Source organism: Ruegeria sp. Ofav3-42 (assembly GCF_022347725.1).
GTDB lineage: Bacteria > Pseudomonadota > Alphaproteobacteria > Rhodobacterales > Rhodobacteraceae > Ruegeria.
Genome location: NZ_JAKRGB010000012.1, coordinates 1 through 57,671 on the forward strand (window position 1 = coordinate 1; position 57,671 = coordinate 57,671).

The 57,671-nt window shown below is 56.5% G+C and carries 42 protein-coding genes, 5 pseudogenes and 1 riboswitch (1 of these 48 running past the window's edge); of the genes and pseudogenes, 18 read left to right on the plus strand and 29 right to left on the minus strand.

Going from position 1 to position 57,671, the window contains the following annotated elements:
* Positions 1 to 246 precede the first annotated feature (246 nt).
* Positions 247 to 432, minus strand: coding sequence for a helix-turn-helix domain-containing protein (locus MHN28_RS25065; protein WP_370645743.1), 186 nt, complete (start codon positions 430 to 432; stop codon positions 247 to 249).
* Positions 409 to 798, minus strand: a pseudogene (locus MHN28_RS17000) (recombinase family protein); the annotation flags it as partial. The gene MHN28_RS25065 and the pseudogene MHN28_RS17000, both read right to left, overlap by 24 nt.
* 124 nt (positions 799 to 922) lie before the next feature.
* Here MHN28_RS17000 and MHN28_RS17005 point away from each other — a divergent pair.
* Positions 923 to 1,588 (plus strand): annotated as a pseudogene (locus MHN28_RS17005) (DUF4158 domain-containing protein); the annotation flags it as partial.
* A 123-nt stretch (positions 1,589 to 1,711) separates the two neighbouring features.
* Here MHN28_RS17005 and MHN28_RS17010 read toward each other — a convergent pair.
* Entirely contained in the window at positions 1,712 to 1,858 is a 147-nt protein-coding gene (locus MHN28_RS17010) for a hypothetical protein (protein ID WP_239343772.1), read from the minus strand.
* 837 nt (positions 1,859 to 2,695) lie between these two features.
* On the opposite strand from MHN28_RS17010, the gene MHN28_RS17015 reads away from it, so the two are divergent.
* Both MHN28_RS17015 and MHN28_RS17020 read left to right on the plus strand, forming a co-directional pair.
* On the plus strand, positions 2,696 to 3,085 hold the full coding sequence (locus MHN28_RS17015) for an MbcA/ParS/Xre antitoxin family protein (RefSeq protein WP_239343773.1): 390 nt from the start codon (positions 2,696 to 2,698) through the stop codon (positions 3,083 to 3,085).
* Positions 3,082 to 3,777, plus strand: coding sequence for an RES family NAD+ phosphorylase (locus MHN28_RS17020; RefSeq protein ID WP_239343774.1), 696 nt, complete (start codon positions 3,082 to 3,084; stop codon positions 3,775 to 3,777). The genes MHN28_RS17015 and MHN28_RS17020 overlap by 4 nt, the downstream gene beginning before the upstream one ends.
* A 111-nt stretch (positions 3,778 to 3,888) precedes the next feature.
* Here MHN28_RS17020 and MHN28_RS17025 read toward each other — a convergent pair whose 3' ends face one another.
* From MHN28_RS17025 to MHN28_RS17060, 9 genes and pseudogenes are all read right to left on the minus strand, one after another.
* Positions 3,889 to 4,599 carry an IS6 family transposase gene (locus MHN28_RS17025; protein ID WP_239343775.1) on the minus strand — a complete coding sequence of 237 codons (711 nt, stop codon included), beginning with the start codon at positions 4,597 to 4,599 and terminating at the stop codon, positions 3,889 to 3,891.
* Positions 4,600 to 4,617: 18 nt separating this feature from the next.
* A pseudogene (locus MHN28_RS25070) lies at positions 4,618 to 5,082 on the minus strand (DDE-type integrase/transposase/recombinase).
* A 445-nt stretch (positions 5,083 to 5,527) separates the two neighbouring features.
* On the minus strand, positions 5,528 to 6,397 hold the full coding sequence (nadC, locus tag MHN28_RS17030) for a carboxylating nicotinate-nucleotide diphosphorylase (protein WP_239343776.1): 870 nt from the start codon (positions 6,395 to 6,397) through the stop codon (positions 5,528 to 5,530).
* A gap of 3 nt (positions 6,398 to 6,400) precedes the next feature.
* A complete protein-coding gene (locus tag MHN28_RS17035) occupies positions 6,401 to 7,939 on the minus strand; it encodes an L-aspartate oxidase (RefSeq protein WP_239343777.1) in 1,539 nt (512 codons plus the stop codon).
* The gene (nadA, locus tag MHN28_RS17040) at positions 7,936 to 8,907 is read right to left on the minus strand and encodes a quinolinate synthase NadA (protein WP_239343778.1); all 972 of its coding nucleotides are present in this window, start codon (positions 8,905 to 8,907) and stop codon (positions 7,936 to 7,938) included. Before nadA ends, MHN28_RS17035 begins: the two co-directional genes overlap by 4 nt.
* A gap of 77 nt (positions 8,908 to 8,984) precedes the next feature.
* A complete protein-coding gene (locus MHN28_RS17045) occupies positions 8,985 to 9,866 on the minus strand; it encodes a hypothetical protein (protein WP_239343779.1) in 882 nt (293 codons plus the stop codon).
* A gap of 471 nt (positions 9,867 to 10,337) precedes the next feature.
* Positions 10,338 to 10,565 (minus strand): annotated as a pseudogene (locus MHN28_RS17050) (integrase core domain-containing protein); the annotation flags it as partial.
* A 60-nt stretch (positions 10,566 to 10,625) separates the two neighbouring features.
* Positions 10,626 to 11,767 (minus strand): IS3 family transposase gene (locus MHN28_RS17055; RefSeq protein ID WP_239343780.1). Its coding sequence is split into 2 segments (ribosomal slippage): positions 10,626 to 11,521 and positions 11,521 to 11,767, totalling 1,143 coding nucleotides; the frame shifts between segments, so codons are not numbered across the junction.
* Between the two features lie 63 nt (positions 11,768 to 11,830).
* Positions 11,831 to 12,502, minus strand: a pseudogene (locus tag MHN28_RS17060) (helix-turn-helix domain-containing protein); the annotation flags it as partial.
* Positions 12,503 to 13,355: 853 nt separating this feature from the next.
* Here MHN28_RS17060 and MHN28_RS17065 point away from each other — a divergent pair.
* From MHN28_RS17065 to MHN28_RS17080, 4 genes are all read left to right on the plus strand, one after another.
* On the plus strand, positions 13,356 to 15,290 hold the full coding sequence (locus tag MHN28_RS17065; RefSeq protein WP_239343781.1) for a PrkA family serine protein kinase: 1,935 nt from the start codon (positions 13,356 to 13,358) through the stop codon (positions 15,288 to 15,290).
* A gap of 15 nt (positions 15,291 to 15,305) precedes the next feature.
* Positions 15,306 to 16,628: a YeaH/YhbH family protein gene (locus MHN28_RS17070; RefSeq protein ID WP_239343782.1), complete on the plus strand. Its 1,323-nt coding sequence runs from the start codon at positions 15,306 to 15,308 to the stop codon at positions 16,626 to 16,628.
* Complete coding sequence (locus MHN28_RS17075; protein ID WP_239343783.1) at positions 16,621 to 18,105, plus strand: SpoVR family protein; 1,485 nt, start codon at positions 16,621 to 16,623, stop codon at positions 18,103 to 18,105. Before MHN28_RS17070 ends, MHN28_RS17075 begins: the two co-directional genes overlap by 8 nt.
* Before the next feature lie 188 nt (positions 18,106 to 18,293).
* Complete coding sequence (locus MHN28_RS17080) at positions 18,294 to 21,470, plus strand: AAA family ATPase (RefSeq protein ID WP_239343784.1); 3,177 nt, start codon at positions 18,294 to 18,296, stop codon at positions 21,468 to 21,470.
* 135 nt (positions 21,471 to 21,605) lie between these two features.
* Here MHN28_RS17080 and MHN28_RS17085 read toward each other — a convergent pair whose 3' ends face one another.
* On the minus strand, positions 21,606 to 22,598 hold the full coding sequence (locus MHN28_RS17085; RefSeq protein ID WP_239343785.1) for an MBL fold metallo-hydrolase: 993 nt from the start codon (positions 22,596 to 22,598) through the stop codon (positions 21,606 to 21,608).
* Positions 22,599 to 22,720: 122 nt separating this feature from the next.
* Entirely contained in the window at positions 22,721 to 23,674 is a 954-nt protein-coding gene (locus MHN28_RS17090; RefSeq protein ID WP_239343786.1) for a LuxR C-terminal-related transcriptional regulator, read from the minus strand.
* 264 nt (positions 23,675 to 23,938) lie between these two features.
* On the opposite strand from MHN28_RS17090, the gene MHN28_RS17095 reads away from it, so the two are divergent.
* Entirely contained in the window at positions 23,939 to 25,186 is a 1,248-nt protein-coding gene (locus MHN28_RS17095) for an MFS transporter (protein WP_239343787.1), read from the plus strand.
* A gap of 202 nt (positions 25,187 to 25,388) precedes the next feature.
* On the opposite strand, the gene MHN28_RS17100 is transcribed toward MHN28_RS17095, so the two are convergent.
* The 6 genes from MHN28_RS17100 to MHN28_RS17125 are packed head-to-tail and all read right to left on the minus strand — an operon-like array spanning position 25,389 to position 34,933.
* A complete protein-coding gene (locus MHN28_RS17100) occupies positions 25,389 to 25,628 on the minus strand; it encodes a hypothetical protein (protein ID WP_239343788.1) in 240 nt (79 codons plus the stop codon).
* Positions 25,625 to 27,295, minus strand: a complete 1,671-nt coding sequence (locus MHN28_RS17105) for a thiamine pyrophosphate-binding protein (protein WP_239343789.1) — start codon at positions 27,293 to 27,295, stop codon at positions 25,625 to 25,627. Before MHN28_RS17105 ends, MHN28_RS17100 begins: the two co-directional genes overlap by 4 nt.
* A gap of 3 nt (positions 27,296 to 27,298) precedes the next feature.
* Positions 27,299 to 29,710, minus strand: a complete 2,412-nt coding sequence (locus MHN28_RS25075; RefSeq protein ID WP_239343790.1) for an FAD-dependent oxidoreductase — start codon at positions 29,708 to 29,710, stop codon at positions 27,299 to 27,301.
* Positions 29,707 to 32,106 carry an FAD-dependent oxidoreductase gene (locus MHN28_RS17115; protein ID WP_239343791.1) on the minus strand — a complete coding sequence of 800 codons (2,400 nt, stop codon included), beginning with the start codon at positions 32,104 to 32,106 and terminating at the stop codon, positions 29,707 to 29,709. The genes MHN28_RS25075 and MHN28_RS17115 overlap by 4 nt, the downstream gene beginning before the upstream one ends.
* Entirely contained in the window at positions 32,103 to 33,392 is a 1,290-nt protein-coding gene (locus MHN28_RS17120) for an aspartate aminotransferase family protein (RefSeq protein ID WP_239343792.1), read from the minus strand. Before MHN28_RS17120 ends, MHN28_RS17115 begins: the two co-directional genes overlap by 4 nt.
* Positions 33,389 to 34,933, minus strand: coding sequence for a trimethylamine methyltransferase family protein (locus MHN28_RS17125; protein ID WP_239343793.1), 1,545 nt, complete (start codon positions 34,931 to 34,933; stop codon positions 33,389 to 33,391). The genes MHN28_RS17120 and MHN28_RS17125 overlap by 4 nt, the downstream gene beginning before the upstream one ends.
* 109 nt (positions 34,934 to 35,042) lie before the next feature.
* On the opposite strand from MHN28_RS17125, the gene MHN28_RS17130 reads away from it, so the two are divergent.
* Positions 35,043 to 35,963 carry a LysR substrate-binding domain-containing protein gene (locus MHN28_RS17130; protein WP_239343794.1) on the plus strand — a complete coding sequence of 307 codons (921 nt, stop codon included), beginning with the start codon at positions 35,043 to 35,045 and terminating at the stop codon, positions 35,961 to 35,963.
* 82 nt (positions 35,964 to 36,045) lie between these two features.
* On the opposite strand, the gene MHN28_RS17135 is transcribed toward MHN28_RS17130, so the two are convergent.
* The 3 genes from MHN28_RS17135 to MHN28_RS17145 form a co-directional block, all read right to left on the minus strand.
* On the minus strand, positions 36,046 to 37,353 hold the full coding sequence (locus tag MHN28_RS17135) for an aspartate aminotransferase family protein (protein WP_239343902.1): 1,308 nt from the start codon (positions 37,351 to 37,353) through the stop codon (positions 36,046 to 36,048).
* Between the two features lie 2 nt (positions 37,354 to 37,355).
* Positions 37,356 to 38,888 (minus strand): trimethylamine methyltransferase family protein, encoded by a 1,533-nt coding sequence (locus MHN28_RS17140; RefSeq protein WP_239343795.1) that lies wholly within the window; start codon positions 38,886 to 38,888, stop codon positions 37,356 to 37,358.
* 98 nt (positions 38,889 to 38,986) lie between these two features.
* Positions 38,987 to 39,952 carry a LysR family transcriptional regulator gene (locus MHN28_RS17145; RefSeq protein ID WP_239343796.1) on the minus strand — a complete coding sequence of 322 codons (966 nt, stop codon included), beginning with the start codon at positions 39,950 to 39,952 and terminating at the stop codon, positions 38,987 to 38,989.
* Positions 39,953 to 40,100: 148 nt separating this feature from the next.
* Here MHN28_RS17145 and MHN28_RS17150 point away from each other — a divergent pair, with 148 nt between their 5' ends.
* From MHN28_RS17150 to sstT, 9 genes are all read left to right on the plus strand, one after another.
* Positions 40,101 to 42,488 (plus strand): FAD-dependent oxidoreductase, encoded by a 2,388-nt coding sequence (locus MHN28_RS17150; RefSeq protein ID WP_239343797.1) that lies wholly within the window; start codon positions 40,101 to 40,103, stop codon positions 42,486 to 42,488.
* Complete coding sequence (locus tag MHN28_RS17155; RefSeq protein ID WP_239343798.1) at positions 42,485 to 44,899, plus strand: FAD-dependent oxidoreductase; 2,415 nt, start codon at positions 42,485 to 42,487, stop codon at positions 44,897 to 44,899. Before MHN28_RS17150 ends, MHN28_RS17155 begins: the two co-directional genes overlap by 4 nt.
* A 445-nt stretch (positions 44,900 to 45,344) precedes the next feature.
* Positions 45,345 to 45,555: riboswitch (cobalamin riboswitch) on the plus strand.
* 211 nt (positions 45,556 to 45,766) lie between these two features.
* On the plus strand, positions 45,767 to 45,904 hold the full coding sequence (locus tag MHN28_RS17160; protein ID WP_239343799.1) for a hypothetical protein: 138 nt from the start codon (positions 45,767 to 45,769) through the stop codon (positions 45,902 to 45,904).
* Positions 45,904 to 46,662, plus strand: a complete 759-nt coding sequence (locus tag MHN28_RS17165) for a metal ABC transporter ATP-binding protein (RefSeq protein WP_239343800.1) — start codon at positions 45,904 to 45,906, stop codon at positions 46,660 to 46,662. The genes MHN28_RS17160 and MHN28_RS17165 overlap by 1 nt, the downstream gene beginning before the upstream one ends.
* Positions 46,655 to 47,557 carry a metal ABC transporter permease gene (locus MHN28_RS17170; RefSeq protein WP_239343801.1) on the plus strand — a complete coding sequence of 301 codons (903 nt, stop codon included), beginning with the start codon at positions 46,655 to 46,657 and terminating at the stop codon, positions 47,555 to 47,557. The genes MHN28_RS17165 and MHN28_RS17170 overlap by 8 nt, the downstream gene beginning before the upstream one ends.
* Entirely contained in the window at positions 47,554 to 48,453 is a 900-nt protein-coding gene (locus MHN28_RS17175; protein WP_239343802.1) for a metal ABC transporter solute-binding protein, Zn/Mn family, read from the plus strand. The genes MHN28_RS17170 and MHN28_RS17175 overlap by 4 nt, the downstream gene beginning before the upstream one ends.
* A 392-nt stretch (positions 48,454 to 48,845) precedes the next feature.
* Positions 48,846 to 49,763: a DMT family transporter gene (locus MHN28_RS17180; protein WP_239343803.1), complete on the plus strand. Its 918-nt coding sequence runs from the start codon at positions 48,846 to 48,848 to the stop codon at positions 49,761 to 49,763.
* A 223-nt stretch (positions 49,764 to 49,986) separates the two neighbouring features.
* Positions 49,987 to 50,511: a hypothetical protein gene (locus MHN28_RS17185; RefSeq protein WP_239343804.1), complete on the plus strand. Its 525-nt coding sequence runs from the start codon at positions 49,987 to 49,989 to the stop codon at positions 50,509 to 50,511.
* A 347-nt stretch (positions 50,512 to 50,858) separates the two neighbouring features.
* Positions 50,859 to 52,088: a serine/threonine transporter SstT gene (gene sstT / locus MHN28_RS17190; protein ID WP_239343805.1), complete on the plus strand. Its 1,230-nt coding sequence runs from the start codon at positions 50,859 to 50,861 to the stop codon at positions 52,086 to 52,088.
* Positions 52,089 to 52,326: 238 nt separating this feature from the next.
* Here the strand turns inward: sstT and MHN28_RS17195 are convergent, their stop codons facing one another.
* From MHN28_RS17195 to MHN28_RS17220, 6 genes are all read right to left on the minus strand, one after another.
* Positions 52,327 to 52,671, minus strand: coding sequence for a RidA family protein (locus MHN28_RS17195; RefSeq protein WP_239343806.1), 345 nt, complete (start codon positions 52,669 to 52,671; stop codon positions 52,327 to 52,329).
* A 75-nt stretch (positions 52,672 to 52,746) separates the two neighbouring features.
* Positions 52,747 to 53,760, minus strand: coding sequence for a D-cysteine desulfhydrase family protein (locus tag MHN28_RS17200; protein ID WP_239343807.1), 1,014 nt, complete (start codon positions 53,758 to 53,760; stop codon positions 52,747 to 52,749).
* 16 nt (positions 53,761 to 53,776) lie between these two features.
* Positions 53,777 to 54,505: a TSUP family transporter gene (locus MHN28_RS17205; RefSeq protein WP_239343808.1), complete on the minus strand. Its 729-nt coding sequence runs from the start codon at positions 54,503 to 54,505 to the stop codon at positions 53,777 to 53,779.
* 122 nt (positions 54,506 to 54,627) lie between these two features.
* Complete coding sequence (locus MHN28_RS17210; protein ID WP_239343809.1) at positions 54,628 to 55,371, minus strand: aspartate/glutamate racemase family protein; 744 nt, start codon at positions 55,369 to 55,371, stop codon at positions 54,628 to 54,630.
* A gap of 24 nt (positions 55,372 to 55,395) precedes the next feature.
* A complete protein-coding gene (locus tag MHN28_RS17215; RefSeq protein WP_239343810.1) occupies positions 55,396 to 56,634 on the minus strand; it encodes an FAD-binding oxidoreductase in 1,239 nt (412 codons plus the stop codon).
* Positions 56,635 to 56,638: 4 nt separating this feature from the next.
* Positions 56,639 to 57,671, minus strand: partial view of a TRAP transporter fused permease subunit gene (locus MHN28_RS17220; protein ID WP_239343811.1) — the 3' portion only. 1,181 nt of this gene lie beyond the right edge of the window; 1,033 of the gene's 2,214 nt are visible here — the last part of the coding sequence; the start codon falls outside the window, past its right edge; the stop codon is at positions 56,639 to 56,641.

Genomic DNA, 57,671 nt, shown 5'->3' on the forward strand with positions numbered 1-57,671 from the left:
TGCGCCGCCTCAAAACTCGGCAAACGGTTCCGGTCGGATTCGTTGTCCCCCTCGACCGTGAGGTCGAAGGGGCCGCTGAACTTTTAAAAGACGCGATCCGGCACGAGGTTCTGGCCTACAGGAACGACCTGAATAAGATATTGGATGCCGATTGACGCTGGGCTTCAGATCTTTTCCAAAGAGGGGTCGACTCCGGCTGAGTGCCGAATAGGGCGTTAAGGTCGGATTGAGGTTCTGGAAATGCGCTCAGGCTCCGCTTTCGGCGAGATATCGATAAATAGTGGCCTTAGAGAGGCTGTATTCAGCCATGAGGTCCTTGATTAAGGTGCCCCGCGCGCGTTTTGCGCGCAGTTCTACGATCTGATCGTCAGTAAGCGCAGGGCGCTTTCCGAATTGAACACCGCGATCCTTAGCTTTCTTAATCCCGTCCATTTGACGCGCGGCGCGGATTTCGGTTTCGAACTGACCGATGGCTCCCAGCATGTTGAATAGCAGCCGCCCGGTTGCGTCTGATGTGTCGATATTTTGATCAAGGACGACCAGATCAACGCCCTTGTCGCGCAGGGTCTTGGCGATCTGGCACATGTGCAGAGTTGAGCGCGCCAATCGGTCTATGCGAGTCACGATCAGCTGGTCGCCGTCCCGAACGTATCCCAGGCACTATTTGAGTTGCGGACGGGTATTGGTGGTGCCGCTTCGCTTTTCTTCAAACAGCTTGTCGCAGTCGCTCAGTTTCTCCCGCTGCACATCCAAAGATTGTCCAACTGAACTGACGCGGGCATATCCGACTTTAGCCATGGGGTCTCATATAGATTAAGGACTTGTGAGACTGCCATATTGAGACATTGAAAAAACATGGCAAGCGGATGGTCTCAACATGTTCACTTTCAAAGACTCCATTTCATAAAGAAAGAGCAATCCGATGGCACATCGAGCGGTATTAACTGCGCGCCAACGCGCGGCGCTATTTGATCTTCCAATGGATGAAATTGCACCACTTCGGCATTACACACTGGATGATGAAGATATTGAACATATCCGCACGCGGCGGCGACCAGAAAACCAGATCGGCTTTATCCTTCAACTTTGTGCCTTCCGGTATCCAGGCCGATTGCTGAAGGCTGGCGAGGTGATCCCCGAGCCGTTGTCTCGTTTTGTGGCCGCGCAACTCGGACTGAAGCCGGATGATCTCCTGCCATATGCCGCGCGGGAGAAGACTCGCCGCGAACATCTGGACGTTCTGCGCAAGATGTACGGGTACAAGATGTTCTCCGGCAAGCGTGCCAAGAAACTTCGGAAGTTGCTGGATCAGAATTCTGAATCGGCGCAATCCAGTGAGGGTCTGGTGCGCGGATTCGTGGAGGAATGCCGCAGGCGGCTAATCATCCTACCGGGTATCTCGGTCATAGAACGTCACTGTGCGGATGCGTTGGTCGCTGCGGAACGCAGGGTTGACGCTCGCATTGCGGGTCATCTTGATGCAATAATGCGCGCCCAGCTCGATAGCTTGCTGTCCGAAGAAGTAGATGGTCGGGTCAGCCGGTTCATCTGGTTGCGGCAGTTTGAGGTGGGTAAGAACTCTGCCGACGGCATTGCCAACTTATTTGGTCTTGGCGGCAAGCCGACTGACGGGTGTTCTTCAGGCAATGCCTAAAGAGAGGTTGCAGGAGGCTCTGAATCTGGAGATCTCCCACTATCCCGCTTTGACCCCTTAATCGTCGTCGTAGGCGCTTTCCCAGTCATCCGGCCGCTCCTCATGGCCGCGGTCGGACCAGTATGTGTCGTTGTTCGGGTTCATCTGATCCGAGTGGTTGTCGTTTTCGTCCTGGCTGTGATCGTTGCCTTTGTAGCGTCCCATGTGCTGTCCTTTCGTTGCTAGGGTGACCTCAAGATATGACTGGCAAACAGACCCTTGGAGTGGGGAATTGGGGACAACCTTGAACGGCTGACAGAAGTCAAAATCCATTAGGGTTAGATTCCGGTAGGGGGCAGGATCGTACCATAAGATAATCTGGTGACGGTGTACTCTTTGAAGCTACTGGGTTGTCCACCTCGTAAGCTCTTGATTTTGCTGATGCAGAAATTGTCCCAGAAAATCATTTGTTAAACAGGCGCAGTCAAGGTCGGCAGAACACGGGCCTTGGTGATCGACTGGGTGATGGTGCAGCTGTGTGTGACATGGCGGTGCAGGGGACAAACGGGATTGTATTTGGTGAGCCTGAGCAACCCTATTTAGGCTGCTCTTTCTCTTCCTTCTTAGTGGTCTGATGAATAGCGAGGCGATGAGCGGTCATGGCTCGCAGAAGGTCTGTGACGGCTCGAATGTAAGGTGTCGCAACGACGAGAAGGATGAGGCCTGTATTCATTTTTGTGCTCCGTATTGTTTGTGTGGGCAGGAGATGGACCCGACGTGCATTTGCTCCAAACAATCTGCGCAAAAAGTTTGATGCGCCTACCTGGTTGTTGAAATCACTGCCGACTGAATTTTGGCTATGTAGGTTGTTCTGTACTGCTGCGTGACCGTTTTGCTTGCCTGATCGACATTCGTCAGGCAGCGGGCCTGAGGCCGTGGCAAAAGAAAACCCCAGCCTTTTGTAGTAAATGATGCAAAGGAAACTACTTTGCGAAGCTGATTAGCTCATATGGCCTTTACATTAGGGTCAAATGGACTTATATGGACCTAAGGAGTGATCAAATGCAAATAGCAGAGAAGAAATATTCACCAGGTGAGATGACCGCTGCGGCCCTTAAGGGATATGCTCGCATCTCTGATCGATGGGGCCTAAGTCAGAAAGAGGCCGCGCAGCTTGCGGATATGTCCGAGAGCACCTGGAAACGGGCAAAGAAACCCGGATTCGCTGGTGAGCTGAGTAAGGACCAAATGCTTCGTTTGTCTGCGGTGATCGGAATTTACGAATCATTGGAGTTGTATTTCTCTACGCAACTTGCTGAGAAATGGATGACTCGCGCAAATACCGGCCCGTTGTTCGACGGTTTGCGCCCAATTGATACTGCGATTGAAGGCGGCTTACCCCAAATCCTGAATATCAGGACTTACTTGGATGCCCTGCGAGGTGGTGCGTGAAAGAAACCAATCTAACTGATCGCGGACTCATTCGTCTTCTTCCAGCAACTTATCACAAGCCGCCAGTTCTTCGTGGATTGATGGATAGTGACGATGAGGCTGATATTCTGGCTGAAATCGAAGGTCTTACAAGCGTGCGTCTGTCAGCTGAAGCTGGGAGAAACCCACACTTTGATCCGCGGGAACTCGCGTGGTATCGCCGCAAATCAGATCTACGCGTTTATGGAAACACTCATGTAAACGCTGCCTTTACTTACACTCGAAAAGGTGGAAACCGCTTCAACACTGAAAACCGGGGGGCATGGTATTGTGCTTGGGATGTCCAAGTCTCAATCGCCGAAGTTGCTTTTCATCGCACACGAGAGCTTGAATTTGCCGGAACATTTGAAGATGAGGCACGATACGTGGAGATTCGAGCAGACTTCATTGGCCAGTTCGATGATATGAGGGATGAAGTTGACCACGAAGCACTTCATCCAGATCCGAATGTTGGGTACAAAGCCGGTCAAAGTCTCGCTGAGGATCTTCGCCGAGGAGGATCACGCGGTCTAATTTATCCTTCAGTTCGTGCGCCAGAAGGAAACTGCCTGGTTTGTTTTGACCCCAATGCAATTCAGAATGTGACGCCTGGGGCCAAGTGGGATCTGAAATGGCAGGGAACCCCAAGCTACACAATCGAAAACGTAGCCTAGTTTAGAGAAAACCCCCGCCCATGTTGGCGGGGGTTGTAAAATATTGTGATTTGAGCTCGAGGTATTGCCAAGTTGTTGCCGTGAGACTTTGAGGTATTTGCATAGGCAGGTTCAGGCGGTCATTTCCGCAGTGTAATCGACCCAGAGGTTGAACGCGTCGGAACGGGCGTGGCGGTATGAGGCAGCAGTGAGTTGATAACGACGGGGGCGAAAGATCAGGTTGATTTGGTCATGCGCGGAAAGAAATCTCTGAGCCTGTAAATGAGACTTAAACTTGCCGAATAGCTTCTCTCTTTTTCGGGTTGGTCGGTGCGAGACTTCGATCGCGTTATTGAGGCCTTTGTGGGCTCGGTGGTCAGCGTCAGGTGCCAGTACATTGATTGGTTTGATATAGCTGCGCAGTTTGTCTGTAATGACGACTCTGGGTTCGCCGAATTTGGCAACCAGCCACCTGAAGAAGCGCTTTGCAGCTTTCGCGTTTCGGCGAGTCTGCACGAGAATGTCGAGCGTGTCGCCGTTTGCGGCGATCGCGCGCCACAACCAGTGCTTCTTGCCTCGGATCATGATCACAACCTCATCCATGTGCCACTTGTCATTCGGCCTTTGACGATCGCGCCTGACGCAATCTGCAAAGTGTCGACCAAAGCGATTGACCCACAGCCGAACTGCTTCCCGGCTGACGATCACGCCCCTCGCGGCCAACAGATCCTCGACGTCAGCAGTGCTCAACGCAAAGCGATGGTAAGCCCACACCGCGTAAGCAATGATCTCACGCGGAAAACGAAAGCCTTTAAGGCGTGGCATGATCGTTGGGATGTTCATTAGCGCCACATAGCTGGATCACTCAGCCTGAACAACTTGGCAATACCATTCGATGTCATCCAAAGTAGCAGAGGCAGATACGAAAGACTTAAAACCGCTCATGTGCCGAACACGGCGCTTTAAGACCTGATGATTCCGTTCGATCATGTTGCTCAAGAACTTCGATTTGACTGTTTTTACTTTGACCGGGCAACCAAATCACTTCAGGATCCGGTTCACCTTGCGAATGCCCGCCTTATTGGCACTGATCTAATCGACCACGAATTTGCCTGGGAATCCATTTGAAGACAGGGCTTTGGCAAAGAACCTGGTCGCCGCCGGACCGATCCTCTGCTCGGACAGCATGAAATCAAGGGTGCCGCCTGTCCTGCCATCCGCTCGACAGAGATACATCCACTTGCCGCGCACACCACGGTAGGATTTGTCCGTACGCCAGGAATTTTGCGTCCAACGCTCGTTCGATTGTGCCCAAACAACGACCACCGGCTAATATTTCGTAACCCAACTGTTGAGAGTGACTTGGTCAACCCGTGCACCGTGTCCGTCCATGATTTTTTCCAGATCCCGGTACGATACTGTGTATCCCAGATTTAAATACAATGCGTATAGAGTTGCCGCGCCGGAGAAATGGCACGCCTTCAATGAGCTCTTGCTAAAACCTGATCAAAAACTCTTCGATGGGAACAAACGTTAAAACTACATGGCTGTCAATCTGGCGCCAAAGTTTGCGCCACATCCCGCAAAGGAGCGAAGCCAGCTGACGGCGGCTTTGGGCTCAGCTTACGTTCACCTGGCTGCCGCAATACCGCGACACGGCCCTACGCGACGGCTGCTCGGTGCGTGAAAAAATTGTTCCAAGGCTTGTTGAGTTCACGCTGAATGGAATGAAATCACCCGCTTGGCAGGGGCCAGGAATATGTGCGCGGGCTCATCCTTGTTTGCCTACGAAATCCAGACCGATATCTAGACAGGGTGCGCTATGGGTGATCCAGCCCATCGAAATTAGATCGACCCCGGCTTCTGCCACCGCGCGTACGCTGTCCGGGGTGATCCCGCCCGAGGCTTCGGCAATGGCCTGCCCGTCGATCATACTTACTGCGTCGCTTAGGGTTGCCGGATCCATGTTGTCGAGCAGTACCGCATCGGCACCGATCTTCAAAACCTTAGCCAGTTGCTCCAGTGTGTCTACCTCGATCTCGATTTTGACCATATGACCGACCGCCTGCTTCGCCCTGGTCAGGGCCGGGCCAACACCTCCCGCAATGGCGATGTGGTTGTCTTTGATCAGCACGGCGTCGCTCAGGGAATAGCGATGGTTCATACCGCCGCCTGCCCGCACGGCATATTTTTCGAGCGCGCGCAAACCGGGGGTCGTCTTGCGGGTGCAGGCGATAGCAGCGCGTGTGCCTTCGACGCGACGCACCAGATCGGCGGTCACACTGGCAATGCCAGATAGGTGCCCCATAAAGTTGAGTGCGGTGCGCTCGGCGATCAGCAGGCTGCGTGACGGGCCCTCGAAAGTTGCGATCACCGTGCCGGACACAACAGGATCGCCATCGTCGACGTGGCGGGTCACTCTAATAGCCGGGTCAACCAAAGTGCAGGCCAGTTCGGCGCAATCCAGCCCGGCAATGCGACCAGATTGACGCGCGCAGGCCACGACTTCCGAGGCATGACCCTTTGGAATAACCGCGGTCGAGGTGACGTCACCGGCGAGCCCCAGATCCTCATCAAGTGCGCGGCGGATTACCGGCTCCAGCATCGTCCGGGGCAACTGGGCAAGGGGCATGTCGGTCATGGTTCAGGCAGTCCTCAAAAGGGGGTCTTGGCGGGCCGATCCCGCATGGGCGAGAATTTCGGTCAGAGTCATCAGATATGATTGGGATTGGGATGAAGGGTCTGGAAAGTCGCTGCGGTAGTGTCCGCCGCGCGATTCACAGCGCAGATTGGCGAAGACCGCGATTGCAAGCGCCACGAGGGCCGGGTCTGAGCCGCGCCCGTAGGTTTCGACCAACGGCAACAGCTTTGAGATGGCACAGCGCAAGCCCATCTCGTTACGGACCACGCCCAGGTATTTTGAAACCACTGGCCGGACAGGCCCAAGATCATTATCGGGCAACAAATCAGACTTGGGAGCTGTCGGCAGGGTTCGCATCCCGCGCCCGGCTACGTCGCGCGCGGCGCGACGCCCCATCACCACAGTTTCCAGCAAAGAGTTGCTGGCAAGGCGATTTGCACCATGCAAGCCTGTTGCAGCGCATTCGCCAATGGCCCAAAGGCCGTGCAGGGTGCTTCGCCCATCCTTGTCAGTGGCTATGCCGCCCATATGGTAATGCGCCACCGGACGGATCGGTATCGGGTCGCGTGCCGGGTCAACACCACTGATAGCACATAATGCATGAATGCCGGGGAAGTTTTGGGCAAAATCAGACCCAATCGTTGCGCGGGCATCAAGAAATGCTCGCCCGCCGCGTGAGATGATTTGATGCACGGCCCGCGCAACTACGTCTCGCGGGGCCAGTTCCGCGCCTGGAACTTGCGCCATGAAGCGCCTGCCAGTCTGGTCGATCAGGATGGCCCCCTCACCCCGCACGGCTTCGCTGACCAAAGCCATAGGTGTTTGTGGGGTGTCCAGGGCGGTGGGGTGAAACTGCATGAATTCCATATCGCGCAAGGCTGCACCAGCGCGCGCCGCCATCATAACACCCTGGCCAAAATTGCCTGAAGGGTTGGTGCTGGCGTCATATAAACCACCGCAGCCGCCAGTAGCGATGATGACCTGCGCGGTGCGCAGAACTTCGGCATAATCATTTTTTTGCAATTGAATGCCGGTGATATGCCCGTCAGTCGTCACCAATCGCTGGGCGTTGATGTCGGTCAGGCAGGTGATTGAGGGGCATTGAGGCACCGCGCGTGTCAGGGTCGACGTGATGGAGGAACCAGTGCGGTCGCCACCAACATGCAGAATGCGCCGGTGGGAATGCGCCGCCTCGCGCCCCAGGGAAAAAACTCCGTCTGCGGTTCTGTCGAAGCGAACGCCATAGCTCTCCAGTAAAGCGATCGCTTCTTGCGCTTCTGAGAGGATGCCCGAAGCGACGGTTTCATCGCACAGCCCGTCCCCGGCCCGCAGAGTATCGGCAAGATGTTGCGCCGGGCTGTCATCGGCTTCCAAGGCAGCGGCGATCCCGCCTTGCGCCCAGGCGCTGGAGCATTCCTGCCCCAACCCTGCGCGGGTGATCAGCACCACTGGTTGCGGCGCCATTTCCAGTGCCGCCACCAACCCGGCAATGCCGCTGCCGACGATGACTGTTTGGCCATGAAGCCCTTCGAGACGGATCATTTCACCGCCAGCATACGCTCTACCGAGCGACGTGCATCTTCGGCGATGGCGGGTTCGACGGTGACTTCATGGCAGCCAAATTCCAGCGCTTCGCGGATATTGCGCAGGCTGATGCGCTTCATATGCGGGCAAAGGTTGCAGGGACGCACGAACTCCACATCGGGGTGATTCAGAGCCACATTGTCACTCATGGAGCATTCAGTAAGCAGGCAAACCCGCGCCGGTTTTTTGTCACCGACGAAATCGGACATCACGGCAGTTGAGCCCGAAAAATCCGCCTCGGCCACCACGTCAGGCGGGCATTCCGGATGGGCGAGTACCGTGACGCCGGGCCATGCATCGCGCATGGCCCGCACGTCGTCAGCGGTGAACAACTCGTGCACTTCGCAATGCCCGTGCCACGCAATCAATTCGACATCGGTTTCTTTGGCGACATTCCTGGCGAGATATTCATCCGGAATCATCAGCACGCGCGGAACCCCCAGGGACTCCACCACTTTCACCGCGTTGCCGGACGTGCAGCAGATATCCGACGCCGCCTTAACTGCTGCCGACGTGTTGACATAAGTGATCACCGGTACGCCAGGATGGGCTTGGCGCAGCAATGCAATATCCTCGGGCGTGATGGAGTCGGCCAACGAGCATCCCGCTCCCGTATCGGGGATCAAAACAGTCTTCTCTGGGTTTAGCAGCTTGGCGGTCTCGGCCATGAAATGCACACCCGCCAGCACAATGATATCAGCATCAACCTCTACGGCTTCGCGCGCTAGGGCAAGGCTGTCGCCCATGATATCAGCCACGCCGTGGAAGATTTCCGGCGTCTGGTAGTTGTGGGCTAGGATGACCGCATTCTTCTCGCGCTTGAGTTCGAGAATGGCTTCCAGATCGCCTTCAAACAGCATCCATTCAGGTGCCGGGATGACCTGTTTAACCCGGTCATAGAGCTCCGGAAGGCGAAATTCTCTCATTGGCTTCTCCATTTATACTCGATTCGAGTACATTGGAGCTATGGTTATTCTCGATTCGAGATTATGTCAACCGAAGTTCAGGACCTGGAGAGAGGCAATCTTGCGCCCGACAGCATGCGGGCCTCAAGAATGGCGGGCCGATATCGGAACAGACGCGCCGGGCGGCCACCGGTACCGCTGGATATTTCACCGGTCTCTTCAACCAGTTCCTGCTGGTCGATTTGGCGGCGGAAATTGGGTTTGTGCAGGTGCAGGCCGGACAGCGCTTCGACCGTGCGCTGCAGCTGTAGCAGGGTGAAGCTTTCGGGCATGAGTTCGAACACCACCGGAGAATACTTGATCTTGGCCCGCAAGCGCGAAATGCCGGTGGCAAGGATGCGACGGTTGTCGCCCGCCATGGGACGGCCAAACTCCGGAGCGTCAACCAGCCCGGCTTCGTACATCAGCTCATAACGCTGCAAAACCAGCTCTTCATTCCAGGTCTTTCCATTCAGACCGAACAGATAGTCAACACGCTGGACCTTTAGCGGATCACTCCCCGCCCAAGCAGTGAGACGTTCGGTAATGCGTGGCAATTCCTCGGGCGGTCGGTCGCGATGATCCTCCCATGGAAAATACTGATACCAGCTCCGCCACGCGGGGCGTCCGGCTCCGGCGGCGTCTTGCTCCCGCACCAGCCCGAGGTAACTGATCGAGATACGCTGTGAGGGGGCGGCATCATCCGAACGCGGATCGCGATCCCTGTCCGCAAAGGTATATAGCTGTTCGAGATAACCCACAGGATGGCCGGTCTGGGCCTCAATCCAGGCGCGCAGGCTACTCTGAAGGCTGCGATGAGAGGATTCGAAAGGACCCGAGGGTAGCGCCTCGCCGCCGCGTAGGGTCATGACCCGCGGCTGGTTATCAGTAACGGCGGTCAGGATGGCAATCAGTTCGGCAGGGGCTAGTCCGCTTGGCAAGGAAATTCCTATGTGTTGAATGTCGTTGGACATTGGTCTCAAAGTTGCTTTCTAACCTGTATCTTAAGCCTTTGCTTGCGGAAAATGCCAAAGCGACTCAACCTACGCGGAACATGCGAGCCCAGCGTTACCGACCAAAGTGCCGTAGTAGCTTCAGGAACCAATTTTGAATGTATCGACTTCGCAGACCCGTTTTGCAGACAAAGCCGCGTCGGTCGAAGTTAACGCTGACGCTGATTTCGCCCTTAAAACGGAACTTCGCAGGCCTGCTTTCTGGCTTCAGAAATGTGGAGGGTTCTGCGTATCATAACAAAGCAACTACCGGCGAAGGTTTAAAGCAAGCGGGTAGCCATGCCGCCGTCTACGGCTAACTGGTCACATAGCTTGCTCTACCCGACAACAAGAACAACGCAGATTGAGCAATCTCCTGTGTGTAAGGGGCGGTTACCTACGGGGCACCTCGCAGTTTGACTATAGCTTTTCCCTAGGTGCTTCGTAAGGCGTTTTGCCGTTGTGAGCGCCGTGTGGTCTGTGGAAGTTGTAGAAGCTTTCCCATTCATCGAGTTTGGCTTCGAGATCGACGTCGCCTTTGTAACTGAGAAGTTGATAGAATTCCTGTTGGTCTGATCGGTGTGATCGTTCGACTTTTCCGTTCAACTGTGGCGTTGCCCGGCGAATGTAGGCGTGTCGAATGCCCATGACCCAGCCCCCTAAACGGGCTGTTTGGATTTAGAATCCGTTCCTGTTTCTTTCTCGTGATTAGGTTGCGGTCAAGGCCTGCTGAGCGGAGCCTTTGCGTAGCTCAAGCGAGGCAGGCCGGGTGGCACGGTTGAGATTGGCGTAGACGGCCGGTGCCAGTCCGCCAAGCGATGTGTGTGGTCTCTGGGTGTTGTAGTCGATCCTCCAAGTTTCAATGATCTTTCGGGCCTCTGCGAGATTGCCGAAGATATGTTCGTTCAGGCATTCATCACGCAGTCGGCCATTGAAGCTTTCCACGAATGCGTTCTGCATGGGTTTGCCTGGTGCGATGTAGTGCCAGCCAACGCCAGTGTTCTGGCACCATCGAAGTACGGCATGAGATGTCATTTCCGTTCCATTATCGCTGACAATCATGTCCGGCTGGCCACGCCTGCGGATCAGATCATCCAGTTCACGGGTCATCCGCGCACCTGACAACGAACGATCCACGACAGTTGCCAGTGCCTCTCGGGTGCAGTCATCCACGATGCACAACACGCGGAACCGCCGACCATCCTCAAAGGCGTCGGACACAAAGTCTAGCGACCACCGCTGGTTGGCCCGATCCGGCACAAGAATGGGCCTTCGCGTGCCCAGAGCTCGTTTGCGCGACCGTCGACGGCGTACAACCAATCCTTCCTCACGGTAGAGACGGAACAGCTTCTTGTGGTTCACTTCAAAGCCCTCTCTGGCCAATAGGATGCCCAGACGGCGATACCCGAACCGGCGTCGTTCATTTGCCAGTTCGCGCAATCGTCTGCGCAAGGCATCATCGCCCCGATCTTGCTTTTGGTACTGGAAGACAGATCGATGCAGGTCAGCCAGTTCACACGCCCGACGTTCAGACAGGCCGTGTCGATCCATTACGTCTGACACGGCCCGTCTTTTGACATCGGGCGTCAGTAGTTTTTTGTCGCGAGATCCTTCAATGCCGCATTGTCGAGCATCGCATCTGCCAGCATGCGCTTCAGGCGGTTGTTCTCATCCTCAAGTGCACGCAGCTTTTTAGCATCCGACACGTTCATCCCGCCGAACCTGGCCTTGTATTTGTAGAACGTGGCATCGCTGATCCCGTACTTACGGCACAGCTCCTGTGCTTTAACTCCAGCCTCGTATTCCTTGATCATTCCAATGATCTGTTCGTCTGAAAATCTGCGTTTCATAGTCCATCCTTTGATTGGACGAATTACTAGCACCTAAGTGGCCTGTTTTCAGGGGGCTGGGTCACCCAAGTCTTCGACATGCCAATGGAACTTCGCCTTGAATTCATGGCCGTTATCGGTCCTGATTTCGCGAATGCGAAAGGGGAATTTTTCGATCACGTGATTGACGAAATCGATGGCATTGGCCTGCGTATGTTTCTCGTAGACTTTCGGGGCGCGTACACGGGTCGCGTCATCGATTGCAGTGAACTAGAAGCGCCGTACTTTTTCTCCCTTTTTGCCTTTGAAGGTCAAGAACTTGACGTCCATCTGGATATGATGTCCTGGGACCTGCTTTTGATATCGTTTCGTATGAACCTTGCGCATGCGGGTGCCGCGTGGAAGACGGTTCATACCATGGCGACGAAGAATCCGAGAAACAGTCGCATCAGATATCTTAGTCCCGTGATAGCGCTCAAGGTACCAGACAATTCGCATTGGCCCCAGATGATACTTGCAACGAAGATGCAGCACCTTCTCTTCACGCTCGAGCGGCGTTCTGTTGGCGTGCCACCGTGGGATCGGGGGCGCATTAACCAGCCCAGCCTCGCCGCGTTCCGCATAAGCCTGGCGCCATCGATAAAATGTCGATCTTGCTATTACAAAATACCGACATGTCTTCACAACACGACCGGTTTCTTCAGCGTGGCGGAGTATCCGTAATTTGCGCCGAACCTCGCGTTTGTCCTGATTCATCGTCATCTCGTTCTTCCCAACGTTGGGAGGTAAAAGGAAATGTCCCGCAAGTAACGGCATATCTACAACCTGAACTGTGACGGTGTGGAGGTTCTCCCGACCAGACGGCATCGAAACGTGCGACAATGCACTGATGTCGTCTGCTGAAGAGAACCACCATGTCAGAGATCAGTACCCTAGCCGTTGATCATGCTAAGAACTTTTTCCGGATTGTGCGACCACCTATGAGGGTGACGTTGTCTTCAATCGGCGTTTTACCCGTGCGAAACTCGAATGGCGTCTAACCGGTCATTTTCGGTGTCGTGTGGCCATGGAAACATGCGCAACCAGCCAATTTGAGGCGATTGGCGCAGTCTTTTGACCATAAAATTCGCCTGATCCCTTCGATATACAAAAAATTACCCATTTCACGGTCGGGCAAGAATGACGTCAACGACGTCCACGCCATTTCAACGGCGGGCGACAACCCGACATGAGGTTCGTCGAGCGAATAATTGAAGCGCAACACGCGCATGCTGTTTTGTTTCGAACCCATCAGACACTGACGCAGCGACGGGCCCAGTTTTTTCTTCTTGCGACCCCATCGGCGCGTCAGATTTTAAGTGACATATCTGCTTAACCACACCTTCAGTTCAACCACTCATTAGGCGTTCTGAATGCGACGACGCGGGCGGCAAAAAGGGCGTGCCGAGGAGCGTTTTGAACGCTCCAATGATCGTAAGTTTCAACAAAGCGCCGGGTGGGAAACAAATTGTGATTAGAAATTAAACAATTACGGACCAGTTTTGTGGTAGACTAGGATGAACTTAGCGCGCTGGGACGAAGGAGTACGAAACCTAGAGGAATTTTTGAGATGGAGATTTTCGAGCAGTTTGCAGAAGAGTATGGGCGGACCAAGCTCATCGAAATGACATTGCAGGACTATTTGCTGGAATGTCGCGAAGACCCGACGATGCGGGCTACCGCAGCCGAACGGATGGTCGCTGCGATTGGCGAGCCAGAGCTTATCGATACCAGTCAGGAAGCTCGGCTTAGTCGCATATTTCTTAATCGAACAATCAAGCGATACGAACCCTTCCAGGACATATATGGCGTCGAGGAAACCATCGAACGTATCGTTGGCTTTTTCCGCCATGCCAGCCAGGGTCTCGAGGAACGCAAGCAAATCCTCTACCTGCTGGGCCCGGTCGGCGGAGGCAAGTCAACGCTAGCCGAGATCCTCAAAAACCTTATGGAACGGCAGCCAATCTATGTGCTGCGGGCAGGTGACGAGATCAGCCCAATCTTTGAATCGCCGCTTGGCCTTTTTGACCGCGCGCGGATGGGGGATTTGCTGGAGAACAAGTACAACATCCCTAAACGGCTATTGAACGGATTGATTTCGCCTTGGGCCGTCAAGCGTTTACAAGAGTTCGACGGCGATATTTCCAGGTTTTCGGTTGTCAAACTCTATCCGTCGAAGCTGCGCCAGATTTGCGTTGCGAAGACTGAGCCAGGCGATGAAAACAACCAGGACATTTCTTCGCTTGTCGGGAAGCTCGACATTCGCAAGCTGGAGGAATTCAGCCAGAACGACCCGGACGCTTATTCCTATTCCGGCGCTCTGAACCGCACCACGCAGGGATTGATGGAATTCGTCGAGATGTTCAAGGCGCCGATCAAGGTGCTGCATCCCCTGCTGACCGCCACACAAGAGGGGTCTTATGCGGGCACAGAGAACATCGGTGCCTTCCCTTTCCAGGGTATTATCGTTGCGCATTCGAACGAAGCGGAATGGCAGCAGTTCAAAAACAACAAGAACAACGAGGCCTTCCTGGACCGGATCAGTCTGGTCAAGGTGCCCTATTGCCTGCGTGCCTCAGATGAAACCCGGATTTACGAAAAGTTGCTTGAGGAAAGCAGTCTGGGCGAGTCCCCATGTGCACCGGAAACGCTGTCCATCCTGAGCCAGTTCAGCGTTCTGACACGGTTGAAAGAACATGAAAACTCGCCGACATTCTCCAAGCTCCGCGTCTATGATGGTGAAACCCTGAAGGACACCGATCCCAAGGCGCGGTCAGTGCAGGAATACCGGGATGCGGCCGGGGTGGACGAAGGGATGACGGGCACATCCACCCGCTTTGCGTTCAAGGTGCTGTCCGAGACTTTCAATCACGACACCGAAGAGGTCGGCGCCGATCCGGTTCATCTGCTCTATGTTCTTGAACAGGCAGTGAAACGCGAACAATTCCCCGACGAGGTTGAAAGCCGGTACCTGTCTTTCATGAAGGACGACCTGTCGCCGCGTTACGCGGAATTCATCGGCAACGAGATCCAGAAAGCCTATCTGGAATCCTATTCCGACTTTGGTCAGAACCTTTTCGACAGATACATCGCCTTTGCTGATGCCTGGATCGAAGATCAGGACTTCAAGGATCCGGATACCGGCCAGATTCTCAACCGCAGCGTTCTGGAACAGGAACTTGAAAAGATCGAAAAACCGGCCGGAATTTCCAACCCCAAGGATTTCCGGAACGAAGTGGTCAAATTCGTGCTGCGCGCACGGGCCAACAATCGCGGTCGTAACCCTGACTGGCGCAAATATGAAAAGCTGAGAAGGGTCATAGAAAAACGTATGTTCGGCCAAATACAGGACCTTCTGCCTGTAATCAGCTTCGGTGCCAAACGCGATAAAGAAACCGAAGCAAAGCACAATGAGTTTATTGATCGCATGATTGGCCGCGGTTACACGCGCCGGCAGGTCAGGCGCCTGGTCGAGTGGTACATGCGGGTCAATAAGGCAGGGTGAGGAGTCGATGCACAAATGGCCCATTTCATCGACCGAAGGCTGAACCCCAAGGATAAGAACCTCGGGAACCGCAGGCGATTTCTGCGCCGGGTTCGCTCTGCCGTCAAAGAGGCGGTCGACGAAAGTGTCCGGAACCGGAAAATCGCCGATGTTGGGCAGCAGGAAAACATCTCGGTACCGTCAGAAGGGATCGGGGAACCACATTTTCAGCATGACATTAAAGGTGGGACCAGACATCAGGTTCTGACCGGCAACAAGAAGTTCAAGGCGGGCGACCGGCTCAAGAAACCGCCAGCGGGTCAGGCCGGGCAGGGGGGACGTGAAGGCGCACCCGACGGAGAGGGCGACGACGAGTTCATGTTTGTTCTGTCTCGAGACGAGTTTCTTTCCATATTCTTCGAAGACCTTGAACTGCCCGACATGATCAAGCACAGCCTGAAAGAGGTTGCAATCTCCAAGCCGCATCGAATGGGCTATACTGCCGCCGGAACTCCGGCCAATCTCAGTGTTTCGCGAACGATGCGCAATGCTTTCGGCCGGCGGCTCGCAATGCGGCGCCCAACAAACGCTGCTATACAGGCTCTTACTGACCAGGTTGAAGAACTGGAGGCGCTGGAAAAGCCAGATGCGGCGCGAAAAGCGGAAACGCAGCTGCTTCGCGAAGAACTAGACAAGTTGCTAAGGCGACGCCAGATTGTTCCCTATATTGACCCGTTGGATGTGCGTTACAAGTATTTCGAGATGCGCCCCGAGCCAGCCTCGAGTGCGGTGATGTTCTGCCTGATGGACGTCTCGGCTTCGATGGGCGAGCGCGAGAAGAGCCTTGCCAAGCAGTTCTTCGTCCTGCTGCATCTTTTCCTCAAGCAACGCTACGACAAGATCGAGCTTGTTTTCATCCGCCACACCCAGGTCGCGACCGAAGTCGATGAGGATACCTTTTTTCACTCCCGCCAAACCGGCGGCACGGTCGTGAGCAGTGCGCTCAACGAGATGAAAAAGATAATCGACGCCCGCTATCCGCCCTCATTGTGGAACATTTATGCCGCGCAAGCATCCGATGGTGAGAATTTCAGTGGTGATTCACAACTGTGCGCCGACCTGCTGAACAGTGAACTGATGAAATGTTGTCAGTATTTCGCCTACACGGAAATCGTCGACGAGACCGAAGCCAATCTGATGAACAGCGAAGATAACGGTATGGAATTATGGCGCTCGTATCGGCAGGTCGCAGAGACCTGGCCAAACTTCGCCATGAAACGGATCGCGCGCGCCAGTGACATCTACCCGGTTCTGCACGAGCTGTTTGCGCGCAAGACGAACGGAGTTTCCAATGGCTGATGGGGCCGATGCAAAGCGACCGCTGTTTGAAGGTGCAGAGTGGGATTTCGATACCATCCACCGCAGCTATGACGCGATCGAACGTGTGGCGATCGACGAACTCGAACTTGACGTATACCCGAACCAAATCGAAATCATCTCGTATCAACAAATGCTGGATGCGTATTCGTCGACCGGGATGCCGCTCATGTACAGGCACTGGTCTTTCGGGAAGCGGTTCGTTCACGAAGAGAAAGCCTATAGCAAAGGCGCAAACGGTCTTGCCTATGAGATCGTGATCAACTCCGACCCCTGTATCTCGTACTGCCTTGAAGACAACACGATGGCACTTCAAGTCCTTGTGATTGCCCACGCGGCCTTCGGGCACAATCATTTCTTCAAGAACAACCACCTGTTTCGCCAGTGGAGCGATGCGCAGGGTATTCTCGACTACCTCGACTACGCGCGCGGTTTTATTGCCCAATGCGAAGAGCTGCACGGTGAACGTGAGGTTGAACATTTACTCGACGCGGCCCACGCGCTCATGCCGTCGAGCGTTTTCCGGCACAGGCGACCACCTCATTCATCGCTTGCGGATGAGAGAACCCGGCAGCGTGAGCGGCGCATCGAAGAAGAGCGGGCAGTACATTACCTGTGGGACGCCTTCGATAATCCTGCGCAGTCGTCGAAAACCGATGAAGAGGCGCAGAAACGCAAGCGCGAAATGGGGTTGCCGGAAGAAAACCTGCTCTATTTTGTAGAACGTCACAGCCCGGTTCTGGAGTCCTGGCAACGTGAAGTTCTGCGCATCGTCCGCAACATCGCACAGTATTTTTACCCGCAGCGCCAGACCAAAGTGATGAACGAAGGATGCGCCTGCTTCGTCCACTACTATATCACCAATCAGTTGCACCGCGCCGGTTTGCTGACGGATGGAGCGATGCTCGAAATCTTGCACAGCCATACCAATGTTCTGACGCAGCCCGACTTTGACGCCCCAAACGCGATGGGGATCAACCCTTATGCGCTGGGGTTCGCGATGATGCAGGATATCCGCCGCATCTGCACCGACCCGACCGAGGAGGACCGGGAGTGGTTTCCGGACATCGCGGGCAGTCGCGCGTGGCGCGAGGTTTTAAAGGACGCCTGGGCCAACTATCGCGATGAAAGCTTTGTTCAGCAATTCCTCAGCCCCAATGTCATGCGCCGGTTCCGCATGTTCTCGCTGACCGATGACGATGGAAAACCCTTTTATACAGTCGACGCGATTCATGACGAGCGCGGCTATCATCAGGTGCGCGACACTCTGGCGCGCGGCTTCGACACTGCGGAACACGACCCGGATATACAGATTGTCGACGTGGACTTAATGGGGGATCGCCACCTCAGGCTACAACACTCAGTGCGCAACGGAGTGCCACTGGACCAAAAAGCCTGCGAAGCGACATTGGGCCATCTGCGGCAAATCTGGGGTTTCGATGCGGCGTTCGAAAACTAGCAAAGGTTTTGCTGCAAGCTCTGGGCTCAGATCGACAAAAGTGTGTGTGTCCGCGCCAATTGGCAGCACAACCTCTGTGGCTGCCGTGACACTCTCGCCGCCATTTGAACGTGCTAAATCACTGTTTCGCCGGCAAACTATGGTGGGGTCAGATCGGGTGTTGTAGACCCATTACTTAAATGGGGAATATGACGGATACACCATCGCGGACTTCTGCGGATCAGGCGCAACGACGCCAGGTTTCGGTTCTGTTTGCCGATATGGTCGGCTACACCGCAATTGTTGCCAGTTTGGACGAAGAAAAAGCGCTTGAATTCGTGCGCAAGGTCTACGACACGCTGGTCCGCGCGGTCGAAGAAAACGACGGCACAGTCCGCGATTTTGCCGGCGACAGTATAATGGCTTTGTTCGGTATCCCCGATGCGCTTGAGGACCCGGCCCTACGAGCCTGCCGGACCGCATTGGCGATACACGCAGCCTTCAATTCTGCTGCGGCTGACTTTGATAAGCGCTTTGGTGTGCGCCCGGAAATGCGTGTCGGTGTCAGCTCGGGCAATGTGCTGATGGCGGCGGTTCAGGGGGAAACCGGGCCGGCGACGGCGGTTGGCAGCACGGTGAACCTGGCGGCACGTCTTGAAAACCTTGCACCATCCGGGGGCAGCCTGCTTTGCGACACCACCCGCGATCTGGTCGAATGGGTGTCTGATCTCAGCTTTTTTGGTGAGTACACGATCAAGGGTTTGTCCGCACCGCAAAAGATCTGGCAACTTAACGCCGTCTACGAAGGCGCAACGCGCTTTGATGCGTCAATCGCGCGAGGGTTGAGCGATTACGTCGGTCGGACGGGCGAACTGGATGCGATGGCCTCTGCCTTGCTGCGATCAAAATCCGAGCGATTGGTCATTGATCTGGTGGCAGAACCGGGTTTGGGTAAATCGCGCCTTGTCTACGAATTTGTTCACCGGGTGGCGGCCGGCGAAGTCACCGTCCTGACGGGACACTGTTATGCCAACGGTCAACCTATACCGTTCCTGCCCTTTTTGGAAATCGTCAAAAAGTCCTTTCACATCAGCGACCGGCACAATCCTCTGCGGGTTCAGGCAAAACTGGAAGCGGGGTTGAAGAATTTCGGGCTGTTTTCCCAGCTAAACCTGGGTCTTCTGATGAACCTTCTGGGATTCAAACCGCCGGAAGAGTCTTTGGATGGCCTCGACGGCGTTCTGATCGGCTTGCGCGTTCGCGAATTGCTGACAGCCCTGCTCAAGAAGAAATGCGCGACAGATCGAGTCGTTCTGGTGATCGAAGATGCCCATTGGATCGACACCTCCTCGGAAGATCTGATGGCGATCGTGCTTGAAGACCCCGAAATTTCGAACCTGCTGATCGTTCAAACACGGCGGCCGGAATACACACCAGAATGGCTTGGCAAAAGTGGCGTGACGACAGTTGCGCTGAATCCGCTGACGGTTGCAGACGTTGCGGATCTGGCCCAGAGCCGTCTGGGAGTGTCCGACCTGCCGGACGGTTTGGCGGAACAACTCACCGAACGCGCTGGGGGCAACCCGCTGTTCGGCGAAGAAATTCTGAGCTTTCTGCTGGATCAGGGTGCTTTGCGCGTCGATGGCGGAACCGTCTATTTCAACGCGGATATCAATGACAGCGGATTGCCCCTTACGATGCGCAGCCTGCTGACAGCCAGAATTGAGCGTCTCGCGGCAGGAGATCGCGAGGTCCTGCAGGCCGCCGCCGTTATCGGCCGCCGCTTTGATCCCGGCCTGCTATCCCAAGTTGTGGCGAATGCCGACGAAATTGGTACAACTCTGCAACGGTTGCAGGCGCAGGATGTGCTGTATCGCGAGGCGAACTCGGCCGACTATATCTTCAAACACGTTCTGCTGCGGGACTCGGTGTATCAGAGCCTTGTTCCGTCACGCCGGTCCGCGTTGCACTTGGCGATCGCCGACGCGCTTGTTGTGCGCAACGCAAACCGGTTGCAGGAGGCGGCTGAAGTGCTGGCCTTCCATTACAGGCAAACCAATCGCACCGATCAGGCGTTCCGTTTTATTTCGATGGCCGGGGACAAAAGCCTGGGTGTGTATTCGCTGGACGAAGCCAACCAGTTCTTTGTCGCGGCGCTGGAGCTGTATCAAAGCGATCCGGACTGTGCTTCGAGTGAACAGTTTGCGGCGTTCATGGCCAGCTTTGCGCTCTGCTCAAACATCTCGTTGCGGGTCAAGACGATCATCGAACTGGCTGGCACCGTACGGCCGATCCTGCAAAAGGCGGGGGACAGCCAGGACCATGCCCAGTTCCTGCACCATTACGTGTCGTGCCTGGTGTGTAATGGCAAGTACCGTGAAGCACACTGGGTGCAGCAGGAATTGACCGAAATGGCGCAGCGCCTGAGGGATCCTTCCTCCAGCGCCTATGCCATGGTTAATGAACTGTCGGTTTCGATCTATCATTCCCCGATCCCGAATGAGCGGTTTGAGACCAAAAAGCGCGAGATCGAGACGGTTCTGAAAAAAATCGACGATGCTTACATCCACAACTTTTTCCTGGCGACGGTTGGTTGGAATGAACTGACCCGTGGCCGTGTGGCCCGGGCGCACGCGACATCGGATCGTATGATTGCGCTGGGCAAATCCAAAAACGACCCGCGGGCGCTGGGATATGGGACCGCGATGAAAGCGTTGATCGCAATGGTCACGGATGACCATGAACTGGCGTTGACGATGGCGGAAAAGGCGCGGCAGGACTCACAGGTCGAGTTTGAACAGGCCATTGCCGAGGCGGCCCGCGTTGCCGCAATGATCCCGCTGGAAAAACCCGGGGCGATTGTAACCGTTCAAAAGCACATCAAGGACTGTGATGAAAAAGGGTGGACTTTGTTCACTTTTGGACCTGCGACAATGCTGGGTGTAGCGTATGCCTTGAACGGTCAAATCGCCGCCGGGCTGCGGCAAGTTGAATGGGCCATCCAGAGACGAACGGATGAGGGCACTCAGGTTTCGGCAGACTGGGCGCGGCTGTTCCTGTGCGAGATGTATCTGGCCATTCTGACCGGCGAGGGCGGCGGCTCGATCGGCGTTCTTATCAGGAACTTCCGCTCTATCATCTGGGTTATGCTGTTTGGCAGAAAACGGTTGATTGCGATGATCGAACAGGTGCGCAGCAACCCGCAGTTCGACAAAAAAGGCCATTATATCGCGCGCTGTGACATGATCATGGGGCTGTTCTACAAGGCAAAGAAAAAGAAATCACAGGCCAGGGATTATCTGACCAAAGCGCGTGTTGTCGTCGAAACTGCCGGGCGATCCCCGATGCTGACGCGGATCGATGCCGCATTGGCGGAGCTTGCCTAATCCGTAAAGTCAGACAGGCTTCTGATCGCAGTCAGGTTAAACAGGAACGTATAAGCCCAGCCGCGGGTGTTGATCAGGCGCTAAGGCTTGCATTTGGGCGCCAGAGCGTTCCCGGCCCTAGCGCCCAAGTGACTGTTACTCTGTCAGTGCGTTGTGCCCGAAGTACAGGAACTCACGGTCCATTCCGGCGACATCACCGGCCTCAAGCGACAGGCTTGCGGAATCCAGCATCTTGTAGCTTTTTTGGGACTTCACCCAGTCATCCGCGTTTTGCAGGGTGGTGAGCGTATAGCTGGTGGTCTCATTCAGGTAATGCGTGGGGATGATGACCTTTGGTTTTAGCTTTTCCACGATGTCATTGCCCTGTTTATAGTCCAGAATATGCTGGGACCCGTCGACCGGTAAGGTCAGAACATCCACCTGTCCGATTGCGTCCCAAAACTCCTGCGGTGGATTGTGACGGTTGTCTCCCCAGATCAAAGTTCGGATGCCGCCGGTCTCGATCAGGTACACCACCATATCCATGTGGCTGACATTGTCCGGCGGGCAGGCCTGAACTCCGAATTCACCTAGGGCATTGGTCCAATCATACCAGCCGGGCGCGCGGCAAACGTGCTTGTCGGCAAAGCCAGTGATTTTGATGTCGGCAAACTCGAAGTTCCCGACCATCCGGTCCAGAACCATTGTCGATACCGGGCGATGAATCGCGTCGTGGTCAAAATGCGTATGCGTCGACATGCAGATATCTACCGGAGTTTCGGGGAATTCGTTCTTGAACCACAATCCCCACGCGCCCGATGGGTCGTCACGCCACGGGTCGAACAGGACAGTCGCGCCACCGGGGGACGTGATTTTGATCGCGCAATGTCCGAAATAGTCGATGCCGACCGCGCCTTCTACTGAACTTCCGGTGGTCTTTTGCAACTCGATCACACCGTTGTTGTTGCCTGGTTGGGTCCAGTCGGTGGATTGTGCCTTGGCCGAGCTGCTGCCCAGCAACGTCGCCGCTCCGCTTACCCCTGCAGCCCCCGCTGCAGCAAAGAAGGATCGGCGGGAAAGACCCGGTGTTAGGTCATCCTTGTCCCCGCGCAAGAGTGTCGGTTTAAGGTTCAGATCGTCTTTTTCCATTTTCCAGTTCCCTGTTGTCCTGCAACCCGAAGTCCTTTTCGGGTTACAGGAAGCGTAACAAGTGCACATGCAGTCGAAGGCACCGAAAAACTGAGGGGAAAACATTGGGGAGACCCCCATGTTTATTGGATCGATAGCAATAGACTTCTGAGGTTCCGACCGCTGCGTTTCAATCCTAGCTTGGCGCGAATGTTGTTGCGGTGGAACTCTATCGTACTGGGTTCACGACACAGCGTGCGCGCGATGTCCTTTGTCGTTTGTCCGCGCATAATCATCTGCGCAATTTCCTGTTCGGTCGGGGTCAGCGCTTCAAAAATGGTGGCCAACTGCCCGCGCATTTCCGAGGTGATGGATTTCAGACTTTCTTCTGCAAGTTCAAGATAGGCCTGTCCTGCAGGGTCTCCGTCGAGCCTGCCGCGCAGCTTGGCCAGATGAGGCAGAACCAGCCCCTTTATCTGGCGCAAAATCTTATCGTCATACTCTTCGCGCGACGTCTCCACGCTGCTGAGAAGAACGCGCAGTGCGGCATTTGCATCTTCAAGATCTGCTGTGCGGTTGGCGACACGTTGTTCCAATTGGTCCAGTGTGGCCTGCAACTCGGCTTCAAGGGCCGCGCGTCGGTCTATTTCGGTCAACAGCTCAAGATCCGCCTCGATAACCCTGGCAAACTCCTGCAAACCTTCGCGAAAAAGTAACGCGCGCCTGTTTCGGCGGGTGTCCAAAACACAGATCGTTCCAAAGACACTACCATCCGGCCACTTCAGTGGGTAGCCGATGTAGAAACGCATCCCATGTTCCATGTCGTCATTGTCGACCCACTCGGGATCGCAAGTGGCGTCTTCTACAGTTAGTTCGCCGTCATTGCGTAACACCCCGTAGCAATAGAGCTTTTCGTTCAGTGTAAATCGGCAGCCGGGCGTGTACGGATTACCGTCCGAGAAACTGGACACAAAAACAGAATGGTGGGGTTCGTGCGTCCGCATGACAAGACTGGCCGGCACGTTTGCGACACGTGCAATGAGATTCACGATCCGCTGCCATTTGGCGATGGTTTCTTGTGATATTGCAGGCTTCAAGCGATGCTATCCCAGTATTCAACGCGAGACCCTTTCAAGCGTAGTCCGCGCGGGGGTGAACCCGCAAGGTCTCTGCTACATTAGCGGTATTGAATAAAACAGTCTGGCCTGTCGTCATGCTGACGGTTCGGTCAAATTGGACATAAAACAGATTAATCAATAGAATAACTATCGGCGTTCAATGCGAATTCTCGGCGGTTTGAGTTGCCGGCATGACGTTTTTTTCAAGTTTTTTCTTTCGAGGGCTGTTTTGAGGTAGTTGCTATGAACCTGTCACGCTTGTCGCTTTTGCTTGTTGTGTTCATTGATGTGATGGGCTTTGGGTTAATTCTGCCGATTTTCAACACAATCTTGCTGGACCCGCAGCAAACCTTTCTTCCGCATGAGACCCCCGCGCACATCCGTCAGTTCGACTACACGGTGCTTATTGCGGTTTTCTTCCTGTTTTACTTCTTTGGCGCGGCCTTCATTGCAAAGGTGTCGGACTACATCGGCCGCAAAAAGGGGATAATGGTCTGCCTGAGTGGCGCACTGATCGGCTATGCACTGACCGTTGCCGCGATCATGACGTCCAGCTATTGGCTGTTGTTATTGGGGCGCGCGATTTCCGGGTTTACGACCGCAAACCAACCCATTGCGCAGGCCGCCTTGATCGACATCAGCCGTGACGATCAGGAAAAGTCAAAAAACCTTGGGATGATTGTTGCGGCGTCTGCGCTGGGCTTGCTTGGAGGACCATTGATATCAGGTCTGCTGAGTGACCAAAACTTGATGGGCTCATTTGCGTCACTGGAACTGCCATTCTACGTTGCCATTGGCCTTATCTTGTTCAACATGGCGTTGATCCTTCTGTTTTTCTCGGAGCCCGGATTCAAAAAGCAGGAAGTTGACTTTGGGCTTTTGGACGTCGTCATGAACTTGTGGAAAGTCTTTTCGCATCCGGTCGTTCTGCGGCTTTCCGTTGTTATGCTGTTCTCACTCATGTGCCTGAATGCGTTTTTCTTTTTTATCGACACCTATCTTCTGACGAGATTCAAGTTCGATACTTTTCAAAACAGCATGGCCCTTGCCGTGTTCGGGGGATCCATGGCCTTTGGAAGTGCCTATCTGACCGCACCGCTGCACGAACGCTATAAAAAGTTCCCGATCCTGTATATTTCCATCGCCGCTATGGGTCTGGGAATACTGGCGTTCATGCTCAATCCGGTGGCCGATCTTTCCTATTTATTGATCATCCCTATAACCATCGCCTTTGCGATCATGTACCCCACAATGCTGTCGTTGTTCTCGGGAAGCGTCGGACCATCCGAGCAAGGTTGGGTGATGGGTGTTACCGTGGCCATCTATGCTTTGGGCTCGGGAACCATCACGGCGCTGAGCGGTTCTCTCATGGCCATCAATCTGCGAATGCCGTTCCTGATCGCAATCATCTGCTGCGTTCTGGCATTAGTCGCGATGGCAAAACTGTTCCGGTATCCGGGCGTCCAGGCACTTGATACCAAAGGCAAGTGACCTCTGCAGCGATAGCTGCAAGATTGACATTCTGATCCTTGTTTTAATTGCCTGTGTCGGGATCGCGATCTCGCCCCTACTGGATCGCTTCCCTTGGGAAATGTGCCCTTGAACGAGATCACTCTGAAACTTGTTAGAGGTATGAAGTGGACGCCTTGCTCGCGCATCCACGGCATGGGCTTGCAGGGGTATCACGAACCGTTCACAAGAACTCTGGGTCAGTACCGTTTTGCGTCACGCGGAACATTTCGTCGAAGAACTGATTTGTTGAAAATGTACCAAAATCGATTGCTTCGACTTGCTCATTCGATAGGTGCGGCCACAAAGCGCGGATGTCGTCTACACTGTCACCGACAACTCGAACTGCGTTCGGTGTATAGCGCGAATTGTCGCCGTGTTCTGCCTCCGATGATTTTAATGTCCCAAGTTGCTGTTTAATCAATCCTCTTTCGGAGTGGCGAACAGATCCTTGCGCAAGGTCATTAGTGCGCCGGGGTCGATTTTTCCTTGAATTACAGTGGTCTTGTTGCTGGCGATAGCCTGTGTGAGGGCGGGTCCCAGCTCTCCGGGGCCGTTGACCCAAATCCCATTACCACCGCAACTTTCGGCAAACTGGTCAAAGCGGGGCGAAGTGATTTCCGCCCCCAACAACCGACCGCCGTAAAACTCTTGTTGATAGGCTTTCTCGGCCCCCCACGCCTCATTGTCGAGAACGACGATCACAATTGGCAGATTGTGCGAGATGGCCGTTTGTATTTCGATCATAGTGTACCCGATTGCACCATCACCCATGATCGCTACGACCGGACGGTCAGGGGCGGCCGCCTTGGCCCCGATGGCGGCCGCAAGTCCAAACCCGACCAGACCAAAGTCCAGTGGCGTGATCAACGAAAGCGGTTGGTAGTGCGCCAGCCGATCTGCGGCCTGAAGACAGGTATTTCCGGTATCCAGCGTGACGACGGCGTTTTCAGGCAACGCGTCACGCAATTCAGCAAGGGCGCGTCTTGGGTGCAACGGCAGCGTGGCGATTTTCGCCTCTCGCTCGCGTTCTTCCAGCAGGCTGTCCATATCGGCGCGAAATGTTTTGCGCCAGTTATCTGCGGCGGGCTTCCGGGTTTCACTGACCAAAGCCTGGGCCGTCAGGCGAGCATCACCTTGCGCGGCGATTTCTGCGGGAAAATAACGCCCAACGGCCGAACCTTCGATGTCGACATGAGCTATGCGGGTTTCCTCACCAACGTAATCATTGGAATGGAACGTCGAATTGAAACCCAATCGCGCGCCCAGGACGACCATGACATCGGCTTCTTTGGTCAGCCGTGACGCAACCCGGTTTCCGCGCGGTCCGGCCTGACCGGCAAACCAAGGATGGCCGTGACGCATGACGTCTGCGTGCCCCGTGGATGCCACGACTGGCACTTCGAGTGTTTCGGCCAAGGCCGTCAGCGCGTCCCGTCCGGCGCCCCATTTGAATCCGCCACCGGCAAAGATTACCGGACGTTCGGCACCTTCCAGAAGGTCTGCTATTGCAGCGATATCGGCCGGCGCAGCCGGGCCGGGACGCGCTATGTTAACCGGAACAGGATCAATTGCCGGAATGCTGGAGGCGAAAAGGTCACGGGGCACATGCAGAACAACCGGTCCGCGCCGCCCGGAATTGGCCAGCCGGATCGCATCCTCCAACATGGGGGCCAGCCGCTCCGGATCCGTAACCATAACAGAACGCTTGCAAATCGGGGCGAACAGCGCGACCTGGTCGACCTCCTGAAAGGTGTCTTTGGCCTGATCCGCGCGCGTGATCGCTCCGGCGATCACAACCAGAGGGGAATAGGCCAGTTGAGCTTCGGCTACGCTTGTCACGAGATTCACAACGCCGGGCCCTGCCTGCGCCCCCAGAACGACGCCGGGCTTGCCGGTCATCCGTGCCCAGGCGTCCGCCATATGCCCTGCAGCGCGTTCATCCCGCGCCCCGACATAAGCGATGTCGCCGCCCTGATACATGGCGTCATAAAGTTCGAGCATCGAACCACCCAGCAGGCCGAACACAGTATCAATTCGGTTCGCTTTCAGGACGCGATAAACGGCTTCGCCGCCATTGATAGTGTTCATGTTTTACTCCTCGGATCGGGGCCGCAGGTTCTGCGGATCAAAGATGGCGTCAGGGTGGATTGTAACGGGAATGGCCTGGTTCAGAATCTGCACCGACAGACCCTCATGCGGTGTTCCTTTGCGCACGAACAACCAGCCCAACGATTTGCCGACGGTGTACCCGTAGCCGCCGGATGTGGTCAGACCAACGGGCGTGCCGTTCAGCAATACAGGCTCACCGCCATGCACATCGATATCCTGACTATGAAGCTCAGCATAAAGGAGCTCCCATTGTGGCGTGTGCGCCAAAAGCGCATCACGACCGATGAAATCGCGCCCTTCGCTTCTTACAAAGCGTTCCAGACGCACATCGAACGGCCCGACATCCGTGGTTAGCTCTGCCGATGCGCGGTAGGCTTTTTCCATCCGCATCCCATTGAACGCGTAGCTGCCCAAATCGACGAGCCCAAGCTCTGCGCCCGCTGCGTGGAGCGCATCATAAAGGGTGCCCATTCGGTCAAGCGGCGCGTGCAATTCCCAACCCAATTCACCTACAAATGACACTCGCAACGCATATACCGGGACATCGGCAACGGTGATTTCCTGTCCGGACAGCCAAGGGAAGGCTGCGTTGGACAGGTCTGTATCCGTGAGTTTCTTCAGGATCTTGCGAGAATTCGGGCCGGACAAAGCCAGCATTCCCCAATCGGCCGACCGATTGATCATTTGCACGTCTTCTCCAGCGCGGATATACGATCTGATCCAGTCAAAATCGGCGTTGGCGCGGGCGATGGCGGAACCTGTAAAATAGCGATCATCGGCTATTCGCCATATGGTGATCTCGGTCTCGAACCGGCCTTTGGGCGTTAGCAAGTGGTTGAGGTTCATGCCGCCATCGCGTGACGGGATCCTGTTGGCGGACAGTCGATCCAGTAGTTTTCCTGCATCCTGGCCGGAAATTTCAAACTGCGCAAAGGCGCAAAGGTCGATCACACCTGCACCTTCGCGTGTGGCCCAGGCCTCGGCCATGGCATTCGCGTGCCAGGGTTGGTGACCCCAGCCAATCTGTTCGACCTCACCAACTTTGCCGAAGTAGCGCGGGCGTTCCCAGCCTGCGACCTCACCAAAGACCGCGCCTTTGTCTGCCAGCCGGTCATAAAGGGCGTGTCGACGGATGGGCCTCAGACTATGAAACTGCTTGCCGGGGCAGGGCGTATCATGACGGCGCATGAATTCGTCTTTTGTTCGTTCGACAATGAAATGGTCACTGGCAAAGTCGCCGTATCGACGGGGGTCCATCGAACGAGTGTTGATTTCAGCCTCGCCATGTACCATCCAGTCGGCCAGTACTTTGCCCGCGCCGCCACCCCATGCCAGCCCGATAGACGATCCGCAGGATAGCCAGACATTGGGCACTCCGGACGGCCCGACCAACATCCCACCATCGGGTGTATGCGTGATTGCGCCGCGCACGACGCGCTTGATGCCTAACTCGGAAAGAACCGGCATCTTTTCCAACGCCACCATCAGGAAGTCGCCGATCGAGTCATAATCCGCTTCGAACAGTTCATTCTCTGCAGCCCAAGGCGCGCCTTGGGGCATTTCCCAGACAGTCGGACAAACATGACCCTCGTAGATTCCGATGAGCCCTGATTTTTGCTCCTGCCGGATATAACCACCGAAGGCATTGTCACGCATTACAGGCAACTCCGGCCGACCTTCGAATTCCGGGACGGTGTCGGTGACCAGATAGTGATGCAGACACGAGACCGAAGGGATCTTCAGGCCAAACCATTGCCCAACCTGATTGGCATAGCTACCGGCGGCGATGACCACATGTTCGGCCAGAACATCACCCTTTTCCGTACGAAGAAGCCACATGTTGCCCTTTCGGCTGGCACCTGTGACCTGATTGCGCCGTTCGATCTTTGCGCCGCGCGCGCGTGAGGCTGCGGCCAGCGCCATCGTCACGCCAGACGGGTCGATATGCCCGTCCTCAAATGTCTGAATGGCGGCCTTGACGTCGTCGACCTTGTAGAAAGGATTGCTTTTTGCAACCTCTTCCGGTCCGACCAATTCCATCGGCAGTTCAAGCAGCTTGCCGACGCCCATTATGGATTTCATCCAGTCGACTTCATCGTCGGTCGTGGCAATACGAAACCCGCCTACTTCGTGCCACCCGATACTTTGGCCGGTCTCTTTCTCGACGCGTTTGTAAGTTTCGATCGAGGTTTTGTTGATCCATCCCGCGATGCGGCTGCCCACCGCATGCGCGATCTGCCCCGCTGCGTGCCAGGTCGATCCACTGGTCAGTTCCGCCTTTTCGAACAGGATCGTGTCGGTCCATCCGTTTTCCGCCAGTTGAAACTGCGCCGCGACACCCATGATGCCACCACCAATGATGGCGACCCGGGTGGTTCGAATAGTGTCAGTCACGCAAACGCCTCCTTCGCGGGTTTACGAGATGCTTTTGCCGGAAAGCGCGTGCAGGCGATTTCAACTTCAAAACCCTCGACCACAGTCTTTTCCGAGAGTTGGCCGAGCGGCGCGTCCACCATCGCCAATGCGACCGAACGTTCGAAACGGTAACTCCATGCTGCAGAGGTAATCTGTCCAACCACCCGACCGTCGAAATAGATAGGTTCATCATGAATGGGGATTGCGTCGGCATCATCAAACAGCATCGAGACAATGCGCCGATTGGGCGATTTGTTTTGCAAGGCCGCCTCGCCAACAAAACCCGTGCTAAAGGCGCAGAATGCGTCAAGCCCTGCCTCAATCGGCGTAGTACCCGGAGTCAGCTCATGGCCAAACGCGCGAAAGCCGCTTTCGATACGCAGCGATCCGCTGGCGTAAAGCCCTGCGTGTGTTGCCCCGGCCTCGACCAGTGCTTCATGCGCGGCCATCGCCATCTCGGCGGGAATGTATAACTCGTAGCCTTCCTCGCCGGTAAAGCTCAGCCGCCCGGCCCAGCCGCGGGCAAGGCCAATTTCTACCGGAGCGAAATGGAACCGTTTCAGATTGGGTAACGGCGTGTTCGAGGTGGCTTGCAAAACCCTGTGCGCCTGCGTCCCAGCCAGCCCGACAACGGCATATCCGCTGGTCACATCGGTGAATTCCACGCGGTAATCGCCTTTGGTTTCGCGCATTCGTTTCAGATCACGAACCACCTCACCCGCGCCCACGATCATCAGATAGGAGTCCGGCCCGTGACGTTGCACGGTCACATCGCTTTCGATGCCGCCACGCGGGTTCAGGATCTGACTGTACGCAATACGTCCCGTGGGGATGTCCATCTGCGCCGCACACAGGTGGTTTAGAAAACTGCAGGCATCGGGCCCCTGCACCATGATCTTGCCGAATGCGCTTTGGTCAAGAATGGCGGCCCCGTTGCGGCAGGCGTCAACCTCAAGGCCGACCTGATCGCGCCAGGCCGGAATGCCGAATGTCAAGGGCAGGTGCGCCGCCTGACCGCCGAAATGCACCGCCCGTTCCCATCCGCCGCGCGCCTCGAACCGCGCGTTTGCAGCGACCAGTCCGACATGGATCGGCGAACGCCGTTGTCCGCGTGCCGTATCCATCGACCTGCCCGGAAAAGGGTTGTCGTAATGGCGGCCAAGTACTTCGGGGATGCGTTCTTCCAGTGCCTTTAGAACGTTCATTTCAGGGCTGAAACGGCGAATATCGGCTTCGTTCAACTCCATCGTTGGTTCGCCGGCGATGATCCATTCTGCCATAGCCTTGCCAGCACCCCCCGCCAGCGCAATCCCGGTCGAGTTCATCCCGCCCATCAGGAACAGGCCAGGCACCTCGGGGCTTTCGCCCAGCATGAATTGGCTATCCAGAGTAAAGCTCTCAGGTCCGTTCAACAGCATCCGCACCTCGGCCCGCTCCAGCGCCGGAATGCGGTGCAGGGCGTTTTCCATCATCGGCATGAAATGGTCCCAGTCCTCATCCATCAAATCGAAACTGAAATCGGCGGGCAGCCGGTTAAGCGGCAGGCCCTTGGCGTTGGGTTCAAACGAGCCGACCAGTAACCCTTCGACATCATCGCGGGCGTAGAGATATGCGTCCTGATCGTTCAGGGTCGGCAAATGCGCGCCGGGGCCAAGCGCCTGAATCTCGGGCAATGGTTTGGTCAGGATGTAGAAATGCTCGCACGCGTATAGCGGCATATGTGCCCCTGCCATTGCGGCGACTTCGCGGGACCACAGACCACAGGCGATGACGACCTCGTCTGCGTCGATGATGTGGTCCCCGACTTCGACCCCTGCGATGCGGCCTGCCTTCTTTCTCAGCCCGGTTACGGCCGTGTCTTCAAAGATTTGTACACCGCGTGCCTTTGCGCCCTTGCTGAGCGCCAGCGCCACATCCGATGGGTTCACACGCCCATCTGCGGGCGACCAGACGGCGCCGATTACGTCGTTTGTTCTTATAAGTGGCCATAACTCTTGCGCATGCGCGGCATCGACAACCTCGGCTTCAAGCCCAAATGCCCGGCCTAATGAAACCTGTCGCTTGATGTTGGTCAGCCGGTTCTCGTTTGTGGCCAGTGTCAGTGATCCGGTTTGGGTCCAGCCTGTCGCCTGCCCGGTCTCGCGCTCCAATTCGTCGTACAGGTCGATGGAGTAATTGATCAGCTTGGTCAGCGTTGCTGACGGGCGCAGGCGCCGAACAAGCCCGGCCGCATGCCAGGTTGTCCCGGATGTCAATTTCGAGCGCTCCAGCACCACAATGTCTTTGCGCCCTTCACGGGCCAGATGATAGGCAATCGAACAGCCGATAACGCCGCCGCCGATTACAATCGTGCGGGCCTGAGTGGGCAGAGTCATGTGATTGTGCCTTCCAGGATCATGTCGGACAGGGTTTCGCGGAATGCCTCAAGCGCCTCGTCGATCAGTTCGGTGGTGTGGGCCGCGCTGGTAAGACCCGACGTGTAGGACATCACGTCAACGCCGCGTGCAAGCATCCCATCACGATATGCACGGACCTGCGCAACTGGCAGTCCACGAACCTGTGCGGGCGTCAAACCGTCAAGCGAGCTATTCCCGAAGTGCAGGTGAAAGATCGAGCTGTCGCCATACGCCATGCCCGTGACCCCGGCATCGGCCAGGGCTGCATTCATGCCAGCGCGCATTCGCTCGGCCATTGCGTCGGCACGCGCCTGCACCTCGCCTGTCGCCAATATTGGCATGGCAGCACATGCCGCCGCTGCAACAAGCGGTGAGGCATTGAATGTGCCCTTGTGGCTGACCGCCGGGGCAAACCCACCCTTTGAAGTAGCGTTGTTCATCAGTTCCATGATGTCGGCCCGTCCACAAACCGCACCACCCGGCAGGCCGCCTGTAACAATCTTGGCCAGAGTCGTGAGGTCTGGCGTTATGCCATCGCGCGCCTGACGCCCGCCGGGGGACCAGCGGAAACCGGTGATGATCTCGTCAAAAATCAACACCACGCCTGCAGCGCGGGCTACATCGTGAAGGGCCCGCAGGGTTTCGGTCGCTAAAGGAACACAACCGTAGTTCGCGCCCGAAACCTCGATGATCACGGTTCCGATCTGATCGTCCTGCAGGGCACTTTCCATCGACTGTGGATCGGCGTCACAGATATCGATCAGGTCGTTGACAGCCTCGGGAATTCCCAGACTGGGCGCGGTCTGGCTGCCGGGTTTGGCCCCCTTAAGCGCGTGGTCATGCCAACCATGAAAGTGGCCATCAACGCGCAGAACGCGATCCTTGCCGGACCACGCGCGGCCCAAGCGGATGGCAAGCATCGTTGCTTCGGTACCCGACGAGGTAAAACGGGTTCGCTCGGCCGAAGGGTAAAGGTGGTTTATCCATTCCGCCCATAGGGTTTCGGCCTCATGACAGTCGGCACTGAAGATTGAATGCTGCGCCTGCTTCTGCACTGCTTCCACGATGGCCGGATGGCAATGGCCCAGCATCTGGCTGGCGCTGCCCATTTTGAAGTCGATATAGCGTCGGCCTTCAACGTCCCACTTTTCGGCACCCTTGGCACGGTCGATGAAAATCGGATGGGGATCGCGAAACCGCAATTCGTGACTGACACCGCCGGGCAATGCCGACCGGGCGCGTTCTGACATAGCTTTGCTGGTCATTCACTCCTCCCAATTCGGGAACGGCTGAGACGGATGTCGAAAGCGCCCCGCAGCGCGATATCCGTCTCATCTGCGATATGGTTCGGATAATGGCTGGCCAACAATTCCCGCGTCCGGTCTCGGGCCACGTCGCCGACCGGGCGCGCGCCGTCTTCCTGCCATTCGACCGGTGTGCGCCTGTCGCCGACATGGGGGTAGAAATAGTCAGACTTCATCCGATCAAACGTGTGGATTTCACCCAGATAGTGCCCCGGTCCGCGACACACGTTGGCAATGACATCCGCTGCGATGTTCTCGGGCGTGGCTTCGACCCCGCGAATTGTGCGCAGAATGTTCCCGATCAGGTCGTTGTCGCTGACGTAACCTTCGAGCGATACGCCCAGAAGGCTTGCATGAATACCTGCTGCCTGAGTTACGATATTCGATCCCGCATGCGCCGCCATCGCAATGGCAAGGGTCTTTTCCGCCCCATATTGCGTATCCAGCGTCTTGGCATCCGTGATCCCAGCGATTGAGGACGTGGGAAGGCCGAAATGCCGCCCCATCTGGGCCGCAGCCGCCATCAGGATCGCCTGTTCACCGCCTCCCCCGGACATTGACCCGGTGCGCAGATCAGCCACCAGCGGTTTGGGCGCGAAAATGGCTTTTGCTTCGGGGTCGACAAGCCGGGCAAAGACCAGCCCGGCCAGTGTTTCTGCCACAGCCTGCACCAATGATCCGGCGATTGTGGCGGGGCTGGTGGCCCCGGCCTGACCGGCGCTGATCAGTTGCACGGGGAACCCCGCCTTGATGGCCGCTTCCAAGACCTCGCAAGCGTCTTCGGCGAACCGCATAGGTGGGACAACGTGGCAGACCATGACGGTCAGGAACGGGCGGGCGCGGAATGCGGCCTCTCCACCGGCAATAGTGTAGCAAAGCTCAGCTATCGCCTGAACGTTCTGGGGTTCGGTGATCGACATGGACACATGTTTGGATGTGCCGATCAGACTGGCATAGGCGGTGTTGATATCCATCGTTGCGTTGTCTTCGATGTCACGCGCAACAACGGGACGGCTGAAATGGTGGATGTTCTCCATCGCATCCACCAACCGTGCGGCATCATAGAGATCGGCCAAAGTCGAAGGGCGGTACAGTCCCGTATCTATGTCAAAAATGCCGGGGGCCGCCCCGCCGGTCGACATATGCACGCTTGCACCTGTGATGAGCAGGTCGTGTTCAGGGTTTTGACCGCACAAGAAGAAATCCCGCTGCGCCCCGGCTATTGCGCTTTGCACCAGGGTTCGTGGGAACAGCAGCCTGCCGTCGTCAGAAAGAGTGCCACCTGCTGCAGTGACGGCTCGAACCATCGAAGGGATGGCCTGGCTTAGCCCAAGCGTCTCCAGCAGTGACAAGGCGGTTTCTTCCACCAAAGTCACTTCGGACGGGCTCAGCGGTTTCAGGCATCCCCCAGCCACCCCCGGCCAGACCGGAGGATTGGTGTCGACGATCGTTTCCTGGGCCAGGCGATCTTTTCTACCGCGCCGTCGGTTCGATTTTGGCATCTATTCATGAGCTCAGATTTTCTTTGCCCTAGAATGAACCCAATTTGCATTGCTTTACAAAAGCCAATTTTTCATCAATAGATGAGGAAAATTTATCTATGAGGTTGACTTGACCCCGTCCCTTCCAGCCTTGCGGGCATTCAACTCGGCAGCCCAATACCAGAGTTTTCGCGCCGCGGCTGAGGCGTTGTCGGTCACGCCAACGGCCGTCAGCCATCACATCCGCGGCTTGGAAGATCAGATGGCTGTCAAACTGTTCGAACGCGTGGGGCGCGATGTCGTTCTGACCGAAGATGGAAAACGTCTGGCCGAGGCGACGGCACAGGCCTTTGGAATATTGGACGACGCCGTGCGTACGTTGCGCCGAAGTACACGCAAAGCGGTGCGCCTTGCCGCTGGCCCGATTTTTACGGCGCGATGGCTCATGCCCAAGATCAGCGATTTCTGGGAAACCCATCCAGATACTGAACTTGAGGTGGTGCCATTTTACCAGCCCGGGTTGCTGGATCGCGAGAATGTCGACGTTGTGATCCGCTGGGAACGGATGGCCGAAATGCCCGAAAATGCCGTCAAATTGATCGAGCTCAGCCCGGTGGCGATTGCATCGGAACGGTTTACCGCAAGGTATGGGCGCGTCACATCGCCCGAGGACTTGTTGCAGGTTCCTTTGTTGCATCAGCGGAACCACTGGGGATGGCTGGACTGGTTTTCAGCGATGAATGTGCAAGTGGCAGGTCCTTTGCGCGGACCCGTGTTCGAGGATGCCAATGCGTTGTTGCGTGGCGCTGCGGAGGGGCAGGGTGCGATTGTTGGCTGGCTTCCCCTGATTGATCAGGATCTGAAAGAAGGCCGGGTCGCACGTCTGTTCGACGAAGAGATTACCCCTACCCACGGCTATTACATAGAAGCTTGGAAGGGCAGCCAAAAGCGCCGGGAAGCGCGTTATGCAATTGAATGGCTGGCATCTCAAAACAGACCGACACAGTCCACAGAAAGGGAATCCGGTACAAAACGCGGTTCGCGCATGTAGAAGAAGGGCGGCATTTTCTGCGCAACCCGGCCAGTTGTTCTTCAACGGGGTCCTTTTGCTTAAAAAAAGTGTGCGTCCTTCGCTAGAGGCTGCCGAAAGCCCGATCCAAGCCGTCATGGACCTGATTGACATCGTCCATCGAAAGACACATCGGTGGGACCAGACGCAGGCAGGATTGATATGCCCCGGATTTCGACAGTATGATCCCGCTTTCGCGCGTCGCCTCAAACACAGCGGCGGTGGTTGCTGGGTCAGGTTCCTTGGTCTTGCGATCCTTGACCATTTCGATGGCCAGCATCAGACCCCGCCCGCGAACGTCGCCGATGACTTGGTACTTGTCCTTCAGCGCGTGCAGACGTTCCAGCAGGGCAGCCCCCACGTCGCGGGCGTTTTCGCGCACATTGTCTTCTTTGATGACCTGCAGTACCGCACGGCCAGCCGCGCACGAGGTCGGGTTGGCCCCGTAGGTGTGGAACATGAACTTTTCCGACATTGGCGCGGCAATGTGTTTTCGGGCTACGACCGCGCCCAGCGGGAAACCGTTGCCGATACCCTTGGCCATGACCACAATATCCGGGATGACACCGTCGGCCTCAAAGCCCCACATATGGTCGCCGGTCCGACCAAAGCCCGCCTGAACCTCATCCGCAATCAGCAAGCCGCCTTTTGCGCGCACGCGTTCCGCCGCGCCGGTCATGTATCCTTTGGGCATTTCAACGACACCGCCATAGCCCTGAACGCTTTCGATGAAGATACCCGCAACCTTTCCGGATGTTGCCGTGTGAATAGTGCGCTCGATCTCATCGAGATACGGTTGTGCGCCGGCGTTTTCACCAAAGATACCGCGATATTGATGCGGCTCGGGCACAAATGCTACGTTCCCGGGCATTCCGGGATGCCGCCAACCGGAAATGCCCGTGATCGACTGCGCTGCGGCAGTGGGTCCGTGATAGGCTGAGCGCAGCGCCAGCAGATCAAGGTTTCCGGTGTAGCTGCGTGCCATGGTCATGGCCAGATCCACGGCTTCGGAGCCAGAGTTGGTAAAATGCACAACCCATTCGATATCGCCAGTGGGGTTGGGCATGGTGGCGGCCAGTTCCTCGGCGAAATGCGCAGGGACGGGGTGATAGAACATGGTGGTGCAGTGGGTCAGTTCCTGCGCCTGTTCCATTGCGGCGGCAACCACCTTGGGGTGGCTGTGACCGACCGAGATGCACACGTTCATACCCAGAAGGTCGGTGTATTTGCGTCCCTCGACATCCCAGAGGTACTGCATCGACCCCTTCTTGAAGACCATGGGGTCCTTGAAGGGAATGAACTTGCGTTGTGAGGCGGCATAATAGTTGTCGCGACGCGCAGCGGTTTCATTCAGGGTCCAGTCGGTTTGCATATTCACGTGTCATCTCCTTCGATTTCCCGGCTGCGCCGGGCGACGAAATCATCAAGTTCTTCACGGATTCCGGCATCCATAGCCGGGGCTTCGTATTCATCAATCAGTTTCCGTACCCGGGCACTGGCGCGTTCGTGCTGCCACAGGCCGCCTTCGGCATGCCATTGTTCATAGGTACCATTGTCGGACATCTCGCCCATCCAGAAGGCGGATTCGAAGTTGTCCTGGGTGTGCTGTGCGCCCAGGAAATGACCACCCGGCTCAACCTCAAAAAACGCGTCCATCGCCTGTGCCGCTTCTGAAAAATCGACGCCGCCGACAAAGCGCTGCATGGCCGAGCAGCGGTCAGCATCCATCACGATCTTTTCATATCCGGTGGTCAGCAACCCTTCGAGGCAACCGGTGGCGTGGATGATGAAGTTGACGCCAGCCATGGCTGCGCCCATTAGCTGTGCCTGGCTTTCATAGCCTGCCTGCGCATCCGGGACCTTTGACGCGGTCAATCCGCCGACGGAATGGAAGGGCAGCCCCAGCCGATCCGCCAGCGTTTTGGCGCACATCTGAAATTGGGTGCCTTCGGGCGTGCCGAAGGTGGGCGCGCCGGTCCTGAGGCTGATCGGTGAAAAGAACGTGCCGAATGCGGCCGGTACGCCCGGTCGAATAAGCTGGATCAGAGCGACCGAGGCCATCACTTCGGCCAGAACCTGTGACAGGGTTGCGGCGACCGAGACAGGTGACATTGCTCCACCCAAAACAAAGGGTGATACCACAGTACACTGCCCGGCCTGCGCGTATTCCTTGAGAGCCCACAGCATGGTTTCGTCCATCACCAGCGGCGCGTTGGTGTTGACCACCGAATACAGAACGCAGTTTTTATCGACAAACTCGCGCCCCATTGCGATACGGCACATCTCGATCGTGTCGCGTGCACGCTCCGGTGCGGTGACGGCACCCATAAGTGGCTTATCGTTCATTGTCAGATGCGTATGTGCCATGTGCAGGTGTCGAACCGGAACGGGGACATCCACAGGTTCAACGACAACACCTCCGGAATGATTGATCGCCCCTAGCTGATGATGCAGCTTGGTGATATTGCGGAAGTCCTCGATTGTGGCGTAGCGGCGCCCGTTTTCCATGTCATGCACGAAAGGGGGTCCGAAGCTGGGCGCGTAAACCTGCGCGTCACCACCAATCTGAACCGATCGCGCGGGATTGCGCGCATGCTGAGTAAACACCGACGGGGCCGTGCGGATCCTGTCGCGGCACCAGCCCGGATCAAAGCGCACCCGTTCGCCCTCGACCCGCGCACCATTCGCCTTGAAGAGTTCCAGCGTTTCCGGGTCGCCACGAAATTCCATGCCGATCTCATCCAGAATGCGATCGGCGTTCCGTTCGATAATCGCAACCGCCTCATCATCGATCAGGCTGACCTTACCAATCTTTCGGATTGTGAAGGGTGCGGCCAGCGCCCCTTTGGCGGCACGTGCGGCCATACGCTCTTGCCTGCCGGAGCGTCGGGTCGTGTTTCGCGCCATGTCGGACTCCGTGCCATTTGTTCTGGAGACACTCATGACAAGGAAAGGGCTGCGGGGATAGCAAAACCCAGCAGTATTAGATGTAATAATGATGCGGATTAGGGCGGGTAAATAACGTGTTCCGATATCTCGGGCAGAAGCTTTTCGAAACTCTGCCGCATGGTTTCCCGACATTGCAGGGCGATGCGTTCCGGGATGTCGTCCAATTCACCCGCACGGTGAATCATGAGTATGGATCGTTTGAACCCTGCAATTGGAAGTGGTTCCACTCGCAGGTTCATACCCTCGGCCACAGCGTCGATCAGCAGGCTGGGCGTTAGTATGGCAAAACACTTACCCGTAATTACGCCGGCGACAACCATGGATGCCCGGTCGGCCTCCATCGAGCGCGGAAGGTCCAGGCGGCAACGCTGTAAATGCTGGTCTGTCCGCCTGCCGACCGGTGCGTCGGAACTGAACCGAACAAACGACAGGTCGCTTGCAACCGACATGATGTCATCGGCAGGGCCGCCGTAATTACCTGGAAGTACAAGAAAAAAAGGTTCCTCTAAGATCGGGATGCACTCAAAGTCGGTCAGATCGAACTGAGGGTCCGAAGTTATCGCGATATCGATTGTGCGGGCATTGAATGCTTGCTGATGGTCAGTCGCAAGTCCTGCTGACAAGTTGAGCTCCGGAATGCCCAGATCGCCGCGAACCATGTCCAGCAACCCGGGGGTCAGGGTTGTTGCAATCGAGGCCAGAAGCGCGACGCGCAGAATAGGCAACGAGCTGGATTGGACATAGCGCAGCTCTGACCTGAGGTCTTCGACCTCATTAAGAATGCGAAAGGCTCGTCGGCGGAGGATTTCACCGGAATGTGTAAGTTCCAACGGGCGGCGCGTTCTGTCGAACAGGGAAACGTTAAGAGCCCACTCCAGTTTTTTAATTTGCTGAGAAACAGCGGATTGCGTCATCCCCAATGCAGACGCGGCAGCCGTTACATGGCGGCTGTCGGACACCGCCATAAACACCTCTAGTGCGCGCAACAAGCTGACGTCTGTCTCCGATTGCCGCTTCTTCATTTGGCAATAGCTTCCATTAGTTTTTCTAATTTCTATTTTGGTTTCTTGATCCGGGCGCTGACGGAAGTCAATCCTTGCGGGGATGTTCACGCCTGTGCAGTAGGGTCGAATACGCCGAAAAACAGGAAGTTGGGGAGTGAGGCAGCCCATGCAGAAAGTTATCATCGTTGGTGGGGGTGCCATTGGCCTTGGGCTGGCCTGCCATCTGGCCGGTCGGGCGCAGGTCACGGTATTGGAGCGCAACCAACTGACCAGTGGCACAAGCTGGCATGCGGCTGGGATTGTCGGGCCGCTGCGTGCAACACCAAACATGACCAAACTGGCTATGTATGCAGGTGAGTTGTTTCCCCGGCTCGAGGATGAATCGGGCCTGTCCACCGGCTACCGCCAGACCGGCGGCTATTGGCTGGCGCGTGATGAAGCGCGCATGGACGAGCTGCACCGCATTGCCTCTCTGGGCCGCCATTTTGGTTTGACGCCTTCTATTCTCGGACGGGAAGAGGTCGAAATACCGGGTTTGAACCTTGATGGCATCCTTGGCGCGCTGCGTGTCGAAGAAGATGCCAATGTGAATCCGGTGGACCTGTGCATGGCCTATGCCAAGGTCGCCCGAGCCAAAGGGGCCGAAATTCGAGAGAATGTGCAGGTTGCCGGGCTGTTGGTTGAAAACGGATCGATCAAGGGTGTGCGTCTGGCAGATGGGTCCGAAATGCTGGCCGACCAAGTGGCGCTGTGTGCCGGTGCGTGGTCGAAGAAACTGGCGGATGAGGCAGGTGTTGCGCTGCCCCTTCAGGCCGTTGAACATATGTATGTCGTGACCGAGCCTATGGCTGATCTGCCAAGCCCTTACCCGGTGCTGCGCGATCTGGATCGCGGTGTTTACGTCAAAGGCGACGCTGGCAAGTTGGTCTTTGGTGGGTTCGAGCCGAATGCCAAGGTCTGGGATGCGTTTGGGCCAGAAGGCGACCGCCCATTTCTGGAATTGCCTGAAGACTGGGACCAATTCATGCCTTTTATGGAGGCGGCCTTGGCGCTGGTTCCCGGGTTGGAAACGGCGGGCATTCAGCACTTTATGAACGGTCCCGAGAGTTTTACCGCCGACACAAAACCCCTGATCGGCCAAACACCCAATGTGAACGGGCTGTATGTAGCAGCCGGGATGAACTCGGTCGGCGTGATGTCTTCGGCAGGTGTCGGCCGGGTGCTGGCCGATTGGATGGTCGATGGTGAGCCGCCGATGGACCTGTGGGAGGTCGATATCGCCCGTGTCGATCCGCTGACGGCGGGCAAAGACCACATTGAAACCCGGATGAAAGAGGCAGTTAGCGATGCCTTTGCTCTTCACTGGCCATTCAAACAGCCCAAGGCCGGGCGTGGCCTGCGTAAGTCGGCGTTGCATGATCGCTGGTCTTTGGCGGGTGCGCATTTCGGTCTGACCGCGGGGTGGGAGCGTGGACTTTGGTATGCGCAGGACGATAGTGAGCGCGATTTGCCCTATTCGGTCGGCGAGCAACCCTGGTATCCGATTGCGCAGCGCGAGGCCGCGCAGATGCAGGTGGGCGCGGCGTCGATCGATCTGTCACCCTTCGGCAAGTTCGACATACATGGCCCGGATGCGCTGGCGGTGATGCAATATCTGACAACCGCCAATCTGGATGTGCCCGTTGGTCGTGCGGTCTATACGCTGCTAACGAATGCCAAGGGTGGAATCGAGGCAGATGTGACCATTGCTCGGGTCGCGCAGGGCCGTTTTCGCATGACCTCAGCCGCCGCGAGCCGGCAAAAGGATTTGGCTTGGTTGCGTCGGCAAAGCGCTGGGCGCGACGTGATGATCACTGACGTAACCGAGGCCGAAGTGGTCATCGGTGTCATGGGTGGCGGTTCCCGAGATGTGCTCAGATCTTTGTCCGACGCGGATTGGGACGACTTCCCGTTTTCAACCTTTAAGACCGTGACGATTGGGGGCAAGACGGCCACAGCCACGCGTGTCAGCTTTGTTGGCGAACTTGGTTGGGAACTGTCCATCGCAGCGGAACAAGGCGGCCCGGTCTTTGACGCTCTCTACGCCGCCGGGGCCAGACCACTGGGACATTTCGCCGTGGATGGTTGCCGGATCGAAAAAGGGTTCAAACATTGGGGGCACGACCTAGGCCCCGAGATTACACCGCTTGAGGCCGGGCTTGGCTTTGCCATTGACTGGAGCAAAGATTTTCTGGGCAAGGAAGTTCTGTCCGCCCAGAAAGAACAGGGCCTGACCCGCAGGCAAGTGATGTTCGACATCCCCTCGCATCCTTTGGTGTTGCATGACGAACCCATTTGGGAAAACGGCCGAGTTATCGGCATGACGACCAGCGGCGCGCGCGGTGTGCGCACCGGACTGACGTTGGCGTTGGGCATGATCGAGGTTTCGTCAGGCGAGAAACTGTCGGCCACCTGCGAACGAAAGTTTGAAATAGAAGTCGCGGGAGTGCGTCATCAGGCCAATGTGCTGATGCGACCCCCGTTTGATCCCAAAGGCGAAAGGATGCGCGGATGAGCACCACTAACGCTCAGGTCCTGATCATCGGGGGTGGCGCCATGGGCGTGTCCCTCATGTACCATCTGGTCAAAGCAGGCTGGACCGACGTGGTTCTGACCGAAAAGAACGATCTGACCCACGGCTCGACATGGCACGCGGCGGGCCTTTGCACGCATTTCGCCCATAACCCGACTATTCAGGAACTGCGCGCCACATCCGTGCGGCTGTATCGCGATATTCTGCCGGAAGAAACTGGTGATACATGTGGTTTTCACCGCTCTGGCGCGATGCGGATTACCTCGAACCCGGACCGGATGGACGAGTTCGCTCATGTCGCGGGGCTTAGCCAGTTTACCGGGTACGATTTGCAACTGCTGACACCCGAGGACATCGAACGCTTGCACCCGCTTGCCCGGACCGAAGGGTTGCTCGGTGGTATTTATGAGCCAGATGACGGCCATGTGGACCCGTCTTTGGCCACCAATGCGATGGCCAAAGTGGCGCGTCAGAACGGTGCCACGATCCTGCGGTACAATCCGGTGACCTCAATCCGGCGCGAGGGTGACGACTGGATGGTCGAGACGGAAAAGACTACGATCCGTGCCCGGCATATCGTCAATGCCGCAGGCACCTGGGGATGGGAAATAGGGCATATGATGGGGCTGAATATTCCGTCTGTGCCGGTGTTGCACCAATATCTGGTGACTGACACAGTTGCTGCAGTTTCCGACCGCATCAAACAGGGTTTGCCCGAGCTGCCAATGATCCGCGATCCGGAAGAAAGCTGGTACGTGCGGCAGGAACGCGACGGTCTGATCCTTGGGCCCTATGAGAAAGACGCACAACCCTGGTCGATCGACGGCTGCCCGCCCGAATTCGGAGCAGATTTGATGCCGCCCGATCTGGACCGGGTCGAGGACATCATAATGATGGCGATGGAGCGTATCCCCGCGCTGGAAACCGGCGGTATCAAATCGGTCGTCAATGGCCCGATCACCTTTACCCCTGACGCCAATCCTCTGATCGGTCCGGCGCATGGGTTGCCGAATGCCTGGCTGCTGACCGGATCGTCGATGGGCGTGATGGAGGGCGGCGGTTCGGGCTGGTTCCTGGCCTATTGGATGACGCACGGCGCGCCGCCGATGGATCCGCTGGCGGTAGACAGCCGCCGTTTCGGTAGCTGGGCCGACCGCGACTATCGTGTCGATAAAGCCATCGAGTGCTTTGGGTTGCAATTCGGCGTGCATTACCCGCACGAGGAACGCCCCGCCGCTCGAGGCAAGCGCCTGTCGCCTGTGCATGATTTGATGGTCGAACGCGGTGCGGTCATGGGAGCGGCCTATGGTTGGGAGCGGCCCAACTGGTTCAGCGACAAGCAGGGCGACGAGGCGGTGCCAAGCTTCCGCCGTTCGAACTGGTTCTTACCGGTTACGCGGGAATGCGAGGCCGTGACGAATTCGGTCGGCCTTGCCGACATGTCGGTGTTCTCAAAATTTGAAGTAAAGGGCGTGGATGCCCGCGCATTTGTGGACTCCATCGGAACAAATCTGGCACCCAAGGTGGGCCGCATCGGTCTGACGCATGCCCTGACCCCCGCCGGGGGAACGCATTCCGAATTCACTGTCACGGTTCTGGCCGAAGACGAATTCTATCTAACCTCGGCTGCAGCCGCCGAAGAGATGGACGAGGATCTGTTGCGCGCTCGTGTGGATGGGTTCGACGTGTCCATCACGCGTGTGACCGAGAACTACGGCGTGCTGGGCCTTATGGGGCCGAAATCTCGTGATGTCCTGTCCACGCTGACGGATGCTGATCTGGGGGCAGGGTTCCCTTGGCTCTCGGTTCGCGAGATTACGGTCGCAGGCATTCCCGTGCGCGCGTTGCGTGTGTCCTATGTAGGTGAACTGGGTTGGGAACTGCATGTCGCAGCCGACCAGATGCGTGCGCTGTTCCTGGCCATTGAAGAAGCCGGGCAGCCCCATGGCCTTGGTTTTTTCGGAGCCTATGCCATGAACGCCATGCGCCTTGAAAAGGGTTACCGGGCTTGGGGCGCGGACTTTACGACCGAGCGGACGCCAGCTGAGACCGGTGCCGGTTTCCTGATCAAGATGGACCACGACTTCATAGGAAAAGACGCCCTGGTCGCGCGCCTTAAAGACGATAATCAGTGGGAGATGGTCCTGCTTGAAATTGAAACCGGTGATGTCGATCCGTATTACGCGCATGGCGTAATCCAAGGGGACCGAATGGTCGGTATTGTCACCTCGGCTGCCTATGGTCACCGTACGGGAAAAACACTGGCGTTGGCCTATCTGCGCGACCGGAGCGCGAAGGAAGGGCTAGAGGTTCAAATTCTCGGTCAACAACGTGCTGCGAAGATTCTGTCAAAACCTCCGTTTGATCCAGAGAATGCCCGAATGAAAAACTAAAATCTGCATAGGGCTATTCTCGGCAATGCGGAGGAAAAAACCGATGGGGCCCGTTTGTCCACTGTCTTTTGAATGGCGGCCGACGATGCCAAAGCGTGGAAATCGGCCAAAGCATGACCCAGATTTTGACTGAGTTGAGCACTAACAGCGAGTCTTCAGGCTCGCGGACCACTGATCGGGCCGGCATTTCCGGACGGGTGATTTCTGGCGTGTGTTCAACCGACTTTGGATTTGTAGTTGCGAGGAGCGGGCGGAATTTCACCGGTTCCTTTGCAGTGTTCGACGTGAATCGAAAGAGCAGAAAACACAACATTACGTGATTTTCATTGGAAAAACATCGACATGACGGGCAACAAAGACGCCAATTTCTTATGTGTGCTTTCCGAAAAAGACGTTAACTAACTGCTGGAAAATAATGCGCACTCTTGCCGAATCAAATTGTTTTGTGTTCTGTCGCCGCGATGGTTCCCGACCGCGTTTTGCGGGAAGGGATAAAAGGGAATACGGTGCGGCCTTGTCAAAAGCCAAATCCGTGACTGCCCCCGCAACTGTAGGCGGTGAGCGACCCGAGATCGTCCACTGGGCAATTGCCTGGGAAGGATCGGGACAGCTTTGACCCGCAAGTCAGGAGACCTGCCATCCGAATATTAATGAACCTGGGCGGGGTGTCCCAGAGGGAGATGTCAATGTTTCAAGCGGCCCACGCCGTCCATAACTTTGCACCCGCTTCGCCCCCGTCCGACCGGAGGAGGCGATGTCTTTGTACTTGCAAAAATCTGATTTCCGACCTTGCAAATCCCACAGGGTCAAAGCCGCCTTATCAAAACTTAGCGTTCACAAGTACGCCGTAACCGTCGGGGCCGCCCGATGACACGGCGCACGACGCACCACGACACCGGATCTCACAGAGGCCGCTGTCTTTCAGAGCTCAGCGTCCTAGTGCTGGTCTCGGGGGCTTTGGCGCTGTCCGCTCTGTTGTGGTTCGCGATTTACACGGTGATCTGATGTCTGCTGTTCTCCAACTCCGCGATCTGAGCCTTGGATACCGCGACCTGACATTGTTCCATCGGTTGTCCATGGATATCGAAGCCGGCACGACTCTGGCCGTTTTGGGTGCCAACGGTTCGGGTAAAAGCACATTTGTCAAAATGTTGCTTGGACTGATGGACCCGCTTTCGGGCAGTCTCACCTGGCCAAAAGGCCGCCCCCGTGAAATTGGCTATCTGGCGCAGATGACCGAGTTTGACCGCCGCTTCCCCATTCGCGTTCGGGATCTTGCGGCGATGGGGGCTTGGCGTGGGTTTGGCTTTCGAAACGGGCTGGACCATGCGGCGCGTGACAGAATGATAGCTGCTCTGGATGAGGCCGGAGTTCTCGACATCGCGGACCGCCCCTTGCACATGCTGTCGGGCGGGCAATTGCAGCGCGCGCTGTTCGCAAGGGTCATCATGCAGGATGCGCCGCTGATTTTGTTGGATGAACCCTTTGCGGCCGTGGACCAAAGCACTGAGGCACATTTGTTGTCGATCATTCGTCGATGGCGCGATGAAGGCCGCGCGGTTGTATTGGTCGTTCACGATCTCTCTTCTGTACTGGACCATTGCAGCCATGCCCTGCTTTTGGGCGGGCAAGAAGCAACGCATGGTTCGGTGAACGACGTGCTCACACCCGACCGGCTGGTTGCCCAAGGGTATTTGTCGGAAAGCCAAGCCTCCTGGATGTTCCGGGGCGGGCCAGCAAATGCGGAGCACACACATGTTTGAACTCCTCAACGAAATGTGGAGCTTTGCTTTCATGCGGCGCGCCTTCGTGGCAACGACAGTGCTTTCCGCCTCGGTTGCTCCGGTAGGCGCGTTCCTCGTGCTGCGTCGCCTGTCCCTTGCAGGAGAGGCAATGGCCCATGCGATCACGCCGGGCATCGTTATCGGGTTTGTGACCGCCGGCCTGTCGGTGATGTCGCTGCTGGTTGGAGGTCTGATTGCGGGTGTGGGCGTTGCCATTCTGACCGCTTTTCTGGCGCGCAGGACGATATTGCGCAGCGATGCGAGCCTTGCGTCGCTGTATCTGATTGCGTTGGCTGTCGGTATCTTCATCCTGTCGGCGGCGGGGTCCGCAGTTCCGCTCAAAAGCTTCCTGTTCGGCTCGATCCTCGGGATTGACGATGCCTCGATGATGCTTGTGGGCGGTGTTGCGACTGTGACTCTGGTCGCCTTTGCCTTCCTGCTGCGGCCCCTGATCGTCAGCACCTGCGACCCGGTCTTTTTTGAAACCCAGACGCGACGGCCTTGGTTGATCGATCAGGGTTTCATGCTGCTTTTGGTTCTGAACCTGCTGGCGGCGTTCAAGACATTGGGGACGCTGATGGCCGTTGGCCTGATGATCCTTCCAGCGACGGCGGCGCGCTATTGGGCGAGTACCATTACGGCGCAGCTGGTGCTGGGATTCATCTTCGCACTGACCAGCTGCTGGATCGGGCTAACGCTATCCTACTTGTTCCCGGAAACGCCCTCCGGTCCTGCAATTGTGCTGGTCGCGGGTGGCTTCTTTCTGGTCTCGGCCATTTTTGGCCCCTTAGGCTTTGGCGGACGGCTGCGCAAACCGTCCGTTTCAAAAGACATCCCCGTTGCGCAAGTCCATCAAGAAGAGCGAGCAAAATGACTCTTGTGAAATCCCTCTATGCCGGCATCGCCTCGGCGTCCTTTGCTCTGGTCGCACTGCCGGCTGCAGCTGCTGAAGACGTCGTCCAGATCGTGGCAAGCTTCTCGATCCTCGGTGATATGGTCGGAGAAGTTGTCGGCGATCTGGCAACCGTTACAACCATCGTTGGCCCTGACGCTGACGCGCATGTCTATCAGCCTTCGGTTGCCGACGCGAAGGCTGTGGCCAACGCCGACATCATCTTTGTCAATGGTTTGGGTTTTGAAACATGGTCCGACACCCTGATTTCGGAGTCCGGAACCGAAGCGTCTGTACACGTTGCCACCGACGGCATCACGCCGGTTAAAGTGGATGGCGAGACCGACCCCCACGCATGGAACTCTCTGTCAAACGGTGTGATTTACGTGACCAACGTCGCAGACGTGATGAAAGAAGCCATGCCCGAGCACGCAGACGAGATCGCTGCCAATGCCGCAGCCTATATCGCTGAGCTTGAGGCGCTGGATGCCGAAACCAAAGCCAAGCTGGCAGACCTGCCCGCGAACCGCCGCACGGTTGTGACGGCTCATGACGCGTTCGGCTATCTTGCGGATGCTTATGGTCTGACCTTCTTAGCGCCGGTCGGAATCGACACAGAGGCAGAGCCTTCTGCCAAGGAGCTTGCCGTTCTGATCGATCAGTTGAAGGCCGATGGTGCCGCTGCTCTGTTCGTGGAAAACATCACTAGCCCCGCTTTGGTTCAGCAAATTTCGGACGAGACGGGTATCGTGATCGGCGGTCGCCTATTCTCTGACGCGCTGTCCGAGCGTGGCGGCCCGGCCACCAGCTATCTTGCAATGTTCCAGCACAACCTGGGCACGTTGCTTAACGCGCTGGCAAACGAGACCGCGAGCTAAACAGGCATCATGTGCGAGGCGGTTTTGAATGACCGCCTCGTGCAAACTGACCGAAGCCAGTTTCGTGGCCGGGTCAGTGAGTGCACCACTGCATTCTGCGATCATTGCGAACGGCAATTGTGTTATTCATCCACAAACTCCAGCCGACGCAACGCCACCAAAATTCAGCTCTGAACCTGATTTGTATGTGGCAGAACTTCACTTTGCACGGGTGAAGTATCTCGACAAATTTTAGGTAGACGACCAGCCATTCGTGCGTTCCGCCTCTCAAGGGCGAAACCTGATGTGAATGAGATAAGCCGATTTCCGTAAATCACCGATGTCGCAATCAGTCGGTATTCCGGTTCCATTTCCAATACGGTTAAGCCAATGCCTGTGCGGACGAGGGTCGGATGACAACCGGTTTGAACGAGATTTCGACCAGAGGGGAACACCGCAGGCAAAGTGTGTTTTTCGTTTTTGCAGCTGGCGTCTTATGGTCGACAGTTGGACTTGGCATCCGCCTGATCGAAGATGCAGTCGTCTGGCAGATTTTACTTTATCGGTCGATCAGCCTCAGCTTATTCCTGTTTGTTGTGATCCGATTGCGCACCGGAGAGACGCCTTTCGCGCATCTCCGGCGTCTCGGCTTTCCTGCGGTAGTTGCAGGACTGTCGCTGGTTGCGGCCTATTCCGGTGGTATCTATGCGATCCAGGTCACTTCTGTTGCGAATGCGATGCTTTTGTTTGCTACCGCGCCATTCATGGCTGCGGTCTTGGGGTGGATTGTTCTGAAGGAACATGTGCGCGGCGCGACCTGGGTATCTATCGCCGTCGCCATCTGCGGAATTGCCATCATGGTAATGGACAAGTTCGCAGGTGGAGCTCTGAAAGGCAGTCTGGCCGCGTTGGGATCGGCCTTTGGATTTGCAGTTTTCACCGTGGCGCTGCGCTGGGGAAAGTCCGGTGAAATGCTCCCTTCGGTATTCCTTTCGGGCGTATTCGCTATTTTCATCACTTTTGCTGTCTGCAAGTTTCTGCAGCTTCCTCTGCTTCTGTCCCCTCGCGATGGTAGCATAGCGATGGCCATGGGCATCTTTCAGGTCGGGGCAGGCCTTATCTTGTACACTCTTGGGTCGCGTGGTCTGCCTGCTGCAGAACTCGTCTTGCTGTCCTTGGCTGAGGTCCTGCTTGGTCCGGTTTGGGTCTGGGTGTTTTTGGGCGAAACAGCGACCTTCCACACGTTGCTCGGCGGTAGTGTGCTGCTGATCGCAATTGTCGGAAATGCGGTTTCTGGAATGGTGAGGGCCCCTCCACCTGTGTCGGGTTGACCAAAACAGACCCATGGGTTCGCCCTGTGTACCGAGTTGCGGACTTGGTCGTCAGCACATTGGAAGACGAGAAGAGCCCTAACACTCAAAGATCAAACGGGGCGCCATAAGTGGTGGAATGTAGTCACTTATTGGCGGTCAGCTTTTCAACCGCTACCATCGGCGGAACTCGGATGTTCCGAAAAGGCCGCAACCGAGCCTGAAAAGGATAGGAGGGTGAATAATGACCGCGAAGCATTTTTTCGGACGTGCCGCAGCAACGACCCTGGTGTTGGGGCAGATCGCGACGGCATCACTTGCCGAGACCTTCTCGTTGACCGGACAATACGAGGGACGGTACGCCTGCGACAGTACCACGGGGGGTGTTCCTGCAAGCTGGTCAGACCCGATGCGCGCCGGGATCGTGCAGGATGGCGACGACATATCCATTGACCTGCTCTACACCGACAAACAAGAGCTTGGGGCCGAATACTCGCTTTACTCTGGCTCAATCGCACTGTCGCCCGATGGCACTTTGATCAGCGGTTACTTTGAGGCCTGTGGCGGCACTTTCCCATCGAAAGAGCTGGCAAGGTTTTTTCCGGCATCAACCTCATCTGCGCCGTTCAGCTTGTCGGTCACGAGTGTCTGGGCTTCGGATCAGGTGCCGAACATTCCGGGACTGACGGTTCAGACCTGCATTTGGAGCCTTACGCGCGTGTCTACGGACACTCCCAAAATACGATCTTGTGATACGAATTCTCAGTAGACGATCCCTAAATTGGCCAAGGCCGTCAAAATTCTTTGAAATTTTGCAAAATAGTTATTGCGGCGACCTCAGTTGACGTGGGGGAAGGCGGAAATTTTCTGAGATCGCAAAATATCTATATATTGATGCATATTAGCGTCAATTGGCCGGCTCGGTATATGTGCCAAAATTGGAATTGCTCAAGGGTGGAACGGCAGGGTTACGGCTGAACTCGGACCGATTGAGCGTGCCGGAACGGTTACAATCGTGCTCGCAAAGCCCATATAGCCGCCAATCTGTTAACTTTCACTGTGCCTTGGGAGGTGTCCGATCCACCTGCAAGGCCCACAACAAACAGGATGGTCCCGATGAGTTTCATTCTAAAAAGTAGCCTGGTTACACAAATCATTGTCGGGCTCATCGCTGGTGTTCTTCTCGCCGCTGTCTGGCCTCAGGCAGGCATGGCGATGGGTTTGCTTGGCGACTTCTTTGTCGATGCGCTGAAAGCGGTCGCACCGGTGCTGGTGCTGATCCTGGTCTGTGCCGCGATCACCAACCACAAAAAGGACAGCGAGGCCCGCATGGGTCCGGTGGTGCTTCTGTACATCCTCGGCACTTTCGCGGCAGCTTTGGTTGCGGTTTTGGCCAGCTTCATGTTTCCCGTCTCTTTGCAACTGACCGGAACACCTCAGATCATGGATGCCCCCGACGGTCTTGCCGAGGTTGTAAAAAACATCCTGCTAAAAATCGTGGATAACCCGGCAAATGCCCTGGCCCAGGCCAACTACATCGGCATTCTCGCCTGGGCGGTGGGTCTTGGTCTGGTCTTTCGCCACGCAAGCGACACGACCAAGACGTTCATGCAGGATCTGGACAACGGGATCACCAAGATCGTTTCTGCCATAATTCGGGTCGCACCGATTGGTATTTTTGGCATCGTCGCTTCGACCATCGCGGAAACGGGGTTTGGCACGCTCGTCGGCTATGCCAACCTGCTGATGTTGTTGATCGGTTGCATGGCGTTCATGGCGCTTGTGGTCAATCCGCTGATCGTATTCCTGCGCATTCGCCAAAACCCTTATCCGCTGGTGTTCACCTGCCTCAGGGAATCCGGCATCACTGCATTCTTCATGCGCAGTTCTGCCGCCAACATCCCGGTTAACATGGAGCTGTGCCGGCGGATGAATCTGGATGAAGAAACCTATTCGGTCACCATTCCGATTGGTGCCACAATCAACATGGGTGGCGCAGCCATCACCATCACCGTTATGACACTGGCGGCAGTTCACACAATGGGCATCGACGTCGACTTCCTCTCGGCCCTGTTGCTAAGCGTCATCGCAGCAATTGCCGCGACCGGAGCTTCGGGCGTAGCGGGTGGATCGCTGCTGTTGATCCCGATGGCGGCCAGCCTGTTTGGAATCGACAACGCAACAGCCATGCAGGTTGTCAGTATCGGGTTCATCGTCGGCGTCCTGCAGGATTCTGCAGAAACCGGGCTGAACTCGTCGACAGACGTGCTGTTCACTGCGGCCGGGTCGTACAAGCAAGGTGATCCTTATCCGCAAAAACTGCCCCTGAATGAGGTCCCTGCGTAAGAAGTACTCACGCTCTCTTTAGGGATCGTCTTCTGAGATACCTGAAAACAGACGATGCGCCGCTAAGCGGCGCATCTTGCCTTGGGTGCAATACCCAAGTTCCGGCAAATGCGAAATTAGGCGGGTTCATTTGAAGTGAAACTGTCGGCGGATATCGAAAACGCGCATGATCCACGCAACCGGTTTGAAGCCCCAAACACCTGAAATCCTGATGCCGCGTCAATCGTGCTGCAACCTATTAGTCGCAGGCGGCGGTCACTATCATTTCGACCTTCAACACATCGCGGGCGAGCTTGGACTCTCCACACGCGCGGGCAGGCGCATGGCCTTCCGGTACCCAGGCATCCCATACGGCATTCATTTCGGCAAAGTCCGCCATGTCAGCGAGCCAGATTTCGCATTTCAGAATACGGGTTTTGTCGCTGCCGGCTTTGGCCAGCAGGACCTCGACCTTGGCCAGTATGTCGCGCGTTTGCTCGGTCACGGTTTCCGCGTCCGATGTCTGGCCGCACAGATAGGCGACGCCGCTGTGTTTGACGATACGGCTCATGCGTTGGCCGTTTTCGATCCGGGTGATGGTCATGTCGTGTGTCTTCCTTGTTATGGAATCTGGTGGTGATTTCGCGTGGCGCAAAAGCGGAGAAAGGCAGATTTCTTGCTATGAGCTGGTCGTCAATTCGCTTTGATACCCGAATAATGCGGGCAGCCCGCCGGTGTGCAGCATAACGACTTTCTGACCCGGCTGGATTTTCCCCACATCAACCAAATGCAGCAAACCCGCGAAGGTTTTTGCGGAATAAACGGGGTCTAGGAAAACCCCCTCGGTCCGGGCCATCATCTCTAGTGCATTGCGGGTCGTGGCGCTCAACTTGCCGTAGCCCGGTGGCAGGGCCTCGTCTAGAACCTCGATCTTGGCCTGCAGAGCCGGCGCATCGATCTCAAGCAAATCCGCCAGTTTCTGAAGGACGGTCTGCATGCGGGCATGCTGCTTGGAACTGTCCCGACGAACGCAGACCCCGAACACCGGGGAATTCACCCCAGCCAGCGCAACTCCGGTCAACAACCCACCATGCGTTGCGCCGCTGCCTGATGGCACGACGACCGCATCGAAATCGGGCATCTGCTGGCACAATTCCTGCCCTGCAACGACATAGCCCAAAGCGCCCAATGGTGGATGGTTCAAACCCAAGTGGATCACGTACGGTTTGCGTCCTTGGGCCTTCAGCTCTTCCGCGCGGGCGTGCAGCGCAGCGTCTGCGCCGGCTTCGTCTTCTCCCTTGGGATAGCTCATATGTTCGGCACCCAGAATTTTGGCCAACAGCACATTGCCCGAACTGTAGTAATCTGCACCCATATCGGGAACACGCTCTTCCAGCTGCAAAACGGATTGCATGCCCAACCGGGCGGCAGCCGCAGCTGCAGATCGGACATAGTTCGATTGAACGGCGCCCGTGATCAAAATGGTGTCCGCACCCTGTTGTAGTGCATCACCGAAGTAAAACTCAAGCTGGCGCGTTTTGTTTCCACCAAACCCCAGGCCGGTAAGATCATCGCGTTTGAGCCAGAGGTCGATGCCCAACTTGTTCGACATCCGGTCCAGTCTTTCCAGCGGTGTCGGACCGGACATGAGCCTGGCCCGAGGGAAATTAGCCAGAGTGTTTGTTCGTGCCATCATCTGCCCTCCGAAACTATGCCATCGTGTAGGCGCGTTGAAAGAGAACACAACAAGCAATCAGGGAAACGACCCGAATGGCGGCTGTGGTGAATGCCTGCGGCAGGTAAGCGCCGATAATGCGACCAAGCAAGCTGCCGACCAGTGTTGTCGCAATAAAGGCCCAAATTTGCGGCCCGTACGGGATTGACTGAGCCCCAGAAAAACTGTGCAACAGAAAAGCGATGCCGTATGCCACCAGAGCAATGGGCTGGACCAACTTGGCGACATTCTTGCCCGAGCAGCCTTTCGCAATCAAACCGAACACCATCAAAGGGCCAGGGGTCGCCGCCCAAACGGTTGCAAGACCAGACAATCCTGATACAGCGGAAAATCCCGCAGTCCCAATCGCGTTGTGAAAAGGGATCAGGGTCGTAATCAGTCCGATCAGCAGCAGGCAAGCCGTCAGGGCCAGAACAAATGCCTCGCTCAACATGGGATAGACGACCAGACCGGCAAGCACTCCGATAAGGCAACCGAAGACTGCGGTGTAAATTGTCTTGCGTTCGGTCCGAAGAATGTGCCGGTCGGTGGCAGCGGCTGAAACAACGGTGTTCAACAGAAGCAGAACAGGAACAGCCGTCGACGTACCAAGCAAAACCATCATTGGCGGCCCGGCAATGATGCTGAACCCAATGCCGACTCCGACCTGCAGTATGGCGCCAAGGCAGATGGCGAGCATCAAAATGGATAGTTCGACGGACACTTCAACCCCTCATGGCGGCGACCACCTGTTGCAATGGTGGAAGTATCCAGAGTTTCGAGCCAGGTCCATGCCCATATCGCCGGTGCACGACCTAGCCCAATAATCCGAGATGCCCGCCTGCGTCATGGCGACCAAGGCATGATCCCTGAATACGAACTTCGGGTTGCAACGGAATGGGCCATATGTGCTAGCGTTGTCAGGTCGAACACCGGAAGATGCAGCTCTTCCTGAAGTCGTGCCGCGTATGGGGGCAGATCCGTGCATTCCAAAACCAGTGACCGTATTTCGGGCGCTTGGCGTTTGAGACGCCGGGCTGCCTCCAGAACTTCGGCCTCGATCAGATCGGTGTCCATGCGAGTCCGCGAGTTGCCCAAGATTACTTCGGCGAATTCGCTGGTGTGTTCTAACCCTTGTACCGCGACCGGGATATCTGCTGCTCCGACGCCTTCGAAATGCCGCGGGGTCAGGGCCGATGCGTCCGCGGTCAACACACCCACCGGAGCGTTGGCTCCGGTCATGTGGTAGGCCAACGGCACCTGGATCAGACTGGATGCGAAGACAGGTACGGAAACGGCGGCGGCCAGTTCCTTTTGAAACAAGGCCAGAAAACCGCAACTGCCGGTAATGGCCCGTACGCCTTCAGCCTCAAGACGCTGAGCGCCTTTGATAAAAGGCTCCAGGAGTTCCGGCGTGGGATTGTTCAGAAGGGTCGGAACTGTGACGCCGTTGATCATCTCATAAAGCACCGGAAACGGTAGGCTGGACGGGTTCTTGATGTGACCGGGTGGCTTCGGAAAGTAGCTTTCAAGACACAAAACCCCAATCGATGCCCCGCAAATGTTTTGGCCGCCATCGTAAATTGGCATGGTGTTCAGTCCTTTCGATTTGGGTTAAAACCGGGCCAGCAAAAATGGGTCAAGGTTGACGTTCGGGCTGCGCCCGGACACGAGGTCGGCAATGAGCTCGCCGGTTTTCGGGGCCATCATCAAGCCATAGTGAGAGTGCCCGAACGCAGCGTAGAGTCCGTCCTTGCCATCTATTGAGCCGATCGCGGGAAGGCTGTCGGGAAAGGAAGGGCGCCGTCCCATCCAGAACCGCGCCTGGTCTGTATCAAGGTCCGGTATCATGGATTTTGCCTGATCGGTCAGGACCTTTTCCTTGTGTGGATCAATGGAGGCGTCGATATCGGCAAACTCCGCCGTGCCGGCGACCCGCAGACCGCCTTGCATTGAACTTGCGACAACCTTTGCGTCCACATCCATGACGGAGTTGTTCAATTCCGCCGAGGGGGTCGGGAATTCAACGTGATAACCCCGCTCGGCGACAAGCGGCACGGGCAGGCCCAGCGGCTTCAGCAAGTCGGCAGACCAAACACCAGCCGCCAGTACGACGCGCTGGGCGTGCAGTGTTTCCTGCGGGGTAGTAAGCGTCCAGCCACCATCCTCGGCGCGGATCAGCTTGGTGACCTCGGTTCGTATGATCTCAGCACCTTGCATACGTGCTTTGTCTGCCAGAACCGCTCCCATCCGCCCCGGAGAGGTCGCGCGCGCCTGACCTTTGATCACGATTGCTGCCTTGAACGCACCCGTCAGCGCAGGTTCAAGGCGTCGAAGTTCTTCGCCGTCAATACGCTCAAGATCGCCGCCCTTTTCCTGGCGGATCAGGTAATCAAGCCCATTCAGATTGGCTTGTTCTGGGTGGCGGAAAGCATGCACATAATAGCTGTCGGTGATCAGGTCTTCGTGCCCGGTGCCCTGCAGATGTCGGCGGTACAGATCAATGGACGGACGACACAAAATCTCCATCGCGTCCGAGACCTCGCGAACGGTCTTTTCACCGGAGTTGCCTAAGAAGCGCATCCCCCAAGGGATCATCTTTGGCCAGAAGGCAAGCCGAACTGACAGCGCGCTTTTTGGGTCCAGCAACATCTGGGGCAGTCTTTTCCAAATACCCGGAACCGCCTGCGGAATAACCGACCATGGCGACACCACGCCTGCATTGCCAAACGAGGTTTCCTGCCCCGGTTCGCCCCGGTCGATGAGCCGAACCGGGACGCCGCGTTCCTGCAGCGACAGGGCGCAGCAAACGCCGACGATCCCTGCGCCGATGATGGTGACTTGTTCGGTCATCGTGTCACGCCGGAGAATGGCTGCGATTGCGCCCGATCAACTGGGTGACGATGACCGGCGAGGCCACGGCCAGCGCGATCAGATCCGCAGTCAGGCTTGGCGCGACGAAAATGACCCCGGCGATTGCCATCAGAACGCGCGATGCAATGTTCATTGGTTGCAGCCAATAGCCCACCACAGCAGCCGACAGTGCGATCACCCCTGCAATGCAGCTTGCCGCAGTGTAGGTGAACTCCCATAGATTGAACCCGGTTGAAGACACGAAAAGTAGGACCGGAGCATAGACAAACGCCATCGGCGCAATCACCTTGCCCAAGCCAAGCGTAAAGGCGGACAGCCCGGTTCGGAATGGGTTCGAGTTGGCGATTGCCGCCGCCGCATAGGCGGATGTACAGACCGGGGGCGTGATCTCGGACACGACTCCGTAATAGAGAACGAACAGGTGGCTTGCGATCGGCGGAACACCCAGCTGTGCCAGCGCGGGCTGGGCGACGGAAACCAGCATAATGTACAGCGCAGTCGTTGGGATGCCCGCGCCCATCAAGATGCAGACAACAGCAATGAAGACCAGCGAGATGAACAGCTGCAGGTCTTCCATCGCAAACAGCTGGAAGCCGCCGAACGAGATCAGGTTGTAGAGGTCGGATGCCAGATTACCCGCACCTTGCGTGACCATAAAGCCGATGCGGAAGCCGATGCCGGTCGTGTTGATCACGCCCACTACGATGCCAACCGCAGCGGCCGCAGCACCCACGGCCAGCGAGTATTTCACGCCCAGCTCGACCGCCTGCAGCATCTCAGGTACTTCGATCCGTTTTTGTGGGTTAAGCGTCGCGATCACGGACAGAGCACACAGGATCGCCGTCATCGTAAGGTCAAACCCGCCGTCTGAAAATTTCCATAGCACAAAGGCCAGGAACGCCGCCGCGTAGATCAGTGTCGGAGGTTGTTTCAGGCGCGACATGCCGGCGATCACCGCCAGCGAGATACCGCAGAAGGCAGACATAAAGGGCGTGTAGCCAGTGAACAGCACGACC

Bases quoted from the DNA above. Each gene is read 5' to 3' on its own strand.
- MHN28_RS17180 (WP_239343803.1), top strand. From the start codon at position 48,846: ATGACAACCGGTTTGAACGAGATTTCGACCAGAGGGGAACACCGCAGG.
- MHN28_RS17175 (WP_239343802.1), top strand. From the start codon at position 47,554: ATGACTCTTGTGAAATCCCTCTATGCCGGCATCGCCTCGGCGTCCTTT.
- MHN28_RS17155 (WP_239343798.1), top strand. From the start codon at position 42,485: ATGAGCACCACTAACGCTCAGGTCCTGATCATCGGGGGTGGCGCCATG.
- MHN28_RS17070 (WP_239343782.1), top strand. From the start codon at position 15,306: ATGGCCCATTTCATCGACCGAAGGCTGAACCCCAAGGATAAGAACCTC.
- MHN28_RS17170 (WP_239343801.1), top strand. From the start codon at position 46,655: ATGTTTGAACTCCTCAACGAAATGTGGAGCTTTGCTTTCATGCGGCGC.
- MHN28_RS17185 (WP_239343804.1), top strand. From the start codon at position 49,987: ATGACCGCGAAGCATTTTTTCGGACGTGCCGCAGCAACGACCCTGGTG.
- MHN28_RS17195 (WP_239343806.1), bottom strand. From the start codon at position 52,671: ATGACCATCACCCGGATCGAAAACGGCCAACGCATGAGCCGTATCGTC.
- MHN28_RS17150 (WP_239343797.1), top strand. From the start codon at position 40,101: ATGCAGAAAGTTATCATCGTTGGTGGGGGTGCCATTGGCCTTGGGCTG.
- MHN28_RS17065 (WP_239343781.1), top strand. From the start codon at position 13,356: ATGGAGATTTTCGAGCAGTTTGCAGAAGAGTATGGGCGGACCAAGCTC.
- MHN28_RS17095 (WP_239343787.1), top strand. From the start codon at position 23,939: ATGAACCTGTCACGCTTGTCGCTTTTGCTTGTTGTGTTCATTGATGTG.
- MHN28_RS17160 (WP_239343799.1), top strand. From the start codon at position 45,767: ATGACACGGCGCACGACGCACCACGACACCGGATCTCACAGAGGCCGC.
- MHN28_RS17135 (WP_239343902.1), bottom strand. From the start codon at position 37,353: ATGCAAACCGACTGGACCCTGAATGAAACCGCTGCGCGTCGCGACAAC.
- sstT (WP_239343805.1), top strand. From the start codon at position 50,859: ATGAGTTTCATTCTAAAAAGTAGCCTGGTTACACAAATCATTGTCGGG.
- MHN28_RS17140 (WP_239343795.1), bottom strand. From the start codon at position 38,888: ATGGCGCGAAACACGACCCGACGCTCCGGCAGGCAAGAGCGTATGGCC.
- MHN28_RS17145 (WP_239343796.1), bottom strand. From the start codon at position 39,952: ATGAAGAAGCGGCAATCGGAGACAGACGTCAGCTTGTTGCGCGCACTA.
- MHN28_RS17085 (WP_239343785.1), bottom strand. From the start codon at position 22,598: ATGGAAAAAGACGATCTGAACCTTAAACCGACACTCTTGCGCGGGGAC.
- MHN28_RS17210 (WP_239343809.1), bottom strand. From the start codon at position 55,371: ATGCCAATTTACGATGGCGGCCAAAACATTTGCGGGGCATCGATTGGG.
- MHN28_RS17215 (WP_239343810.1), bottom strand. From the start codon at position 56,634: ATGACCGAACAAGTCACCATCATCGGCGCAGGGATCGTCGGCGTTTGC.
- MHN28_RS17075 (WP_239343783.1), top strand. From the start codon at position 16,621: ATGGCTGATGGGGCCGATGCAAAGCGACCGCTGTTTGAAGGTGCAGAG.
- nadC (WP_239343776.1), bottom strand. From the start codon at position 6,397: ATGACCGACATGCCCCTTGCCCAGTTGCCCCGGACGATGCTGGAGCCG.
- MHN28_RS17080 (WP_239343784.1), top strand. From the start codon at position 18,294: ATGACGGATACACCATCGCGGACTTCTGCGGATCAGGCGCAACGACGC.
- MHN28_RS25065 (WP_370645743.1), bottom strand. From the start codon at position 432: ATGGACGGGATTAAGAAAGCTAAGGATCGCGGTGTTCAATTCGGAAAG.
- MHN28_RS17125 (WP_239343793.1), bottom strand. From the start codon at position 34,933: ATGCCAAAATCGAACCGACGGCGCGGTAGAAAAGATCGCCTGGCCCAG.
- MHN28_RS17115 (WP_239343791.1), bottom strand. From the start codon at position 32,106: ATGACTCTGCCCACTCAGGCCCGCACGATTGTAATCGGCGGCGGCGTT.
- MHN28_RS17025 (WP_239343775.1), bottom strand. From the start codon at position 4,599: ATGAACATCCCAACGATCATGCCACGCCTTAAAGGCTTTCGTTTTCCG.
- MHN28_RS17015 (WP_239343773.1), top strand. From the start codon at position 2,696: ATGCAAATAGCAGAGAAGAAATATTCACCAGGTGAGATGACCGCTGCG.
- MHN28_RS17035 (WP_239343777.1), bottom strand. From the start codon at position 7,939: ATGATCCGTCTCGAAGGGCTTCATGGCCAAACAGTCATCGTCGGCAGC.
- nadA (WP_239343778.1), bottom strand. From the start codon at position 8,907: ATGAGAGAATTTCGCCTTCCGGAGCTCTATGACCGGGTTAAACAGGTC.
- MHN28_RS17165 (WP_239343800.1), top strand. From the start codon at position 45,904: ATGTCTGCTGTTCTCCAACTCCGCGATCTGAGCCTTGGATACCGCGAC.
- MHN28_RS17010 (WP_239343772.1), bottom strand. From the start codon at position 1,858: ATGGGACGCTACAAAGGCAACGATCACAGCCAGGACGAAAACGACAAC.
- MHN28_RS17120 (WP_239343792.1), bottom strand. From the start codon at position 33,392: ATGACCAGCAAAGCTATGTCAGAACGCGCCCGGTCGGCATTGCCCGGC.
- MHN28_RS17200 (WP_239343807.1), bottom strand. From the start codon at position 53,760: ATGGCACGAACAAACACTCTGGCTAATTTCCCTCGGGCCAGGCTCATG.
- MHN28_RS17105 (WP_239343789.1), bottom strand. From the start codon at position 27,295: ATGAACACTATCAATGGCGGCGAAGCCGTTTATCGCGTCCTGAAAGCG.